Raw genomic sequence first — 57671 nt, 5'->3', positions numbered from 1 at the left:
CACGATTATGAGCCACGAGCCTGGCACAATTACGCTTGTTCCAACAGGCCCGCTTACGAATATCGCTATGGCTGTGCGTATGGAGCCGCGAATTGTGAGCCGCGTTAAGGAAGTCGTGCTTATGGGCGGCGGATACCACGTTGGAAATTGGAGCGCAGTTGCGGAGTTTAATATTAAGACGGATCCGGAAGCGGCGCACGTTGTGTTTAACGAGGCATGGCCTATTACAATGGTTGGCCTTGATTTAACGCATCAGGCTCTTTGTACGCCGGAAGCTCAAGCAAAGATTGACGCAGTTGGAACGCCTCTTGCGGCTTTTGCAAGCGGTTTGATGGACTTCTTCCGCAAGGCATACCAGAATAATCAGGACTTTATTGATCCGCCTTTGCACGATCCTTGCACGATTGCGTATTTGATTGATCACAGTGTTGTTCAAACTCGTCGCTGCCCACTTGACGTTGAAATTAAGGGTGATTTGACGCTTGGTATGACAGTTGCAGATTTGCGTGGGCCGGAGCCTTCGGCTGCGCAGTGCCATACGCAGGTTGCTACGAAGCTTGATTTTGATAAATTCTGGGATTTAATTGTCGACGCGCTTAAGCGCATTGGCTAATTGTACTAGAATTATTGCGGATATTTTTCGGATACTATTTAGAATAATTTGATACGAGGTTATTATGACTGAGGTTTCATCTCCAGCGCCTTCAATATTAGATAAAGGCGGCCGCTCAATTGTAGCGCTAATGACTGCGCTTCTTGTGGCAATTTTTGCATTCCAGCTTAACGCTTCGATGCTGTCTCCTGCATTGGCAACGATGACGAAAGAGCTTCACACAACTGATACGCAAATCGGCTTAACTCAAACGGTATTCTTTACCGCAGCAGCTTTGTTCTCGCTGTTTTTGCCGCGATTGGCTGATTTAGTTGGTCGTAAAAAGGTGCTTATTGGCATTTTAATTTCTACGATTTTAGGTTGCGTTGTGTCGGCGCTCGCTCCAGACGTGAATATTTTGATGATTGGCCGTATTTTGCAGGGTGCGTCTGGTCCTGTGGTTCCAATGTGCTTGATTATGCTGCGCGTTCGCGTGACGGAAGAAAAGCGTTACGCAAAATTGATGGCAATTTTAACTTCCGTAAACGGCGGTATTGCAGGCGTTGATGCCCTTCTTGGCGGATGGCTTGCTGGCAATTATGGATTCCGTTCCGTCTTCTGGACTATGGCCGGTATTGCTGTTGTTGCAGTTGTTATGGTTATTCTTGCTGCGGATGAATCTCACGCTGAAGAAACGCCGCGAATGGATTGGCTGGGCGTTATAACTCTTGGCATTGCGTTCTTGGCTGCTTACCTTGCAATTAATGAGATTGATAAGCTTGCTTCCGCAAACTTGACTATGATTGCAGGACTTGTGGTTGTGGCTGTTGTGTTCTTCGTCGTGTTCTGGAAGATTGAGGGCAATAGTGCAGCTCCGCTTGTTTCTACCCACTACATGAAGCAGCGTCGTACGTGGGGTCTTCTTTCTTGCACACTTTTGACTATGACTGGCGTGTTCGCTTTGATGAACGGCGTTGTGCCACAGCTTGCGCAGGATGCGAAGGCTGGTGCACATTTGGGAGCTGATGTTGTGAGCTTTGCAACGCTTACGCCTTACGCAATTATTGGATTCCTGTTCGGACCTATTGCCGGTATTTTAGCCGCAAAGTTTGGTTACCGTTTGGTGCTTCGCATTGGTATTTTGCTGAGCATGGTTGGCGTGCTTTTTGGCATTTACGTTGCTGGAGTGCCTTCTGTGTGGGCGCTTGTGGAGCTTTCGCTCGCTATGGGCGTAAGCTACGCCGGCATTGCCAACATTATGCTTAACGGACTTGGTATTGTGCTTTCTCCAAAAGATAATCCGGGTTATTTGCCAGGCATGAATGCTGGAGCGTTTAACTTGGGTGCTGGCTTGAGCTTTGCAATTCTCTACGCTGTGATGACGAATGTTGCAGGAACTAATGGTGCAACAGGCGGATACATGGCTTCGATGGTTGCGGGCATTGTGTTGCTTGCACTTGCGTTTGTTTGCTCCTTCTTGATTCCTAATCCTGAAGAAGTAAATAAGTAAGTAGGGTTGTTTTTGACTGCAAACGCCGGGGAATTTTCTCCGGCGTTTGTTGTTGGATTGGCTGGGTTATGTAACATTTGCCGTGTATTTTTCCGGCGTTTGTAGCTGGATTGGCGTTGTTTTGGAACATTTGCCGGGGGATTTTCCGGCAAATGTTTCAGTTTGAGGCTGCAGCTAAGCTGTAAGTATGCATATTATTGCCGGACGTTTCAAATCTCTGCCGCTCACTTCGGCACAATCATGTACGAGGCCGACCACGGATCGTACGAAGGAGGCAATTTTTTCGCGCCTCGATTCGTGGAATGTTATGGAAGATGCTCGCGTTCTTGATTTATTCGCCGGCACAGGTGCGTTAGGAGTTGAGGCGCTATCTCGTGGCGCGCATGAGCTTGTGTCTGTTGAAGCAAATTCGCAAGCAGCGGCTCTTATACTTCGTACGTTGAAAGTACTGCAGAGTTCAAAGTCTTGGGATAGTGCGCTTTCGATGCGTGTGGTTCGCAAGCGCGCGGAGCAGTTCGTTGCGGATTATAGTGGGGAAGCGTTTGAGTTGGTGTTTATTGATCCGCCATATGCTTACGAAACTGCGGATTGTGAAAGTTTATTGGCTTCGATGATTGCGAGCGGTGTTGCTAGCGTTGCGGCGGATACGTTGATTGTGCTTGAGCGTAGCGCGCGTAGCGTTTTGCCGGCGATTCCTGAAGGTTGGGAGCTGTTTGATACGCGCAATTACGGCGAAACTTCTGTTTTGTTTATTCAGCCTTCTCGCGACTAATCTTATTTTCCATCGTTTTTGCGTGGATGTTCACCTGAAACTTCCCATCCGAGAGCCATGAGTGTTTTTCGATCCGCTTTATCTAGTTTGTGGCAGTCAAGTTGCTTAATTAAATCCGGTCGAATCTCGCTAGTTCTAGAAAGTGCCTCATCGCGGCGGAATCTGTCTACCTTCGCATGGTTTCCGGAAGTTAGTACTTCCGGAACGCTTATACCGCGCCAAGTAGTTGGACGCGTGTATTGATGGTGTTCCAAAAGCGCGTCCGCACCAGTATATGACTCTTCAACAATCGACTCAGGATTTCCCATAAACCCTGGAATTAGGCGCGTAATCGCCTCAAGCATAACGCTTACTGCCACTTCGCCGCCGTTAAGCACGTAATCGCCAATCGAATATTCGCGCACGTCAACGCCTTGCGCGCGGTAATATTCTGGAATTCTAGCGTCGTAGCCTTCGTATCTGCCGCATCCAAATACCAAATGATTTGCGTGACTTAGTTCCGTTGCATCTTTTTGCGTAAATAGTGGGGCAGAAGGGTTTGGGAAAATAAGAATTGGTTTAATTGTGTCTATTTTATTCGGAGCGATTTGTGCCTCTTTGCCAGTATCGACAGTATCGACAGTATCGACAGTATCGCAAGTATCGCAAGTATCGCAAGTATTTTTTACTTCAGATTTTGGCAAGTTAAGTAGCTCGTCTAAGCATTCAGCCCAAACTTCAGGCTTCATAACCATACCAGCGCCGCCGCCAACAGGAGTATCGTCAACTGACTGATGTACATCGTGAGTCCACTTTCGCAAATTGTGTGCGTGAATCTTAAGCAAGCCGTTATTTTGAGCCTTGCCGAGCAAACTCAAATCGAGCATTTGAAAATACTCTGGGAATACGGAAACAATATCGATGTCCATCATAATTTACTCTACTATGAAAACTACAAAAACTAGGAGAATTATACAAACTACAAAACTACGAAAGCTACGAAAGCTACGAAAGCTACGGAAGCTACGAAACTACGAAAGTTACGAAAGTCCTGGAATTAAGCCGCCTGGAGGATCAATAGTTAAATACCCTTCATTAACATTAACCTCCGGCACAAGCGCTTCAACAAATGGCACAAGCGCAGTCTTATTATCGTCGTCAATCGGATTATTTAAGCGGATTTTTAACAGAGATTGTGCGCCGTCGAGCACATCCACAACTTTTCCAATAGTTCTAGATGGCAAACCAAGCTGATTTTCCTCGCAAAGTCGCGCTTGTAACCCAACTAAATCCTTAATATACCAAGCATTTTCGGCGGCAAGCTCTTGCGCATCTTCCGCAGGCACATACAATTCAATGCCATTAAGAGCTTCAGCGTCGTTGCGATTTTGTGATTCTTCGAATAGTAAAATCCAACGATTTTTGAACGTCCTTGCGTTCTCAATAACAAACTCGCGCGTGCCGTCGGCAGTGCATAACACGTTTCCAGGTTCGAAACGTTCGTAAGGTTCGTCGGTAAAGACTTGTACAGTCACTTCGCCTTTTAAACCTTGGGCTTTTCCGATACGACAAACCCTCAGCAGGTCATTACGACTTTGCTGAGGGTTGTCAAAAGATTGTTGGTCTAAGGCCACGTTCATCTCACTTACGTACGTCCATAATGTCTACGCGCACATTGTGATTGCTTAAGGCTTGCACAACAATGCGAATAGCATTAGCAGTACGACCGTTTCGGCCGATTACACGGCCAATGTCTTCAGGATTCACGCGTACGCGCAGCAGTTCGCCGCGAGCGTTTTCGTGAGAACGCACCGACACATCATCTGGAAAATCCACGATGTTTTTAATGAGATGTTCCACAGCTTGAGCCAGCATGATTACTCAGCCTTTTCCTCGGCTTCGGCAGCTTCAGCGGCCTCTGCTGGTGCTTCAGCTGGAGCTTCTTCAGCTTCGTTTGCAGCAGCTTCTGCTGCAGCCTGAGCCTTAGCAGCGGCTTCAGACTTAGCAGCCTTCAACTTCTGAGCTTCAGCTTCAACAGCCTCAACGCGAGCCTGTGCATCTGGGCCAGCTTCGGAAGTCTTCAAAGTACCTTCAGCACCGTCAAGACCCTTGAACTTCTGCCAGTCGCCGGTAATCTTCAAAAGCTTCAACACTGGTTCGGTTGGCTGTGCGCCAACGCCAAGCCAGTACTGTGCGCGCTCAGAATCAATCTGAATCATAGATGGCTGCTTGTTCGGATCGTAAACGCCGATCTCTTCAATGGACTTGCCGTTGCGCTTGTTGCGCGAATCAGAAATGACTACGCGGTAGAAGGCATAGAACTTCTTGCCGAGTCGCTTAAGACGAATCTTGGTTGCCAAAATGGCTCTCCTTATAACTAGAGTCGTGGAATTTCGTTCGGGTGTGGGGCACTCCTTGCGAGCTTCCACATGTTCCTCACGTGGTCGGGAAGAGGGCGCCGATTCACGCGAATAACTTATCCATTATGCCTGCGCGCTTGGACGTTTTTATTCCAGCGTATATAGGGCGATTGATGCGATGTATGCAAGGTGATCAGTGCCGTCTATTACGGCGTTTTTTTGCTGCACAGCTTTGGCGCGTAAGTTTTTTGAGCAAAATAGAACGTGATCAAGAGTAAGATTCGGCCATTTAAGCCAGGTTGGCCAGGTTCTAAGTCGTTTCCCAAGCGAAATTGCAGAATCTGAGAATCCAGCTTTTATAAGCGTTCTAAAGCTAGGATGGTCAATTGCGGAGTTCAAATCTCCTGTAAGAATTGTAAGAGTCGATAAATCGCAAGTCTCTGTAGTACTTGTAGTTTTTACAGATGTGTAAGTTTCTGCAATATTTGTACTTTTTGTACTTTTTGTACTTTCCGTACTTTTTGAAATTTTCACAAGATTTGCCAGCGCGCGGATTCCCTCGCTCCAAGCTTTGCACCCGCGCATAGGCGACTTTGGGTGTGCGGAAGCAAAGTTTACGAAAACGTTTGTAGACGCAGAAAAATCTAATCGAGTAGTAATGCTCGGCACGCTTGCTGCCTCAATTTTGACAGCATTATTGCAAGTGGAAATTGCGGAATATTGTGTAAAAATCGCGTTGAATCCGCCGTTATTGTGCTCGCTTTGAGCACCTACGCAAGAAGTCGGAAAAATTTTGTAAATACCGAGTTTTTCAAGATTTTTTACTAAGGATTCGCTTAATTCTTGTAAAAGTAACGTATTTACGTTGTATTTTTTCGCAGTTTCGATTATTTGAGCAGCATTCGCTTTTCCGTATCTGCAATTTAGCGTCATTACGCGGATTTCTTTGTAATTTTCCGGCTTTTGTTTTCGCTCTTTTCGCAACCTTCCAAACCAGTACGGCGTATATGACTTAAGTGAAATCAAAAATAGTACAGCGTACGCAATGCATAAATATGCGTAAGATTGAGCGAAATTATACGATTGTGTTACTTTTGACGCATAAAAATAATTCCACAAACTCGCGCCTAAGCTAACAAAAAACAGCGCTCCAACAACATAAGTTGCAATCGGCAGAAGCGCAATAATATACGGAAGTGGGTTATATTTATCCGCGCCAGCAGGCAGCCATCGAAGTAGCTGCCACAAAAGAAGCGCCGAAAATATAACCCACAGAACCGCTAATACGAAACTCATTTTCCGAATAAGCCTGCTAACCCGCCGCCAAAGTTAGGTGGAAGTTGATTATCTTGATTTGAATTTTCAGAATTCATAAGCTCTTGTAAGCCTTCAGGAAGATTCTGCAGATTTGGCTGCTGTGGTTTTGCAAAAGCGGAGCCAGCAACGTCGTTACTTTCGCTTCCGGAAGATTCTCCAGAAAGTCGCTCACGTAGCGCGCGCTCCTCGGCTTCGCGGCGCATTGGATTTCCAGACTTTCCGCCCTTCTTCTTCGACTTTTTATCCTTGCGCTTCGACTTTCCGCCAGGTCCGCCAAATCCAGGAATGCCGCCCATTCCAGGCATTCCAGCGCCGCCACTCATACGCTTCATCATCTTGGCGGCCTGTTCAAAGCGTTGCAAAAGCGCGTTAACCTTAGAAACACTCACGCCTGCACCGGCAGCAATACGTGCGCGGCGAGATCCGTCAATAATCTTCGTGTCCCTTCGCTCAGCCGGAGTCATAGAGCGAATAATTGCCTCAGTGCGGTCGATTTCTTTATCGTCAAACTGCTCAAGCTCATGGCGGTGAGCGGCCATTCCTGGCATCATTCCCAAAAGCTTCTTCATTGAACCAAGCTTACGAACCTGCTGAAGCTGCTCCAAAAAGTCGTCTAAACCAAAGCTTCCTTCAGCAATCTTTTCGGCAGCCTTGCGCGATTCTTCCTCGTCGAACTGCTTCTGAGCATGCTCAATAAGCGTTAAAATATCGCCCATATCTAGGATTCTGGAAGCCATTCGGTCCGGATGGAAAATCTCAAAATCCTTCAAACCTTCGCCTGTAGAAGCGAACAAAATTGGTTTTCCAGTAACGCTTGCTACTGAAAGTGCAGCACCGCCTCGAGCATCGCCGTCGAGCTTAGAAAGCACAACGCCAGTAAAGTTAACGCCGTCGTTAAAAGCCTGAGCTGTGCGAACAGCGTCCTGACCAATCATCGCGTCAATAACAAACAGAACTTCCTGAGGATTTACAGCATCGCGAATATTGCGCGCCTGCTTCATAAGTTCTTCGTCAACACCCAAACGACCTGCAGTATCAATAATCACAGTGTCGTACATTTTTTCGCGCGCATAATCAATAGAATCGCGAGCAACTTTAACAGGATCGCCTTTAGTAAACCATGGCAAAGAAATTGCATTTCCGCCATTTTGTACGCCCTTTTCAGGCGCAAAAACAGGAACTCCCGCGCGTTCGCCAACAACCTGCAGCTGCGTAACAGCGTTAGGACGTTGCAAATCCGCAGCCACAAGCAAAGGAGTGTGGCCGGAATCTTTAAGCCAGTAGCCAAGTTTTCCGGCAAGAGTAGTCTTACCAGCGCCTTGCAAACCTGCAAGCATAATCACAGTAGGCGGGTATTTCGCAAAATTAAGTGGCCTATCAACTCCAGAGCCAAGCACTTTAGTCAACTCGTCGTTAACAATTTTCACAACTTGCTGAGCAGGGTTAAGCGCTTTAGACACTTCTTCGCCAAGAGCGCGCTCGCGAATCTGCGCTGTAAAGGAGCGTACAACTTCGAGAGCAACGTCGGCGTCAAGAAGCGCACGGCGAATCTCGCGGATTGTGCCGTCAATATCCGATTCTGAAAGCTTGCCTTTACTGCGCAAATGCTTGAAAGCACTAGAAAGGCGGTCTGTTAACGAACTAAATGCTGCCATAATTTTCCTATTCTACCCGCTGTTACTAACGTTGTGTAGCTGTGTGGTCGTGTAGCTGTGTATTTGTATATCTGTGTAGTTTCGTGGTTGTTTGGTTGCTGTTTTACTGCAAATGCCACGAAGATCCTTTAGCGCCGTCTTCAATTACGATTCCGGCATTATTTAGCGCATCTCTAATTGCGTCTGCTGTAGAAAAATCTTTTGCCTTTCTAGCATCTGCTCTAGCCTGAAGCTGCAAAGCGATTAAAGCGTCCAAAGCTGCGCATTCCTTACTGCTTTCTCCGTTTGCTCCGGTTGCAGAAGATTTATTTGCGTTAGAAGCCCAAGGGTCTGCATAAGGATCCAATCCAAGCGCGTCTAGCATAGCGCGCACTTGTAAAACGGCTGTATATAGCAATTTTTGTGTGCTACTGTTTTGTGCTTGTGCACAGTCGTCAAGAATTGCATTACCCTGACGGATTGCTGTAAATATTGCTGCGTTTGCGCCAGAGACGTTAATGTCGTCGTTCATTGCGCGCGTAAAATCTTCCGGAAGTGAGTCTGCATCTACAGATTGCACTTCTTCTCGCGTTGGAGTTGTTTCAAGCAATCTGCCGGCTCGCTCAAGGAAGTTTGTAATGCGATCGTAAGCAGATTTTGCTTCTACCAAAGCCTGGTCAGACCATTCCAACATTGCGCGGTATTGCACGGCTCCAAGTGCGTAACGCACAACCCAAGCTGAATTATTCGCCAAAACAACTGGTACGGAGAGGCCATTTCCTAAAGATTTAGACATTTTTTCACCTTTGGCTGTAACCCACGCGGAATGCATCCACACATTCGCGCTTTTCCAGCCTGCGGCAGTTGTTTGTGCCATCTCGTTTTCGTGATGAGGGAATCGCAAATCCAATCCGCCGCCGTGAATATCAAAATCGTCACCAAGATAGCGGTGGCTCATAGCCGAGCATTCAATATGCCAACCTGGGCGTCCTTCGCCAAAAGGTGTTTTCCAGCGCGCATCCGGCTGGTCGAAATCGCAAGGAGCTTTCCAAAGTGCAAAATCCCTAGGGTCGTGCTTGTCTGGAGAAGCATCTGCGGGGTCTGTTGGATTGTAAATATCGTTTCCTGTTGAGTCAACACTTGGGCCTTTTTTGTCTGCTATTACGGCAGCTTCATCACCATCGATTTCATTGTGATTTTGATTTTGGTGCGTAAGCTCGCCGTAATGCTCCCAGCTTGGCACGTCAAAATAAACATTGCCGGTAGGATTTCCCGAATCGTCTTTAATAACGTAAGCGTGACCGCGTTCAATTAAGCGCTCAATCAGCTCAACCATATCCGTAATATGGCCGGTAGCGCGCGGCTCAACTGTTGGTGGCAAAACTCCTAAAGTGTTATACGATTCAGTAAATTCGCGCTCGTAAATGTATGCGCGCTCCCACCAAGTTTGTCCGGCTTCGCTGGCTTTTTTCATGATTTTATCGTCAATATCTGTGACGTTTCTAACAAACGTAACTTTGTATCCTAAGCGCAACATCCATCGTCGGACTATGTCAAAAGCGATTGCCGCGCGAATGTGACCAATATGCGGCGAGCTTTGCACTGTAGCGCCGCAAACATACATGCCAACTTGCCCAGGTTTTACAGGATTAAACACGCTTGTTTTGTGTGAAGCAGTGTTGTATAAGCGCAAGTTTTTAGCGGCTTTACTAAGTTTTGTAGTCTCTTCATTCAAAGTCTTATTAAGCATAATTGATATTATAAATGCTTCTTTATACTCATGTTGACTTTTAGAAGTTGCATTTCGTGCCCCGGCTCTTTAGTTAGCGATACAATTATTGCGATTTGGTTTTAGATTTAGCTTTATTGAACCAATCTATTACCTAGCTGTTTTTATTTTGTTCGTTACTGAAAGGAATATCATGGCTGAGATTTCATCTGCTCTTATGACGGACATGTATGAATACACTATGCTTGACGCTGCTCTTAAGGACGGCACTGCAAATCGTAAGTGCGTTTTTGAAATTTTTACTCGCCATTTGCCTCAGGGTCGTCGCTATGGCGTTGTTGCCGGAACGGGTCGCATTTTGGAAGAGCTGCAAAAATTCCATCTTTCGGAAGATGATTTGCGTTTCTTAAGTGATCGTAAAATTGTTAGCGCCGAAACTATTAAATGGCTGGAAAATTTCCGGTTTAGCGGTAAAATTTCCGGTTATCGTGAGGGGGAGATGTTCTTCCCGAATTCGCCAATTTTGCAGGTAGAAGGCACTTTTGGTGAGTGTACTTTGCTTGAAACTTTGCTGCTTTCCGTTCTTAATTACGATTGCGCGGTTGCGTCTGCCGCAGCTCGCATGGTTTCTGCTTCCGCAGGACGTCCTTGCATGGATATGGGCGGCCGTCGTACGAACGAATATTCTGCAGTTGCTGCGTCTCGCGCCGCGGTAATTGGCGGTTTTAAGGGAACTGCAAACCTGCTTGCGGCAAAACTTTACGGATTGAAGGCAATTGGTACCGCGGCTCACTGCTTCACTCTTGTTCATGACACTGAGCGTGACGCTTTTACTTCTCAAATTGCAGCTCTTGGCAAGGGCACTACGCTTCTTGTTGACACCTACAATATTGAGGAAGCTGTAAAAACAGCCGTGGAAGTTGCGGGACCCGAACTCGGTGGAATTCGTATTGATTCTGGAGATTTGTGCGCTTTGGCTCGTCGCGTTAGAAATCAGCTTGACGAGTTGGGTGCGAAGAACACAAAGATTACAGTGACGAATGATTTGGACGAGTATGCTTTGGCTTCCTTACAAACCGCTCCTGTGGATTCTTACGGAATTGGCACAATGCTTGTAACCGGCTCTGGCGCTCCTACTTGCGCAATGGTTTATAAGCTTACTGAGCGCGAAGGAGCGGACGGTGTAATGCAGCCTGTTGCTAAGAGGTCTAAGAATAAAGCGACTGTGCCTGGACGTAAGTTGGCGTATCGTTCATACGATTACAGCAGTGATTCTTGCGGCGTGGCAGATTGCGAACGCGTGATTTCCGGTTCGGAAGTTGCACTCGCTCAGTTTAAGCCTGAGGATTCGTGGGAGAATCTACTGGTTGATTACATGGTTGATGGTGAAGCTGACGAACAGTTTATGGGTCACGATGCGATTATGCGTGCCCAGGATTATTGTGCTTCTGCTTTGAGCCGATTGCCGTTGGCTGCGCAAAGTTTGATGCGTGGAGATCCTGCAATACCTACTGAAGTACGCGTTTTATAAATTGCGCATTTGCGAAAAGCAGCTTAGCAGCAGAGTTTGCTAGTAGTTTGCTAGTAGCGTTTACTAGTAGCGCTGATTGCTAGAAGTTGAGCCTGCCCATTTCGTCATAAATGCGCTTGCACTCAGGGCATACCGGATAGTCGTTTGCTTCGTGGCGAGGAATCCACACTTTTCCGCATAACGCAACTACCGGTCGCCCTGTTAAGCGCGACTCTTCAACGCGATCTTTAGAAACGTAGTGTGCAAATCGGTCTGCATTTCCGCCGTCGTCTAAACGAGCATCTTCATCTACTTCCGGACGCTCAAGTACGGAAGTAGATGTACCTGAACCGGAATCTGGATTAGAGGACTGCGAATCGGCTTCCATAATTGCATTAAGTGTGTTATCTGCTAATAACGTTGAAAGCATTGCGCATCCCTTTCTATAATCATGTCTGACTAAATCTAATAAAATCAAACCTAATCAAACTAAATTCAATCAGACTCAATCAAACGTCAGTATTAACTAGCATAAAGCATTATTGCAACAAACGCACGAAAACTTCCGCACTGTATTGTTGTATGCGTTTCACTATGAGCTATGTGGGTGATAATCTAAAAGCATGACTATAGCTGTGTGCCCCGGCTCGTATGATCCAGTCACTGCCGGCCATTTAGACGTAATACAACGCTGTACGCATCTATTTGATGAAGTACACGTGCTTGTTGCGGTGAACGCCGCAAAAACACCGTTGTTTTCAGAGTCTGAGCGTGTGCAGATTATTCGCGAAGCTGTGAAAAATTTGCGTAATACGCATAGTAATTGCGCTGATACTAGCGCTGATACTTGTTCCTGCAATAACGCAGGAAAAATAGTTGTTTCCTCAACAACAGGCTTAATCACCGACTATTGCAAAAAAGTAGGTGCAACGGCAATCGTCAAAGGCTTGCGTCAAAACGGCGACTATGAAGCTGAACTTGGAATGGCTTTAGTGAATCGCAAATTAGCTGGAATTGAAACGCTTTTCTTGCCGGCAGATCCAATACTTGAGCATGTTTCAAGCTCCGTAGTTAAAGACGTTGCGCGTCACGGAGGAAATGTTACTGGCATGGTTCCAGATAACGTAATACCCTTATTACAAAAGCTTTTTGCTGAACAATCGTCAGATCAAAGCAATAATTCAGTCACGCTGAACAATTGAGACAGGAGAGTAGAAATGACAAATAAAGATGAACTTAACACTGAAACCTCTGGATTATCCAGCATTGTGAGCGAGCAAGCAGAGGAAAATCGCGCTGAAGATAACGCAAAACTGCCGCTTCATCCTATTCTTGCCGACGAAGAAGATGCACAAGATGAGGTTATAAATACAACAGCTGCTGAAGAGCAGAATCTTCCTAAAGGTGATTTACTGGTTGATTTAGATGCTGATAACACAGAAACTTCATCTGTTGCAGCAGTTGGAAATGTTTCTGATGCGAATGATGTTCGTGACGTTGCAGCAGATAAGGCAAGTGAAGATAAAAGTGACAAAAAAGCTTCTGCAGCATCGGCATTTTCTGCTTTTCCTCTACCGGATTTGCGAGAGCGTGAAGACGGTGGTGCAATAGATTTTGAAGAAGATGAAGCTCCTTTAGTTACGCAAACAACTAAAGTAAGTGACGAAGTACGTTCAAAGAGTCGTGCAGAATTTACTACTGTTTACGACATTATTGACTCCATGGAAACAACTCTTTCGGAAGCAAAAAATGTGTTATTTGCTGCTGGAATGGTAAAAATTGATCGCGACGAATTTGTTGATCAGTTAGCTCGTTTGAAAGATATGCTTCCAGTTCAGTTGGAACGCGCGTCTGCATTAATGCGTGAAGCGGAACGACGCTTGCGCACGGCTCAAGCTCAAGCAAATTCCATTGTTTCTTCTGCTCAGTCGCAGTCTGCAGAAATTATTGAAGAAGCTCAGGAGCGTGCGCAATTCTTGGCAGGTCAAGAAAACGTTACAGCTTTGGCAAAGCAGAAAGCTCGCGATATTCTCGATACTGCTCAAGCTAAGTCAGACAAGCTTACCCAGGGAGCAGATCAGTATTGCGCGAATGTTATGGAAGGCTTAAAGACGCAGCTCGATAAGTTGGAACAAGACGTGCAAGCTGGCCGCAGAGTGTTAGAAGAGCGACGCAGGTCTGCAAAGCGAGCACAAGACGAGATTAAAGAATCTTTATACGATAATAACGACGAAGACGAAAGGAATGATTAAATGACTTCGCATCCTTCCCAATCACCATGGGCTATTCCAGTAGCGCAAATGGCTGCGCGCGCTGGTAGCAGCATGGCGTTACACCGCGTATTTCCAGCTCCGGAAGGCATTGGAGATTACGTTATTGGTGTAAAGCCAGGCAGCGATGTGCATGTTGATGGTGACTTTGATGCTGTTGTTGACGGCCTAATGTTCCAGGGAAGTATTACAGCTCCAGTGCACGCAGAGTGTACGCGCTGCTTGATGCCGCTTCGTCGTGATTGGAAAGTAGATGTGTGCGTTTTCTTCCCTTATGTAGATGAGCGCTCGCAACATGCGGATAATCGCAAGAACCGCAAAGATGTTGACGAAGACGAATCTCAAATTTGGGAAGATAATGACGAGTCGGGAAACGTGTATCCGCTGGTTGGCGGCGGCGATTTTGCTGATATTGAGGCGCTTATTCGCGACACTATGGTAAGCGAGCTTCCTTTGCAGCCGTTGTGCGAGCCAGATTGCCGCGGACTTTGCCCGCAGTGTGGCGAAAATCTTAACGAGCATCCGGAGCATCACCACGATGTTACGGATATTCGATTCGCAGCTTTGGAAGGATTAAAAGCGCAACTTGAGAATGCTGAAAAACGGCATTAATTTTACTCGCGTGAGCAGTTTATGTCGCGCTAGATTGTGAGCAAATTACGCAATTGTACGGTGCGTGCTGTAATATACAGAACGCTTAAGCTCAATCGTTTGAACGAAATAGAGGAAAAACTATGGCACTGCCTAAATACAAGACCTCGCGTGCTAATACGCATTCGCGTCGCGCTAATTGGAAGGCGTCTGCCGTGCAGACTGTGACTTGCCCGAACTGCGGTTCTGAGGCATTCCCACACATGGCTTGCCCATCCTGCGGAACCTTCCGCGGTCGTGTGTACCGCGAAGCTATTCGCTCGGCGCACAACAACTAGGTTGTATTGAAAAAACCCTGCCATCGACGGGTGGCAGGGTTTTCTTTTTTCTTTCGTATTGTTTTAGTTTATATGGCTGTGAGGTTGGGTGTTGCTTGTCTCGCAGCGCTACGCTCTTATACCTTATTTGGACTTAGCGGTTGCATAGTTAAGTTTAGTTTTTTAGTTACTTTCTTTCAAAAATAGTTATTTATCAAAAAGATATTGCTATCGCTCCGCTTTTGTATTGCTCGACCAAGCAACACCCAACCTCACTACTCAGAAAATGATTAGTGTTTTTTTGTTGTGTGGTAGTCATTTCGGTGTAGCGATAGCAAAGCAATAATGCTAGTGTTCTTTGATTGATAGTCGCTTATCGTATTCGAAGTATCGATGACAAAGTTCGCAGATCAGGTAAAGTTCGTAGTTACTTACGCGCGTCGAGCGCGTGCCAAGCGACTTCTGCAGCCGCAAGTTGCGCTTTACGTTTGCTAGATCCGCTTCCAACGCCAAGAACTTCGTCGCCGTCCTTGTGTGCAAGAACTGCTCGCGCCTCAAAAACTGGAGCATATTCAGGTCCAGAAACAGCCATACGATACTCCGGATCTTCCAATCCCATATCGTGCGCCTTAACCGTAAGTGAAGTCTTCCAATCAAGTGCTGGACCTTCGGTCAAAACTTCCGCCAAAGTGTCATCAATCAAACGATGTACCACAGCGCGCGCCTCATCAATACCGTGCTCAACAAAAGTTGCGCCAATAAGCGCCTCAACAATATCGCAAAGAATCGAATCTTTATTATTTCCGCCCTGCTCCATTTCGCCGCGGCCGAGCAGAATATATGGTCCAACATGCAGCTTTTCGCGCGCAACAGCAGAAAGCGCCCATTCAGACACAGCTTTCGCTCGCATCTTCGCAAGTTGACCTTCAGTCATGTCTGGATGCGCAGAAAATAGCGTTTCTGTAGATACGAGCTCTAAAACAGCATCTCCCAAAAACTCAAGTCGCTCATAATTTCGCGTACCTGGATGCTCGTGCGAAAACGAGCGATGCGTAAGCGCTTCTACCAAAAGATCCGGCGAAATAGTTGTGCCTAAAGCGTCTAAAAGCTCCTGAGTTGGATCCCCAGCGCGGGCCTCGCCGTCGTCTAATCTTAAAACTCCACTTGCTTTATGCGCACTCTTCGTATCGTGCTGATTTTCTTGATTATTTTGAGTCTTCATAACAGCACTATTATAGTCCACATTGCCAACACGCACGCTTTTAGATTAAGTTAGATTAAATCTGTTCGTAGAAGTCTGCAGCTATATTTGTGCATTATGCCTACGTATGATTTGGGATTAGAACGAGTTTCGCTAGAGTTTGCTACAAAAACGATTTTTACAGACGTAACTCAAGGCGTTTTTGAAGGCGACAGAATCGGTATTGTTGGTCGAAATGGCGACGGAAAGTCAACGCTGCTTCGCATGCTTGCCGGCAAAATGCAGCCTGATTCCGGGCGCGTAACTAAGCGCGGAGGGCTTACTTTTGGCATGCTCGACCAGCGCGATCCTTTAGATGACAACGCAACTGTGCGTAAGGCTGCTTTGGAAAATCGCGAAGATTACGAGTGGGCTGCAGACCCGCGCTCGCGCGAAATCGTAGAAGCTCTTCTTGGCGGAATCAATTTGGAAGCAAAAGTTGGTACGCTTTCTGGCGGTCAGCGCAGGCGAGCTGATTTGGCAAGATTGCTTCTTCATGACTGGGATATTTTGGCTTTAGATGAGCCTACGAACCATTTGGATGTTGTGACAATTCACTGGCTTGCTGAGCACCTGCTCCACCGTTGGCAAGACGGCCAGGGTGCGCTTTTGATTGTGACTCACGATCGCTGGTTCTTAGATGAGGTTTGCACTTCGATGTGGGAAGTTCACGACGGCGTAATAGATCCGTTTGAAGGCGGCTACAGCGCGTACATGCTTCAGCGAGTTGAAAGGGAGCGTCAGGCTGATGTGCGCGAGGAGCGTCGCAGAAATTTGGCCAGAAAAGAGTTGGCATGGCTTTCACGCGGTGCTCGTGCGCGTTCTACTAAGCAGAAGTTCCACGTAAAGCAGGCTCGCGAGCTTATTGCAGACGTGCCTCCAATGCGAGATACTTTGGAATTGAAGAAAATGGCAACTTCGCGTCTTGGCAAGCAAGTTGTTGATTTGATTGATGTTACGCAAATTTTTGACGATGCTAATCAGCTAAAAAATATTGATCCAGATATTGCAGAAAGTGCTGCTACTTCAGAAAAATCAAATAAAGTTGACATTGTAGAATCTGCTTTTGCGCAACCAACTCACGTAGGAAGCGTTACGATTGCAGTCGACGAAAATCAAGAAAATCTTTCTGAAGAAAATCCGGAAACTGCTGCAGCAGAACGAAAAACTATTACCGGCCGCATGATTCTCGACGATGCAACATGGCTAATCGGCCCTGGAGATCGTTTTGGAATTGTTGGCGCAAACGGTGCCGGAAAATCAACGCTATTAAGCATTATTGACGGCTCGCTAAAACCTACTATGGGGCGCGTAAACATTGGCAAAACTGTAAAATTTGCTGTGCTTTCGCAGCGCCTTGAAGAGCTTGAAAAGCTTGGAAAATATAAGGTTAAGGAAGTTTTAAGCCGCTATAAACCAAGCTACATTATTGACGGGAAAGAAGTTACTCCCGGTCAGCTTATGGAGCGTCTTGGTTTTAAGCCTGAGCAGCTTATGACTCCGATTGCGGATCTTTCGGGCGGTCAAAAAAGGCGTATGCAGCTACTGCTGATTTTGCTAGATGAGCCAAATGTGCTGATTATGGACGAGCCTGGTAATGATTTAGATACCGACATGCTGGCTGTTATGGAAGATTTGCTTGATACTTGGCCTGGCACGCTTATTGTTGTTTCGCACGATCGCTACTTGCTTGAGCGCGTAACTGATCAGCAGTTTGCGCTGATTGATGGCAAAATTCGTCATCTTCCGGGTGGCGTAGATGAGTATTTGCAAATTGTAGAAAAATTGCAACGCGATCACGAAAATAGTAGTGGTACTACTGGTACTGTTGGCGCTTCAAGTACTGCGAATGCTTCGAGTGCTGCAAATTCTACAACTAAAGAAAGTTCAGAAAGTACAGTAATTGAGCCCAAACTTACCGGCAAAGCCTATCACGATGCCACAAGACGCGTGGCAGCAATTGAGCGAAAACTTGCAAAACTTGAAGATCAAAAATCAAATATTGAGTCTCAAATGGCTTCTCACGATCCGAGTGACTTCGTAGGTCTTCAAGCTCTTAACGAAGAATTGCAGCAGAATGCGCAAGAAACTAGTGATCTTGAAGAAGAGTGGATGGAACTTTCTGAGCAGCTGCAGTGATTAGAAGATAACAGCCACGTGCTAAATTTGTGAGTTATGGCTCAAATCAAGGATATGCTGGAATCTGTAAAACCAATTCGCGTAGACGGTCGTGACGTTGACGAGCTTCGCCCTGTGCGAATTACACGTAAATTTACTGACGTTCCTGAAGGCTCTGTGCTTATTGAGTGCGGGAATACGCGCGTTATGTGCACTGCAACTTTTACTGTTGGTGTTCCTCGTTGGCGCAGAGATTCCGGATTAGGGTGGGTAACTGCCGAATATTCTATGCTTCCTCGAGCTACTGCTGAGCGTACCGATCGAGAATCTGTGCGCGGAAAAATTGGCGGTCGCACGCATGAAATCAGCCGTCTTATTGGTCGCTGCTTGCGTGGAGTTGTCGATATGAAAGCCATGGGTGAGTGCCAGATTCAAATCGATTGCGATGTTTTGCAGGCAGATGGTGGAACTCGCACGGCTTCCGTAACTGGAGCTTATGTAGCATTGGTAGATGCTCTTAATTGGGCGGAAAAGAATGGTCATATTCGTTCCGCTGCAAGCGTTCTTAAAGATGCTGTTTCGGCGGTTTCCGTAGGCGTTATTAACGGAACTCCTATGCTTGATTTGCCTTATGTTGAAGACAGTCAGGCTATGACAGATATGAACGTTGCTATGACTGGTTCCGGCACGTTTATTGAAATTCAGGGAACTGCTGAGCATCGTCCGTTTAATCGCGACGAATTAAATACTTTACTTGATTTAGCAACAAAAGGTAATCGTGAGCTGCAGAAAGCGCAAAAAGCTGCTTTAGCAAAATAGTAAACAGATTGAAGGAGAGCGGGCGTGAAACTTGTTGTGGCAACACATAATGAGGGAAAACTCGTTGAAATTAAGCGTATTTTAGCTGAACAGTTAAATCAGTTAGCAGACAGGTTTGAACTTATTACTGCGGGTTCTCTTGGTTTGCCAGATCCTGTGGAAACCGGAGTTACTTTTGAGCAGAACGCGTTGCTTAAGGCTCGCGATGTTGCTTCAAGAACTGGTTACCCTGCTATTGCGGACGATTCAGGCATTATTGTCGATATTTTGGGTGCCGCTCCTGGAATTTTATCTGCTCGTTGGAGCGGAGTTCATGGTGACGATAAAGCGAATAATGCTCTTCTTCTTCAGCAACTTTCGGATATTCCGGATCGGTTCTTAACAGCGCGTTTTCGTTGTGCGGCTGCTCTTGCTATTCCAGATGATTGTAGTGAAGTTCCTGAAGGCAGTGTTATGCTGCACACTCACGGTTTTGAAACGGTTAGAATGGGGGAGATGATTGGTCATCTTCTTCGAGAAGAGCGCGGAACTAACGGTTTTGGCTACGATCCGCTTTTTGTTCCAGACGAGCAGCCTATTCGTAACGGCGTTCAAATGGAAGGTTTAACTAGCGCTGAGCTTACTCAGGAAGAGAAGAATAGTATTTCTCACCGCGGCCACGCTTTGCGTGCTTTGTTGCCTGAATTGCAAGCTTTGTTTATTACAGAATAAATAGCTTTGCATAAATTCCTCTGTGTGCAGCGTGCCTTGACACAGGTTTAATCGTTATTTATAATTGGCACGGCATTAAGGAGGTGATTTGCCGTGAAACATGACAGTAACAGTCATAATTCTAGTACTCGCACTACGAGTGAGGGTTCTGACACTATTGGCAGTAGTAGTTCAGATGTTCCTCCTGAATATATGAAGCCGGCAATCACCGCATTTAGGTTGCAAAGATTGCAAAAATAAAACTTACGAAATCTGCAAAACTTAACTTTAGACTTGCGAAAATAAAAAGTAAGCTGCAATTCTTGAGCCTAAAAAGCAATCAATGGTGATACGGCTACATAAATCAATCTAAAAATAAATCTGAAAAAGATTCAATAAAATATAAGTAAAGGCAAATAAACCTTTAGTTCCTATTAGAGGACTTTGTTATGACCGTATTCACAACTTCGCGCAAGGAAGGCGCAGGCGCACAGGTTGACGAGAACACTCGCTTCTGGTCCGATATTATTGTGTGCGTAGGTATTATTGCTGTTTTTGGCGTAACCGCTTTCCTTATTCAGCGCATAAATCAGCCGATTGGTCCAAGCGGTATTCCTTCTAAAGTGTCTACCGACTTAATTAATCTTCCGTACTACACTTTGCGCTCAGTATTTCGTATGCTTCTTGCGCTAGTGGCATCGCTTATTTTTACTATTGTTTATGGCTCTCTTGCAGCTCGAAGTCGAAGGCTTGGCAAGGTGCTTATTCCGCTTTTGGATATTTTGCAGTCCGTGCCAATTTTGGGCTTCCTTTCGGCGACGGTTACAATTTGGTTGGTGATTTTCCCTGGATCGATGCTCGGTGTTGAGGCGGCTTCGATTTTCGCTATTTTTACAAGCCAAGCGTGGAATATGACTTTTTCCTTCCACCGTTCGCTTCTTAGCGAGCCTAAGGAGTTGGATGAGGCGGTTCGTAGCCTTAAACTTACGCATTGGCAGCGCTTCTGGGTTTTAGATATGCCAAACGCAATGATTCCACTGCTTTGGAACTGCATGATGTCTGTTGGTGGCGGATGGTTCTTCCTTACCGCTTCGGAAATGATTTCCGTAAATAATCACACTTATGCTCTTCCTGGCATCGGTAGCTTTGTTGCACAATCTGCTGCAGATAATAAGCTCGGGAATATTTGGTGGGCAATTGCTTCTATGGTTGTGGTTGTTTTGGCGCTTGACTTCTTCTTGTGGAAGCCACTTACTGCATGGGCTGAGCGTTTCCGTATTACGCAGAGCGCTTCGGACAATGAGCGTCGCAGCGCTATTTTGACGCTTATTCGTCATTCTCATGCGGATGAGGTTATTAGCAAACTTTTCTTGCCAATTAGAGAGTGGTTAGAAAAGATTACTCGTCCGCTTGGTTGCACAGGAGCTAAGTGGCCTCATAAAGCTTCGCAGCGCAAGTTTGGCGACTGGGCGTTTAACGTTTTAATGTTCTTTATTGTTGCAGCAGGTGTGGCGCATATGCTTTACTTTGTGCATACAACTGCAGGGTTGCAAGAGTTTATTACAGCAGGCATGCTTGGTGGAATTACTTTTGTGCGAGTTGCAGTTTTGATTTTTGTTAGCTCGCTTATTTGGGTTCCAGTTGGTGTTTTAATTGGCATGAATCCAAAGATTTCTAGAATTATGCAGCCTATTGTGCAGATTCTTGCCAGCTTCCCAGCAAACTTTATATTCCCATTTGCTATGGCCTTGTTTATGGCTTGGAACATTGACTTGGGTTGGGGAAGTATTATTTTGATGGCTCTTGGCACGCAATGGTACATTCTTTTCAATGTTATTGCTGGTGCTAGCGCTATTCCAGATGATTTGCGTGAAATGACACGCAGCTTTAGGCTGGCTCGAGTTTTACGTTGGAAGACGCTTATTTTGCCGTCTATTTTCGGTTCTTGGTGCACTGGCGGTATTACAGCTGCAGGCGGCGCTTGGAACGCTTCGATTGTGTCGGAAATCGTTGAATATGGTAAGCATCGCATGTCTACTGCAGGTTTGGGTGCTTATATTACTAACGCAACTACTATGGGAGATACCGCTCGCACTCTGGTTGGCGTAACTGTTATGAGCTTAATTGTTGTTTTAAGTAATCGACTATTCTGGTCGCCTCTACAACGTATTTCCGAAAAACGCTACGTGTTGAACTAGCTGAATTAAAGCAACTAATTAAATCATCTAATTAAATCAGCTAAAATAACAAATTTTATAAAACAGATTGGCAAAATTATGAATACTTTGAAAAGCAACGCAAAAGCAGCGCAATCCTCAATTACAAGCGATATTATTGACGCAAGGCACATAAGTCAAAGCTTCACTTCCGACAGCGGCACAACCCAGCATGTTTTGCACGATATTTCTTTCACTCTTCGCGAAGGTGAAATCGTAGCAATTTTGGGACGTTCTGGTGCTGGAAAATCAACCTTCCTTCGCACAATGGCAGGCCTTGTGCAGCCAACAGAAGGTACAGTAACGTATCGTGGTCGCGAGCTTACAGGCCCAAACCCGGGGGTTGCAATCGTATTTCAAACCTTTGCTCTTATGCCGTGGCTTACCGTGCAAGACAATGTGGAGCTTGGTTTGCGCGCTAGAGGTGTTAGCAAAGAAAAGCGCACTGAACTTGCGCTCGCTGCAATTGACGCAATCGGTTTGGATGGCTTTGAAACAGCTTACCCAAAGGAGCTTTCCGGCGGTATGCGTCAGCGCGTAGGTATTGCGCGTGCGTTGGTATTACGACCGGATGCGCTTTTTATGGATGAGCCGTTCTCCGCACTCGATGTTCTTACTGCAGAAAACTTGCGTCAGGAAGTGCTTAAGCTTTGGTCTAGTGAGGAACGAGATATTAAGTCTGTGCTTATTGTTACGCACAATATTGAAGAAGCTGTTCAAATGGCTGACCGTGTGGTTGTTTTAGGATCGCATCCAGGTCATTTAATTGCAGACGTTCAGGTTGATTTGCCTCGCCCTCGAGATAAGCACAGTGCTGAATTTGAGGCGATGGTTGATAATCTATACGCTATTTTGACCGGTTCTGCTCCGGAAAGTGCTTCTGAGCAGGAGAGTTCACAGTCCGATGATTTGCAGAATCAAGCTCAAGCTGCAGATACTGAGGATGCTGAAGATAACGAAGCTGCAGCAATTGCAGATATGCTTATTCAGCGTCATCATGACGATGAGGATGAAGATAAGCAAAACGAAGATGAAGCTGAATCTGGAGAGGCGAAGGCAGAGCCTGTGTCGGTTCGTTTGCTTCCAAACGCAACCCCAGGAGGTATGGCAGGTTTGCTTGACGTTATTTCAGAAAATCCAGACGGAATTGATTTGGCTGATTTGGCAGCAGACTTGTCGTTTGAAATCGACGATTTGTTCCCGCTTGTTGATGCTGGAACAATGCTTAATCTTCTTACCGCAGAAAATGGCCATATTACTATTACTTCTGCTGGTGAAGAATGGCATAACGCCGACATTTTGCACAGTAAGCAAGTTTTTGCAAGACTGGCTATTGAGCATGCGCCTCTTGTTCACGCAATTGATCAGGCTTTGAGTCGTAACCGCAACGGTAAGCTTCGCGGCGAGTTGATTTTGGATTTGTTGCGCAGTAAGCATACGGATGCTCTTGCTCGTCAACAGTTTGATATTGCGATTAGCTGGGGTCGTTATGGTGAGTTGTTTGATTACGATGCTGACGATGACGAGTTGACTCGTACTGTTGAAACTGCTCCTTTGGACGGTGTTGCACGCTGAAATAGCTCGAAATAGCTTGAAATAGTGTGCAATACTGCGCATTAATAATGTCCATTATTGTGCATAAATTTGATACTTGTATGCTTTCAATAAAAGGATGCCGCATAGTTCTTTTATTTTTAGGTCTAGTCGCTTCTTATTTAAGATTGCGCGGATCGAAAGCCCCCTAAAAAGCGAACTTTTTGGGGAAAATTGCGTAGCGCATTTGCTGCTAACGCTTACTATGCGTCGGTATGCGGCGGCGATGGAGGAATATTATGGTAAATGCTGTAGAAGCATTTGATGCTAAGCATCTTAAGGCAGCTGAGGAAATCCCAGCTTTCCGTCCTGGCGACACTGTTGACGTTAACGTTAAGATTCAGGAAGGTAACAACACTCGTATTCAGACCTTCACCGGCGTGGTGATTGCTCGTAAGGGTGCTGGCGTGCGTGAAACTTTCGTTGTGCGTAAGGTGAGCTTCGGCACTGGTGTTGAGCGTCGTTTCCCACTTCATTCCCCAGCTATCGATTCGATTAAGCTGGTTCGTAGCGGTCGCGTTCGTCGCGCTAAGCTTTACTACTTGCGCGCTTTGCGTGGCAAGGCTGCTCGTATTGCCGAGCGTCGTGACAACAGCGCTGCTAAGTAAATCAACCTTAAAGTGAAGGATTAAATTATGTCTGATGGCACGCAAATTAGCGATACTCATATCGTTGCTGTAGCGGGTCATGGCGTAGATCCTTCACCGGTTCCACCTGAGCCGGAAGGTTATGAGCCTTCCGGTTTTGGTGGTTTTTGGAAAAATAGAAAAAACAAAAAAAATAGTAAAGAGAGCCGAAATATCAAGCGTTTTGCTCATGCTCGCAATCAAAAAAACGGCGACCATTTTTCTCTTAAAGACGCTTTAGTTTGGTTTGGTATTCCAGTTTTTGTAGTGTTAATTATTCGCCTGTTTTTGCTCGGCGCGTACACTATTCCTTCCGGCTCTATGCTTGACACTATTCACATTGGTGATTACGTTGTTACGTCAAAGCTAACTCCTAGCGTATTTCCTTTGCATCGCGGAGATATTGTAGTTTTTGAAGATCCTGCTCATTGGTTAAGTGGAGAGTCTTCTAACGGTTTAGTTGGCAAGGATTTAATTAAGCGTCTTATTGGTTTGCCTGGAGATACTGTGGAATGTAAGGGAGCGGGGGAGCCTGTTACTGTTAACGGTGTTCCTGTTCACGAATCTGCTTACATTCGTCCTGGTGTTGACCCAAGTGCTTTTCCTTTTAAGGTAAAGGTTAAAGCTGGGCATGTTTTTGTTCTTGGAGATAATCGCGCTAATTCTGCAGATTCTCGCTACCATCGTAACGATGGGGACGATGGTTTGGTGCCGATTTCTAAAATCGAGGGCGTTGCAGTGTTCCGTACGTGGCCTTTGGATCGAATTGGTTTTTTGGACGAGCATCATGATGCTTTTGACGATGTTCCAAGCAAATCTGCGAATTAAACTGCAATTAAACTGAAATTAAAGCGCGAATTAAAGTTTGAATTAAAGTTTGAATTAAATCGCGAATTAAACTTGTAAATTAAACTTATGCAAGTAAAGTCTTAATTATGCCGAAAGAATCTTCTAAAATACCTCTTACGCCATCTCTCGATAATGAAAAAAGCTTGCTTTGCGAAGGATATGATTGGATTATTGGACTAGATGAAGTTGGCCGCGGATCTCTTGCAGGTCCGGTAATGGTTGGAGCTGCCGCTATTTGTAAAAATCAAATCGAAGAGCAAACAATTCCTGAAGGTTTAGCTGATTCTAAACTACTTACTGAGCGTCGTCGAGAAGACTTATTTAATCCTCTTCAAAAATGGTGTACTTCTTGGGCTGTTGGATCTTGTACTAATAAAGAAATAGATGAGTGGGGTATTAGTTACGCGCTTGGAGTTGCGGCTTTGAAAGCAATTGCAACAGTCGAGGAAGATATGCAAATGAGTAAAAAAGAAAACCCTCGTATTGCAGCAATATTGGATGGTCCATGCGACTACATTGATAAAGTTGCCAACACTTTTGACGCACCATTTGTGCCGATTCCTGTAAAAGTGCATACTCTTGTGAAGGCGGATCGTCAATGTGCAAGTGTTGCGGCTGCTGCAGTTTTGGCAAAAGTTACAAGAGATAATCTTATGGTGATGTTATCTAAAAAACCGCAATATGAATCCTACGATTGGGCGCATAATAAAGGCTATGGTTCGTTAGCTCATCGAAACGCAATTAAAGAAGTAGGACCTAGCGATTTGCACAGACTGTCTTGGAATTTATAAACAAGTTTTAATAAGTGTAGATTGTTCTTGTCAAATCTGCGCAAATGTTAAATTGCCTTCTTTTTGGCGGATGTTTCAAAGCTTCAGAACGGCTTAAAATCAGCATAATTTGGCGGTAGCCGGCGTGTTGATGGTGTGTGTGAAGCGTAATCTTAAAAGCGGTGGGGGAACTTATTTTTGGAAAAATTTGCAATGAGTATTCGTAATGAAGAAAAGGATCAGGAGATGATAAATCGCTGTTTTGCGTTCGTTCCAGGAATTAAGCATTTAGTTGCTTTAAGGTCGGCGTGCCTAGCGATTTCTTATCTTATGAATATTGCATTTGCTTATGTTTGTGTTGGAATGCTCTCCCCAGTTCTTCGCCCAGTTCGTTCAGTTGGAACTTCTTTAATGAGTTCTGTTGAATTGACTTCGTATATTATTGCTTTAGTTGCTATTATTCTTATAAAATACGCGGCTTTTCACTGGTCTTCTACTATGCAAACAGATATTGAGTCGCGTGTTGCAATGCGTTTGCGTCCAAAAATGCTTCATGCAATGCTATCTTTAAGATCTGCCAATATTGAAGGAACTGGAGATTTTGTAAATTTTTCAGTAAATGACGATATTTCTGCAATCCAGCGTTTTATTGCCGTTCTTGTGCCTCAAATCGTTGCGGCTATTCCTATTCCAGTAGTTATTTCTGCTGTGCTATGCACGGTAAATCCTGCTATTGCTGGCATTTGCGCTATATCTGCAATGTTTAATATTGCGTCTCTTGTGCTAGTTTTGCTTATGCGTTATGCATTTTGGCGTTGCGTTAGTGCGTTGTGCTCTTATGTTATTGCTTCAATAGCGATTGTTGCTACAGTTTGGTTATCTAGCGTAAAAGGCGTTGGTCTTGCTGCAGCGTTGCTAACAATGCCTTTGCTAATGCTTAGTGTCCAGCCGTTTAGAGCTGTTAGCAAGTATATGCATGTTATTCGTGATGCTGTGCTTGGAATGGAGCACGTTGAGTCTTTATTGCGTACTGTAACAGATTCTAACGCTCCAATATCTTTTAGTGATGACGGTTCAACATTATCTTTGCCAGATGGTTCTGCGAATATTGCTTTGCGCATGCGCTGCGATATTAAACGCAATGGTAGTAATAATAATGAATTTGAGCGTATATCTATAGTTGCGCGCTCTGGTGAGCTTCAAGTAGTTCCAAGCAAATATCAGTCTGCTATGCACTCGTACATACTTTCTGGAACTGGGTTTAACAAAAATGCCGACGTATTGCTGTCTTATAGCGATCGTTACGAAGTTCAGGAAGATGATGATTCTCCATTTGTTTCGCTTGATACTTTTGGGGAAGGTGGAAATTCTTCGTATCTTTCTCTAAATGATGCTACTTATGGCGCTCTTGCAGATATTGTTACTGTTGTTAGCGAAAAAAGTCATCTGTTTTCTATGACTTTGCGCGAAAACTTACTTCTTGCTGCTCCAAATGCAACAACTACTGCTATGTGGGATGCTTTGCGAGCTGCTAGAGTAGATGGCGTTGTTTATGCAGATTATGACGGATTAGATATTCCTATTGATCGTTTGCTAAATAATCCTGATTCAGCATACAATCCGGAAGATATTATTCGTCGAATTATTCTTGCTCGCGCTTTACTTCGTCACACTCCTGTTTATATTTTCGACTATTGTGCGCAAGATATTAGTGAATCAGAAGCCGAAAAGATTATTAAGATTTTGCGTAGAGTTGCGCGCTCTGCAACTGTAATAGTTTTAATGCCTAACGATGCTGGTTGCACTTCTGCGGATGCTAAAGTTACTGTGGAATCTTATAGGCATATTTTGGATAGTAAGTCGGGCGAAATTCAAAAATCGCAAGCAAGTGTGCGAATAAAAAATATCGCCCCTATTTCTGCTGTTATTTCCGAATCTAGCAAGCGTAACATTTCCAAGTTTAAGCGCGCTATTTTTGCTATTCTTTCTACGTTTATTACAGCACTTAATTTTGCGGCAACAGTGTGTATTCCTGTAACTATTGTTTCTGCAATGTTTGCTGTTGCTGGTAGACCAATCTTTGGTTTTGTAATGCAACAATGCGTTATGGTTGCTGTTTTATGTATGGCTATTAGAGCTTTTACTCTTGTGGTTTCTTTTGCAGGTTTAGACATGCATAACGAGCGTTGGCATAAGGCTCATATAAGTATGAATGTTGGAATGGTTTGCGCTGTTATTCCGCTAATTGTTGTGCTTTACTATTTCAACAAAAACTTATCTTATATTGCGATTGCAGCATGCGTGATTATTGTTTTTGTGCTGCCTCGATATTTGCTTATTCGCTCAAAACATGTTGTAAATAAGCTTCGTTATGAAAAGAATGATGTTGAGTGCGAAGTGAACGATATTGAGCTTGGTATTGATGAGATTCTTGCTTTCCGTCAAGGTGAGCATTGTGTAAATAGAATGATTGCTTCAATGAAAAAAGTTTCGCAACAAGACATGCGTTTAGCACGTAAAATAGCCGGCATCTCCTCGTTTATACTAGCTTTGGCGTTGGCAAGTATTGCTGCTGCGGCGCTGGTTGTGGCAAATACTATTCATCCTGTTCCAACGAATCTTCCAGCATGGAGCACAGTATATGCTGTTATGGCAATGGTGTTGCTTGTGATTATGATTCAGCAAGTTATTGACGTTGTTTTGCAGCGTATACCTTCGATGGTAAGAACGAGTGGTAAAGCTGGTCAAGCTGGTAAAGCGGCTGGTGGGGCAGCTGCAGCAGCTGGAGCATCTGGTAAATAGTATGTATAGGCACAATCGGCGTAAATTTTCAAAAAGACAGTTAGCTGCAATTTTTTGGATGATTATACTTGCTGTACTAATTGGCGTTGCTGTTGGCTTGCTCTTGCCAAAGATTAGTAACAATGTAGGCAAGATTACTGGTGAGTATGAGGCGAGTGGAGATGCAGCTAAAGCGCTTAAAAAGCTTCGTGTAGCGAAACCGTATCACAAAGGCTACGAGCGTCAAGTATTTGGGTATCGCACTACGGATGAAGATGGCAACGGTTGTGATGTTAGAGAAGATGTTTTAGCTCGCGATTTGCGAAACGTGAAATACAAGTACGTTGGCTCGTGCAAAGTGCGCTCGGGGCTTCTTCATGATCCGTATACTGGGTTGGATATTAATTTCGTACGTGGCCGTAAAACCAGCGCCTTGGTGCAAATAGATCACGTTGTTGCTTTGCAAAACGCTTGGGAATCTGGTGCTTGGAATTGGAATGCTTCAAAAAGGTTGAAATTTGGCAACGATATGCTTAATTTACTTGCTGTGCAAGGCGCGGCAAATCAAGAAAAAGGATCTGCTTCTGCAGCGTACTGGCTTCCTTCTAACAAATCATTTAGATGCGAATATGTGGCTCGTCAAATTGCGGTCAAATATAAGTATGGGCTTACTGTAACGCGTGACGAGAAGCAGAACATGCTGGCTGTATTGCACAATTGCGGGGCGCAAGATCTGCCAAGGTGATTTCAACCAAAACAACCCAGCCGCGAATAGTTTATGTCGCTTTAGTACTTGCGAATACAAAAAACGCCACTGTTTGAGCAGTGGCGTTTTTGCGTTTGTGGAGTCGCGGGGAATTGAACCCCGGTCCGGTGACCGTACCCTCGGTCTTCTACGTGCGTAGTCTGCTGGCCGTGCGGCAGTTTTTCTGCCCCCATGTTATCGCAGACAATTCATGGCGAGCATATCTACAGTAAAAGTCCCTGAATCACCCTGCAGCTCGGCAACTCAAGCAAGTCTTCTAATGACGTTCAGCACCACTCCGAAGACGTGGGTGGGTGAACGGAGCAGCTGCTCACTGGTTAATCCTGGCGCGAAGCTCAGGCAGCGAGAGCGAACTCAGTGCGATTAGATTTAGCACTTATTCTTTTGCGAAAGGACGTTTACGAGTGGACTTTCGCATTCTCGGCACGCTTCCCCGCGGCGAACAGATCGCCGTCGAAACCGATCGACCCCTTTTGAATTTTCAAATATTCGCTGCGTTAAAGCAGACTTTACTATAGTACAACATATTCTGCGCGGTTGCCATGTGCAAGTTGCCATGTGCAAGTTGCTATGCGTGAGTTGCTATGCGTTAGTTTCTATTTACGGGTTGTATGTGTACGTGCCATGTGTAAGTTGCTATATATAAATTATTCGAATTGCATAAACGGATAATTAAAATGTTTGATGGGGGGGGGGTATAATGCTATGGCATGTAGTTATGATATGACATTTGGAAGATTTAAGGAATTGGGTAGATTTGCTTATTTATTACTTTTAAGCATACTAAACAATTGTTTATTTCGTGAATGCATACTCTACAGGTGTATTGTGTATAAGTTATAATTTATATGAGATTTGTGCGTAATATTTTACAAATTTGTATTTGTTGGATTAAGGAGAAGTAATGGCTGTTAGCAAGGATTTGCGTGGTGGATCAGTTAAAAGAGCGCTTCACAAAGCTGAAAAGGCTAATAAAAATCCTAATGCTAAAAAAGTTGTGAACTCCAAAAAGACTGCGTCGCTAAAGGCTACGGCAGTAAAGCCTGCTCGTTTCAATCGTGGCGTTGCTGGAGTTGCTGTTGCTTCGACTTTGGCCATGATGCTTCCGTACGCGTCCGCTTCTGCATTGCAAATCAACCAGCAAAATATTGTTGATAATGCAAATGTTGTTAGTAAAGCTGGCAAAGGTAATTCGCGATCGCAAGAGCTTAACATGCTTCGTTGGGGTGTGGGATCTAGAAGAGAAAGCAGGCAGACTAAAGCTTTTGTGGAAATTGCGCGGCGTGAGATTGAAGCTCAAAAGCAGCGTGAAAATGTTGAGAACGTTCAGAATGTGCAGCCTGCAATTTCTTCTGAGGATTTTAATGGCGATAAGTCTGTCACGCCTACAAAGACTTCTGAAATTAAAAATACAACTTCAGGCTCAAAGGCAAATGTTGCTTCTTCAGGAAATACAGCAAGTGCGCCTGTGCCAGTGCATCAAGCGCAGCCAGCAGTAAAGTCAGAATCGAAGCCAGCTGATACGAAGCCGACTGTTACGAATACAGAAGTTGCAAAGCCTGCAGACGTAAGGTCAGCTGCGAAGCCGGAAGTTGCAAAGCCATCAGACGTAAAGCCGACAGAGGTAAAGCCGGCTGCGAAGTCGGAGCCGGCGGCAAAAACAGAGCCAGCAAATCCTCATCCATCTCAGCAGTCGCAGTCGTCTCAGTCTGCGAAACCAGCAGAAACAAACCAACCGGAAGCAAATCAACCGGAAGCAAATGCTAGTGAAGTTAAGCCAGATGAAAATAAGCAGCCTTCAAGCGAAGAGCCAACTGCTGCGAATGCAGCTCCTGCAAATAATACGCCTGCGCCAGCTACTCCTGTAACTCCTGCAAATTCGCCTAAACCAGATACTCCTGTAACTTCTGCAAATGCAGGATCTAAAGCTGACGCTGGAACTGCAGCGAACGCAGGTGCAGAAAATACAACTGCGCAGGGCAATACGCAAGGCAATACACAAGGGCAGGGTGCAGAAGGCTCTGCACAAGGTTCGCAAAGCAATAAACAAAGTTCGCAAGGCACTGCACAAGGTACTACACAGGGCACACAAGGTGCTGCACAAGCTACAAATGCAAGTGGCTCAGGCGAAGATAAAAGCGGTACGCCTTCAGCTACTGCAGCAACTGATTCAAACAGCCAGGTAATTAAGCCGAATACGGATAATCCAACGGCTGCTGACCAAAACACTGCCAACGAGCAGGTACAAACCGACAAAAAGCCAAAAGCTACGTATAATTTGCAAATTTGCTATACGATTGGCGGCGCTGCAAATAAGCAGCTTGTGCAGCCTTACGAGCTTACGATTGATAGAGAAGACTTCGATAAGCTCGGCAAAGATGACAAGTACGAGTACATTGAGCTTCCAAAGTCCGCTGGATACCGTCCATCCGTATACCATTCCGGGGATTACCAGTACTACATTAAAAACAGCGACGGCAAGTATGTTATTGACAATGGTACGGATGCGGATGCTACTCGCTACTTACGTTTAAGCAAGAAGCTTATTACTGATTACGCTGTAAAGCAAAGGCAGGTTGTTGGAGGAGGTAACGGCGCTCAAGCTCCGCAAACCTCATCATCTCAAACAACTACAAATCCGCAATCTTCATCGTCTACGCCGCAACAACCAGAAGACGGCATTCAGTACTACGGCGAGCTGAACATAAACTACGCTCCTAAAACAGCTAAGTACTATGTGCGTCATTTGGTGCAGGATCTCAAGGACAAGGATAAGTTTAGCGATGCTCCAAATCTTGGCGTTGGCAAGACTATTGAAGTAACTTACAAAAATGGCACAAAAGAACGTATTCACGTCACTGAAGTTACTGGTACTGTTGGTTCAGATGTGAGCGCTGTAGCAACGTACATTCCAGGCTACGAACCGGAGCATAATCTTATTAGCTCGCCGCTTTCGGATTCTGAAGACGAAAAAGACAAGCTAGTTTTGAACCTTCGCTACTACCGTAAGGCGTATGAAGTTACTTACGATTCTGCTGGCGGCACGGATGTTACTGCTCAGAAAGTGTATTATGACCAGAAAGTGCCAGGTGTCGCAGAGCCAACTAGGCGAGGTTACACTTTTAAAGGATGGTCTTTAGTAGATCCTAATACAGTAAATGATCCAAGTTCTGGGTTATATAGTGATCCTACTGTTATATCTGACAAAGATTTTAAGATGCCGGATCACAATGTGCAATTCCGCGCAGTTTGGGATGAGAATAAAACCACCAGCTACCGCGTGAACGTGTGGGTGCAAAAAGCTGATTTAGTTGATAAAGAGCATCCGGATTCGCTTGCAAACTACGACTTTGTTGGTCTTGTTGAGCGCAAGAATGTGCAAACTGATAGCGACGTTGCGCTTGATAAGATGAATGATGCCGGCGTTGTTACTGACGCTAATGTGCTTAATGGCACAAGCGGAGAAGATTTTGTAAAGAACCCAGAGCTTGGCTTAACGGAAGAAGAGCTGCAGGGAAAAGATCCTGAACATAAGACTGGCTTAATTGCAAAGTTCAACTGGATGAACGATACGCATGTAACAAACTTAGACGGGTACAATACTGAGAATCCTGATGATCCGAACAATTATACTGTAAATGCTAAGGGCGAAAGAGTTTATAAAGATAAATTCACGCGCTACTTCCATGTGAATAAGGAGCTTACTAAAAAGCTTAACACTGAGCAACATGATTTTGTGCCAGGTCGCCCAGATTTAGGCAAACGTATTAAATCGAAGCTTTGCGCGGACGACTTAAACAACACTCTTAACTTAGTTTACGACCGCAAAGAGTACGAGCTTATTTTTGCTGCTCCTAAGAACAGTAATAATGGTATGCGCGGCAATAATGCTGTTATACATAAAAAGAACAGCAAAGGTGAGACGATTAGCTACTGCTACGCTGGCGGCGGTGATTGCTCAGATGAATTAGACAATAAGTCTACTTACACGTATGGTAATAGTTTTAATAAAGTAACTAGCAAAGTTGATCATGATGGTTACCGTGTAAAGGTTCGTTACGGGCAGAGTCTTACTGATGTTTGGCCTAATTCAGATGAAGTAGACTTTATGGATAATGGTAACACTTCTTCATTAGGTTTTTTGATTGGTGGAAATGTTAATGGAGATACTTATGGTACATATCGTGATACTCCTCCATTTCGTTTAACGAAAGAAGAATTTGTTGATCCAAAATTCCATTGGATGTATAAAGATGGCAAGGCTCCGCAGATTAGTGACAAACCTTCAGATGCTAGTGCGCAAAAGTATACTGTAAAAGATAATCAGCGCCTACTTATTCTTGATTCCTATGATAAAAGTGATGTTGGTGTTGTACAGGTAATCGTCAAAAAACAGAGTATTGCATCTAAAAAAAATGGCGATACTGGCAAAAATATTAAGTATGAGCTTTCTACTGACTCCTATAGTAAGGATGACACGCTTAGTAGTGATTATACCTTTACTCCGCCTTCTATTGCAGGATTTGAGTCAAAAATAACTAATATTACAAGTAAAAACATTAGTCGTAAAGATGGTGTTAAGGCTGATGAAGATCTCGATTTTGATGGCTTCTATGACAAAGTACATGAGCTTTATGAAGAAGTAACAGGTGAAGACGCTCCATACGATGCTCCAGAAGAAGGAAATGATGATGATTGCAAACTTCCTGATTATCATGAAGGCGAAGATGACGAAGATGGAGGAGTTGCTCTTAAAAAGTTAAATGCGAAGATTGCTGAAAAACTTAAAACTGATCCAGCATATAAGAAATATTACGAGTTTAAAAAGAAGTATCATCTTGAGTTCCGTAAATACGTTGCTGGCTTTGAAAAAAAGCTTAATTTTGGTAATGAGAGTGGTTATAGAGAATTTGGTTCTGATAAAATAGCAACTCTCGAGTACAAGCGCCAGTCGTACGCCGTGCAGTTTTATAATGCGGACGGCAATGCTATAAAGGACGACAGTGGCGCTGCTACAGAAAAACTGCCGTTTGAGTATAGTTTGACCAAGCGCGGCAACGCTAAATTGACCGGCGACGACGCAGCCTTGTACTACAACGATGGCGCCGTTAAGTCTTACGATGCTTCTGTAACTAAAGACGATGCCGATAACAAGTCTAAGCAATTCGACGGCAAGTACACATTCAAGCTTAACGGCAAAACTTACTCCATCGTTCGCCCTGATAATTTGCCAAAAGACTACGTGTTTAAAGGCTGGGCTGTTGATCAGGCTGGCACTCGGTTTATAAATGGCGAAGACAAAGATATTACAATGCCAGTCAACGGCATTAAGCTTTACGCTGCGTGGGGTAAGCCAGAAGGTATTAAGCACACTGTAACGCTTAACTACAATATGCCTGAAACCGACGAAAACGGCAAAGAGAAATCTGGAACAAACGTAGTTACGAAAAAGCAGTTCGATCACTACTATGTTATTAAGGAAAATAAAGATATAAAGGTTCCAACTCGCAAAGGCTACGACTTCTACGGCTGGGAAATTACTAAGAACGGCACGACTTTGCCGTACGCTTTCGGCAACAAAGTAGTAGAAGATATAACGCTTGATGCAGTGTGGGTTAAGGATACTCGCTACAACGGCACTTTTAAGCACATATTCTTAAAGCCGGGGTACACGTTTGCTGACTATAAGAATGCTGATGAATCAGCCAAAGCCGCGATGGTGGACCACGTTTCTACTCAAACGGTTTCCGGCTTGCGCGATCATTTGCGCTACAATGCGGAAGCAGTCTACAGTGACGAAACGCACTTCCCAGATAAGCATTTCACAAGCTTTGAAGCCTCGAGTAACGAGAGCCAGAATACTGGCGAGTTTGTTTATCAAACGTACAATACTCGCAAGTACACAATTAAGTATGTAGATCAAAATGGCAAAACGTTACTTCCAGATAAAACAGTAAGTTCTGTAAACCAAAAGCACGACGTGGCGTTCTACACGCCAATTCCTGGCTTTATGCCAAAAAATACGCAGCAGAATATTACTTATACTACTGATAGCGACGGCAAGCAGACTTATGGTATCCCTGAAATCATCTTCAAATACGATGACGTTCGTGTGCTTAAGCGCAAGGACGATACTCAAGTTCGTCCAACCAACTACACGCGCTACGTGTTCAAGGTTGCCGACGGCGAACAGAATATGGGTAGCATTGTTGGATATGATGGTATTACTGCTGGAAAAGGCGGTTTAGTCTACGACGTTATTGGAGGCACGAAGGCTTACCAAATGCCGCTGCCTCAAGACCCAATAGCTAAGAAGGGCTACGAGTTTGCTGGCTGGACTTCTAAGATTTATATAGATAATGGAAGTGGTTCGCAAACGGAAAGCGATGGCTTTGACCGTCTGCCAATTCTTTCTGAATCTCAATCTAATCCAAAGGTTGTTTACATTGCTAAATTCAAGCTTAAGGCTCCTGTTGCTGCAGCTCCGCAAGTGCTTAAGCCAACTGAGAAGATTAGTACTACAAGTAGTGATGACGCTAAGAAGCTTATAACGAATGCTGGTGATTATCCAACTGGTGCCACGTTCAGCTTTGTTGGTGACGAAACATTCGACAACACTCCAGGCTTGCACAAGATTAAAGTGCAAGTGAAGCTTGATGGGCACACTGCTCAAACTGAAGTGTTGTACCGTGTGCTGCCGGATTTGGTGTACGCAAGCGATTGGGAGAAGTTTAAGGCTACTGACTACGGCACAGCGCATGAAAAAGAGTACGCTCCGATTACCTTTACCGGCAAGAATGATGAAGGCACTATTGTTGGTCACGATACGACTGGCAATACTCCTGCTGCTGGCGGAACAACTACTCTTACTGCTTACGTTTATAAGGGTAAGAAAGTTAGAATCCGCGTGCCGCAAGCATTCGGCCAGGATCATAGCGACCAGCATTATCACTACGTGTTTAAGGGTTGGGCAACTGAGGTTGTAAAGCCAACTCATGAGAATCCAAATCCAGAGCAAAAGTTTGATATCGATTCCGAAAGCCGTTATAAAGATATTACGGTGGAAGTTGGCAAAGACGGCGCAACTTATAATGCTATTTACAAGCGAATCGACTACTTCTCCAGCTCTTCCGACAGTGGTGAAGTTCCTAAGGATGCTGTAGTTGCAATATTCAAGCCTGCTCCAGGACGAAAGTGGAAGGACGGCACAGACGGCCCTAAGGTGTTCTACGTAAAGAAGGGTACTGATCTTTCGCAAATTCCTTACAGTGCTGATGACCAGACTAGTGCGTTGAATAGACTTAAGGAAAACCTAACTAACGCTACCGGCAGCTGGTCTCGAAGCAGCATGATTAATGGCAAAGAAGAAGTAACGCATATAGAGAATGTTTCGGATTGGAAAGTCAACGAACCATTCCAAGAGTTCGTGGCAGAGCAAGATCCTTTAGCTACTCCAGAAGTTACACCTAATACTTTGCGTGCAATTTGTAAAGATGAAGGTACTCTTCCAAAGCCAGAAGATTACATTGCTAATTATGCTGATTTGATTGATAAAACTAAGAATCCAAATGTAGAGAGTGTAGCAGTTGAGTATGCATCTACTAAGCCAACTGTTGATAAAGCTGGCGTTTACACTGTTCCGTTAACAGTTACTGTGAAGTACAAAGACGTGGAAAAGTCTGTTTCCTATAAGACTGTTGGCAAGCTTAAAGTAATGTATGACTTGATTTACGGTGAAAATGTAAAAGCTCTTGGCACTAATCCATCTCAAGATGAGATAGATGAACATAATGAAATAGTTAGAAATTATAAGAAGGTTAACTTCATTACGGATGAACGTTATGGAAGTATGGCTAGCGGTTCTCGCACTTTGTTCTATGTGCATACGAATAAGGCTTCTGGCGTAAAAGCTCCGCAGGTTATTGGCAGGGATTATGACGCTGATGGATACCATTACGTGTTCAAAGGCTGGAGAAAGGTTGAGACAGTTGTTGCTCCTGCTGAGAATAGCACTGGGCATACGCGTACAAGGCGTAGCTTGAATGATTATTCAGCAATTCCTGTCACTACTTTGATGGTAAATGGACCAGAATCTGTGACTAGCGTTGATGTGCCAGATACAAAGAAGGATCTTCTAACGGACGAGCAGATTCGTAATAAAATACATGATGCGGATACAACGTATGAGGCAGAGTACGATCAAATACAGAACGTAATCGACGCTTCTAAACAAGACGATATTCCAGACGGTTATGTTGCAACCATATTCCTTCCAGGATTTGGTAGAACGTGGGCTGACGGTTCGTATAAGCCAAAACTCCTGTATATTCGTCACGGAAAAGATAAAGAAGATAATATTAAGTTTGCTAAGAAGGTTGCAAACGACATTGCTGCAACGCTTTCCGGTTTTACAACTTGGCAAATGTATGACGCAAAAGGCGTTAAGTCGAGCGTACTCTTACACGATAATTGGGATATCAGTAGACCGCGCATCTTCGTTGCTGAGCAAAATGGCGTTGACGATGTGAAGATTCCGGAAACAGTTATTGGCGTTGGAGATGCGATTCCAGACGTTAATAAGCTCGTACATAACACTGACCCTAACGTGAGTGTATCTGTAGATAAAAGTACTAAGGTTGATGTTTCAAAGCCTGGAATTTCAACAATTGTTGTGAATGTCACTAAGCCTACTGATGAAACTGATGAGAAGACAGGAAAGCAAAAAACTGTTACAACTAAGTTGCCTGTGCGCGTCTACGTTTTGCCTAGCGTGATTGCAGATAACGATTTGCCTGCTAAAGGCACTGCTGCGGCTAAGTTTGTAGAAAAGAACTACACGAAGGTAACGTATGTAGCTGGTAGTGGCGGAGAAATGAAGTCTCCTGTGTTCACATACTGGGTTCGTAAGAGCGCTAAAAACGTGCAAATGCCAGTTCCAGACGTGCTTGCAGATAAGGGTTACGTGTTTAAAGATTGGACTTCTAATACAACTGAAACTCTGGAAGCTCCAGCAGCTCCAGAGAATCAGCGTAAAGCTACAGAAGAAGAACGTGAAGCTTTGGCGCGAATGGCGATTATGAATGGTATGCCATATATAGCAAATCTGATTCGTAACTCGCGTAACTCGCATAACTCTACGCTTGCTTCATTGCAACATCTGTTGAACGAAGTGCAAAATCAACGCGCTGTGAATGTCTACAATGCTAAGCGTGAAGAATTAGCTAAGATTGCAGAAAGTAAAGGTAAGACTGTTCTAGCTGAAGAAATCCGCAAGTCTAATGATTCATTACAAAGTATTAAGGATAAGCTTGCCAAAAATGGTATTGCCGTTGACAAAATGATTGAGCAAGCTCGTGAAAAGGCTTTGCTTGTAAAACTTGCTAAAAAAGCTGGAAAACTATGGATTGCTGATCAAATTTTAAAGTCTAAGAGTTATTCAATAGAAGCGCTGAAGGATTTGATGCGAAAAGCTGGAATAGACTTGACATTCGCTAATCTTGAGAACGCAATTGGTAGTGATGTTCTTGACGAACAGCGAGAATTGCTAGCTGAACTTGCTGATGAAGCAGGTAAACCATTTGTTGCGAACAAAATTCGCAGCGACAAGAAGTCTAGTTTGGAAGATTTGAAGAAGCTTTTGCGCGATGCTGGCGTAAATCCAGAGATTTCAATGCCGAAGCCGCAGCCAACGTATGAAACTACGATTACTGCAAACTTCGAGAAGATGAAGCCTGTGAATTTGACATTTACAAGTTCTGCGGCTTCGGGTGTTCCTGCAACATTTACTTTGCTGAATTTAACTGAGAATTCGAGTGGCAAGACGAATGTTAAGGTAGATGGCACTGATTTTGTTATTAACAAACTTAATCATGTTACAGGCGGTTCTAACGGCCTTATTCCTTCTTGCAATGGAAATACTTGTACTATTTCCGGCACGCCTAAGATTGTTGATGGAAAGCCGAAAGTAGAAGTAAGGTTTACTACTATTGATCAATACGGTCAAAAAGTTAATGTTACTGTGTATATTGACGTGGTGGATTCGCCAAAGCCAACTCCGTCGCCTGTGCCGCAGCCTAAGCCTGTGCCACAAGCACCTGAGACACCATTTGTGCCAGATACTGCGCCTTCTGTGATTCCTGAAGCTCAAGTTATAGAGCCTGAGGTTGAGTGCCCTCCGCAGTCAGAGGCTCCAGAAGCAAAGCTGGAATTGGCTAAAACTGGTAGTAGTGTTGCGCAATCTGCAATGCTAGCCAGCTTGTTAGCGTCTGTTGGTTTTGCTGGGGTAGCTGCTAAGCATCGTCGTAAGCGCGAAGATGGTAAGAATAACTGAGCGCGTCGAGGGTGGTGACTAGAATTACGAAGGTTCCGGTTCACGCTTAGCTATTGGGGCTTTGCGACCCGGGTCGCCCGAATTCTATAGGAGACATTATGAAGCAGGGTATTCATCCCGATTATCACGCAGTGCAGGTTACCTGCTCTTGCGGCAGCACTTTCGTAACTCGTTCCACCGCTGATGGCGATCACATGACGGTTGACGTGTGCTCAAAGTGCCACCCGTTCTATACCGGCAAGCAGAAGATTCTTGACACCGGCGGCCGCGTGGCTCGCTTCGAGAAGCGCTACGGTAAGAAGACTAAGTAGCTTTTGTGACGCCAGCCCTGCTTTCGTGTAATCAGCGAAATCGGGGCTGGCGTTTTATGTGCTAAATTAAATATTTTTAACTTAAGGAATATGATGGCTGAGTCAGTAGAGGAACAATTTCCGGCAGCAGTTACCGCGTTAGAAGAGTATCGCGATATTGAAAGTCGTATGGGTAGTCCGGAAGTTGCGTCAAATCCGGACGCTATTCGAAAACTCGGCCGCAGGCACGCAGAACTCGGCTCAATCGTAAACGCTTACCTAAATTACAAGCAGCTTTGCGATGACTTTGAAGCCGCAAACGAAATGGCAAGCGACGATCCAGATTTTGCAGAAGAAGCTAAGCGTTTAGAGGCGCAACTTCCAGCAGCAAAAGAAAAGCTTCGCACAGCGCTAATTCCTAGGGATCCGGATGATGCGCGCGATATGATTATGGAAATTAAAGCTGGCACTGGCGGCGAAGAAGCTGCACTATTTGCTGGCGATTTATTGCGCATGTACATGCGTTACGCAGAAAAGCGCGGCTGGACTACCGTAATCCAAAGCGAAAATTCAACGGAACTTGGCGGCGTAAAAGACGTTCAGCTTGCGATTCGCGCAAAAGGTACGCCTGCTCCAGAAGACGGCGTGTGGGCAAGCATGAAGTATGAGGGTGGCGTGCACCGCGTGCAGCGAATCCCAGTTACAGAATCGCAGGGGCGTATTCAAACTTCTGCAGCCGGCGTAATCGTGTTCCCAGAAGCAGACGAAGATGACGACGAAATTGAAATCGATCCAAAAGACCTTAAAATCGACATTTTCATGAGCTCTGGTCCTGGCGGACAGTCCGTGAACACTACTTATTCCGCTGTTCGTATGACGCATATTCCAACCGGCATTGTGGTGAGCATGCAGGATGAAAAGTCGCAGATTCAAAACCGTGCGGCAGCACTTCGCGTGTTAAAGTCACGTTTGCTCGCTATGAAGCACGAGCAGGAGGCGGCTGAGGCTGCAGATATGCGTCATTCGCAGGTGCGTTCGTTGGACCGCTCTGAGCGAATTCGCACGTACAATTTCCCAGAAAATCGTATTGTGGATCATCGCACAAACTACAAGGCGTACAATCTTGACCAGGTTCTTGACGGCGACTTGCAGCCTGTTATTGACAGTGATATTCAGGCGGATGAAGCTGACCGTTTAGCGCAAGCTAAGTAAGTAAGCTGAGTAACTTAAGTAAGCTAAGTAAGTTAAGTAAATAACTAAGTTAAGTAAAATTTCCAAACGGTTCTTAAAATGCGCGAACTTTTGCAAAATGCTATTGCGCGTCTTCACAAAGCAGGCGTGGAGTCTGCTGAATACGACGCGCGTTTGCTGCTGTCTAAAGCTTGCGGCGTAAGCTTAGCTGAGCTAAACAAGGCTCTAATACTCGGCGATTTAACCGATTTTTCGCCAGATTATGCTAGTAAATATAGCGGTTTTATATCTAGGCGTGCCTCTCACGAGCCGTTGCAGCATATTGTTGGCCGCGCGCCTTTCCGCTACTTGGATTTGCAAGTTGGCAAAGGCGTTTTTGTGCCGCGGCCCGAAACAGAAGTTGTGGTTCAAGAAGGAATAGATTGGATTCGCGCAAATAATCTAAAAAATCCTATTGTTTTAGACTTGTGTGCAGGTTCGGGAGCAATCGGATTGTCTGCTGTGACGGAAGTTGCAGACGCGCAAGTATGGGCTGTAGAAAAATCTCCTGAAGCTTTCCAATATTTGCGAAAAAATTTTGAAGAAACTGCAAAAATTTATGAAAATCTGCAGATTTCCAGTCGCTATCATGCTGTTCTTGCAGACGCAACCAAAGCGCATATTTCGAATTTAACGCCGGAACTTGCACAAATTTGCGGCAAAGTAGATTTAGTAATCACAAATCCGCCCTATGTGCCGGAAAATCAAGTGCCGAAGCAGGTTGAAGTGCGCGAGTATGATCCGCCGCTTGCGCTATATGGCGGTTCTGCAGACGGCTTAGCTATTCCGGAACAGATTATGCGCGCGGCTTTTGAGCTACTTCGCTTCGGGGGAGTGATGGTGATGGAGCACGATATTTCGCAAGGTGAGGCGCTTGCAGATTATGCAAAAAACATAGGATTTGGCAGCACAGAAGTCAAAAACGATTTAACGAACAGAGCAAGATTTGTTGTATGCAAAAAAGAGGCTAAAAATGAGTAAAATTTGCAATATAAGCGAAGAATCACTGCAAATGGCAGCGCAAATCATTAACGAAGGCGGCGTAATCGTAGTGCCAACGGATACCGTGTATGGAGTTGCTTGCGATCCGTTCAATGAAGCCGCGGTTGCAAAAATTTATGAGCTTAAGCGCAGGCCGCGCACGAAGGCACTGCAAATTTTAATGAGCGGAGTGGAAGATTTAGAAAAACTTGGGCTTTATTTGCCGTCACCGCTGGATATTTTAGGTAAAAAGTTCCTTCCAGGCGGATATTCTCCGATTGCGCGCGCAAAGAAAGGCTCGGTTGCTTCAAATCTTGCAACGCTGTGCAAAACTAATGAAACTGATGCGCAAAACAATGCACAAAACGATGCGCAAAATGATGCGCAAACTCAAGCAACTCAAGCAACTCAAGCAACTCAAGCAACTCAAGGCGTGCGCGTGCCGGATTGCCCGGAATTAATGCAAATTTTGCGAGTTACAGGTCCTTTGGCCGCTTCTAGCGCGAATCGCAGTGGTAACGAAAGTGCAGACAGCGTGGAAGAAGCGTTTGCGGCTTTCGGTAACGAAATTCCGCTGTATTTGAACGCAGGTCCGACTCGCTCGCACGTAGCAAGCACAGTAGTTGGTGCGGATTCAAAAGACGAAGACGGCATTGTGATTTTGCGCGAAGGCGTGATTTCGGAGCGCGAAATTCGCGAGGCTTTGCGAAAGTAGCGAAGTAGCGAAGTAGCGAAAGTATTTACTAATTTTGCGGTACCATCAAATCGATACAATCAAATAAGAAAGCGCGAAAGCATGCGCGAAAAAGATGCGCGCGAATATCAAAATAGCAGAAAGACATAGCCGATGAGGGTATACCTATTTATTGCAGCAATTGCAGGTGGAGCAACGTGGCTGATTACGCCGCTTGTGCGACATCTTGCGATTCAAGTGGGAGCCGTCGGCAAAGTTCGCGCGCGCGACGTTCACACTATTCCGACTCCTCGAATGGGCGGGGTGGGTATGCTTTTTGGATTCGCAGTCGCCATGGCTTTCGCAAGCTCAATGCCGTTTATTTCCGGTCTTTTTGCTGGCACGCATCAGCCGTGGGTGGTGCTCGCCGGCGCTGTTATGATATGCCTGCTTGGGGTATGCGACGACATTTGGGATTTAGACTGGATGCTAAAGCTCGCCGGCCAGCTGCTTATAGCCGTGTTCGTTGCGTGGGGAGGGTTGCAAATCGTAACTTTGCCGCTCGGCTCTCTCGTAACAGCATCGCCAAGCGTATCAATCGCAATAACTGCCATACTTATCGTAGCCTCAATTAACGCAGTAAATTTCGTAGACGGACTAGACGGCTTGGCTTCCGGAATCGTCGCAATCGGCGGAATCGCCTTCGCAACCTACTCTTACATGCTTGCGCGCACGTCGCCATCCTACGCATCAATGGCAACTCTTATTGACGTTGCAATGGTGGGAATGTGTGTCGGCTTCATTTTGCACAACTGGCATCCTGCGAAACTTTTTATGGGTGACTCGGGCTCTATGCTAATCGGCTACTTAATTACGTGCGCGTCAATTATTATGACCGGCCATTTGGATCCTTCCGCCGTGCACACGAGTATTTATTTGCCTGTATTTATGCCGATTTTGCTGCCGATTCTTGTGCTGTTCATGCCGGTTCTAGACATGTGCCTTGCAATTACTCGGCGTGTTGCTAAAGGCCAGTCGCCAATGCATCCGGATCGCATGCACTTGCATCACCGCATGTTGCGCATTGGACATTCTGTGCAGGGTGCTGTGCTGATTTTGTGGGGATGGGCGGCGCTGATTGCGTTCGGCTCTATTATGATTCTGTTCTTTAAAGCTGTGTACGTTTTGATTGGCATGATTATTGCTGCTGCGCTGCTTTCGTTGCTAACAATGCTTCCGTACTTGCGTCGTCGCCTGCCTGAACTTCGCAATTCGTAGAGTTTTGTGCGGAGTTTCGCAAACGTCATAGCAAAAACGTATAGTAACTCTATGGCTACAACTGATATTAACGCGGAATCCGTGTATGCCCCTGTTCCTCCAGTTTTTGCGAAGCTTGGTCTCGCTTATGACGATGTCCTTTTGCTTCCAAACGAAACTGATGTTATTCCGTCCGAAGTGGACACTTCCACTCATCTGACTCGCGAAATTACCATGAAAGTACCGACTATTTCGGCAGCTATGGATACTGTTACCGAGTCCGATATGGCTATTGCTATGGCGCGTAATGGTGGCATTGGCGTACTTCACCGCAATCTTTCTATTGATGATCAGGCTGCGCAAGTTGATATTGTTAAGCGCAGCGAGTCGGGTATGATTACCGACCCTCTTACAGTTCACCCAGATGCAACGCTCGCAGATTTAGATAAATTGTGCGGGCGTTTCCATATTTCGGGCTTGCCGGTAGTAGATAGCGAAAATCATTTAGTTGGTATTATTACCAACCGCGATATGCGCTTCATTGCTTCCGAAGACTACGATCGCTTGAAAGTTAAGGACGTGATGACGCGTGAAAATCTCGTCACTGGTCCTTCTGATATTTCTAAGGATGATGCTCACTGCTTGCTTGCGGAAAACAAAGTTGAAAAGCTGCCTTTGGTTGATGCCGAAGGTAAGCTTACAGGCTTGATTACTGTTAAGGACTTTGTGAAGACTGAGCAGTATCCGGATGCTACTAAGGATGACCAGGGTCGCTTGCGCGTGGCTGCTGGAATTGGCTTCCTTGGGGATGCTTGGCAGCGTGCGTGCGCTCTTATGGAAGCTGGAGTTGACGTGCTTGTGGTTGATACCGCAAACGGCGAGGCTCGCTTGGCTCTCGACATGATTCGCAGAATTAAGGCAGATAAAGCTTTCGACGGCGTGCAGATTATTGGCGGAAATATTGCAACTCGCCAGGGTGCGCAAGCTATGATTGATGCCGGCGTTGACGCTGTAAAGGTTGGCGTTGGTCCAGGCTCTATTTGCACTACACGCGTTGTTGCAGGCGTTGGAGTGCCTCAGCTTACCGCAGTTTACGACGCGGCTCAGGCTTGCAAGGCTGCTGGCGTTCCATGCATTGCAGATGGTGGTATTCACTATTCTGGCGATATTGCTAAGGCTTTGGTTGCTGGCGCTGACACTGTTATGCTCGGTGGCACTTTGGCTGGTTGCGAGGAAGCTCCTGGTGAAAAGGTTCTTCTTCACGGCAAGCAGTACAAGCTTTATCGCGGCATGGGCTCGCTTGGTGCAATGGCTCCTCGTGGTAAGAAGTCTTATTCGAAGGATCGTTACTTCCAGGCAGACGTTACAAGCTCCGACAAGGTGGTTCCAGAAGGCGTTGAGGGCGAAGTTCCATATCGCGGTCCGCTCAACGCTGTGCTTTACCAGTTGCTTGGTGGCTTGCACCAGTCCATGTTCTACGTTGGTGCGCACAATATTAAGGAAATGCAAGAACGCGGCCGCTTTATTCGCATTACGGATGCAGGTCTTCGCGAATCGCATCCTCACGATATTGTGATGACTGCAGAAGCTCCAAACTACAGCGGTTTCCACAACTAAATCGCAAGTTGTGCGAGTTGCGCGCTATGTATGCGACTAAGTCGCGTATAAATCGTGTATAAGTCGTGTATAAGTCGCATATAATTTTGCATTAAACGGCGAAAAGTTAGCTAAGTCTTATTTGCTACTTTCTAACTTTTCGTCGTTTTTGTTTTGACAAGACGGATAAAATTATTATATAGTTAGTGGGATATCCCACCAAAAATGAGGTGATTTTGTGGAAGTAGTGAAAGATTATGACGTGCGTCTTGATAGTAAAAAGCGTGTAACTTTGCGTGGTGCTAAATACCCTTATTACAATGTTAAAGAATGCGATAATGGTTGTATTTTATTAGAGCCTCGCGAGCTTACTATTCCAAAGAGTATATCTTCTAGAACTCTTAAAAGTATGGATGAAGCAATTCGCAATTTTAATATTGGCAAAGTTTCTGAACCAGTTGATCTTTCTGACTTCTAGGAGTAAGTAAATGAACTTCAATATTAGAATGGGTATTCCAGAGATGTCTAATATGTGGGAGAGATTGCGGAAAGAGTTTCTAGAAGGCAGTATAAGTAAAAAAGATCTTTCTCTTTATAAGAAATGGGGAAAATCTATGAAACTCTTATCTGAAAATCCAAGGCATCCAGGATTGCATACTCATGATATTGAAGAATTGACAAATAGATATGGCGTTAGAGTCTGGCAATCATACTTGGAGAATAAAACAAGTAGTGCAATGCGAATGTATTGGGTTTATGGTCCAGATCATATGTCAATAACTATTATCGGTTTGGAACCTCACCCTGAAGATAAGAAAAATGGGGCATATTCTAGAATTTCGCTTTCTGATATGCCAGAGATGTGATTTTAGCGGTTAATAGTCGGTGGGAAGATGTAGGCTGATGAGTTCTAAAAAATATTAGGAAAGGAACGAAAATGGCTGAAGCTAAGGAAGATCTTACGTTTACGCCGGAAGAATCGCGTTTAATTTGGATTGATTGCGAGATGACGGGTCTTGATATTTTCCACGACGAATTATGCGAAGTATCTGTAGTTCCAACTGATTTTAATTTGAAAGTTTTAGACGACGGAATTGATTTAGTGATTAAGCCGAGCGATGCTGCTGTGGCTCATATGAACGATTTCGTGCGCAATATGCACACTTCTTCTGGACTTGTTGACGAGTGGAATAAGAACGGTTTGCCTTTGGAAGAAGCGCAAAAGCAGGTAGTTGAGTACGTAAAGCGCTTCCTGCCGGCTCGCGGAAAAGCTCATCTTGCTGGAAACTCAGTTGGTTCTGACAAAAAGTTCCTCGACCGTTACATGCCAGATTTAATGGCAAATTTGCATTACCGCGTAATAGATGTAAGCACGTTGAAGGAAATTTCGCGCAGACTTTATCCGGACGTTTACCGCAATAAGCCGGCAAAACATGGCGGTCACCGTGCGCTCGCGGATATTATTGAGTCGATTGATGAGCTTCGTTACTACCGTGACATGATGTTTGTGCCAGCTCCAGGCCCAAGTGAGTCTCAAGCAAAAGCTGGCGCGCAGCATATTGAAAGCACGAGCTTGCTTCGTGACTACGAGCGTCGCGGAGAAGCATTAGAAGACGTAAATTCTGCAGAAAAGCGCGACTACTAAATACAACGCTACTATTAAATAAAGCGCGACTACTAAACGCAATAAAAGGTACTGCCAATGAAGCAATCCGAAGCTCTAACCATAATCAACGCTGGTGCAAGCGCGTTCATTACCGGCGCTCCGGGTGCAGGTAAAACCTACGTATTAAACGAAGCTATTCGCGAAATGCGAAAGAACGGTTTAAGCGTGGCTGTAACGGCTTCTACCGGAATCGCAGCAACTCATTTAAACGGTCAAACCATTCACTCTTGGAGTGGAGTTGGAGTTGCAAACGCACTTACGGATACGCTTCTTAAAACCATTAGAGCTAGGCGAGGAAAGCGCATAAAAGCCACGGATGTGCTCGTGCTGGACGAAGTTTCAATGATACACGCGTGGCTTTTCGATATGGTTGACGAAGTATGCCGTAAAGTGCGCAAAAATCCCGCTCCTTTCGGCGGGCTTCAAGTAGTTATTTCGGGCGACTTCTTCCAGCTGCCTCCTGTTAGCACTTCTATGCGAAATCGTGACGTGTTCGAGCCGAGCCCGGAGTTTATTTCGTCGCGCGAAAAGTATGCTGCAGCTGGAAAAAATCCGGAAGGCTATATTACGGAATCTTTCGCCTGGGATGCTTTGAAACCTGTTGTGTGCTATTTAACTGAGCAACATCGTCAAGACGACGGTAAGTTACTTGATGTTTTAACAGATATTCGTAGCGGTCTAGTAAGTGACGACGATAAGCAAGTGTTGGCCAGCCGTCTTGGCGAATATCCTCAAGATGACGAAGTTGCAGTACATCTTTTCCCAACGAACGCGCAAGCAGATGGTTTAAATAATATGCAGCTTGCGGAAATTAATGCTGAGCCTCACGAATTCGTAGCAACGCAAGCTGGACCTAAAAATCTTGTAGAGCGCTTAAAGAAGAACATGCTTGCTCCGGAGCGTTTAGTTTTGAAGGCTGGAGCTGCTGTGATGGCGTTGCGTAACGACCAAGATAAGCAGTACGTAAACGGCTCGGTTGGGCGCGTGTTGCGTTTTGCGCCTGAATCTAAGGGTGGATGGCCGATTGTTGAGTTTGAAAACGGCAATATTGTAACTCTTAAGCCTGCTGCGTGGGAGATGACGGACGGCGAAACTGTACTTGCTAGCGTAAATCAAGTGCCTCTTCGTTGCGCGTGGGGAATTACGATTCATAAGTCGCAAGGTATGACGCTTGATAGTGCCGTTATGGATTTGCGTAGAACTTTCGCTCCCGGAATGGGTTATGTTGCGCTTTCTCGCGTGGAAAATCTGCAAGGTCTTTACTTAGAGGGCATTAATGATCGCGCGTTTAGTGTTTCGTCGGATGCTGTGCTGTTGGACGGATCTTTGCGCGATGCTTCAAAGCGTGCGAGTGAGCTGCTTGCTAGCGATGGTGCTTCTGTGTTTGTTGCTAAAAACGCATACGGTGATTTCGCGGATCAGCAGGAGTTTAGTCTTTTTGAAAATTCCGGCAATGATGTTACGGACGAGTTTTCTTTCGGCGACGAGTTTTAGTGCGATTTTTTGTGGAACATTTGCCGGGGAATTCTCCGGCGTTTGTTGCTGCAGTGGCTGTTTTTTGGAACATTTGCCGGAAATTTACCTGGCTTTTGTAGCTGAATTTGCGTATTTGGGAAACATTTGCCGGAGTTTTAACTGGGTTTTTGTCGCTGCTTTGGCTTGTTTGTTGATGCATGTAAACAAGTGTTTATGTCCTCATGCGCAAATAGATTGGAACGCATGAATTCCAATGTACTTCGTATGTCTCAGCTGTTCCTTCGTACGCTGCGCGAGGATCCTGCAGACGCGGACGTGACTTCCGCAAAACTTATGCAGCGCGCAGGCTATATTCGTAAATCCGCTCCAGGCGTGTGGACTTGGCTGCCGCTCGGGCTTAAGGTTTTGAACAAAGTTCAGGCAATTATTCGCGACGAAATCAACGGTATTGGTGCGCAGGAAGTTCATTTCCCAGCGCTTCTTCCACGTGAGCCTTACGAGGCTACAAACCGTTGGGAAGAGTACGGCGACAACATCTTCCGCCTTAAGGATCGCCATGAGGCTGACTATCTTCTTGCTCCAACGCACGAAGAAGTCTTTACGCTTCTTGTTAAGGATATGTATTCTTCTTACAAGGATTTGCCTGTTACTTTGTATCAGATTCAAACTAAGTATCGTGACGAGTTCCGTCCGCGCGCTGGCCTTATTCGCGGCCGCGAGTTTATTATGCAAGACGCTTACTCGTTCTCGATTGACGAAGATGGTTTGAAGTCTGCTTACGTTGAAGAGCGCGCTGCTTACGCTCGCATTTTCGACCGTTTGGGCATTAAATATGTGATTGTTCACGCTGTTTCCGGTCCAATGGGTGGTTCTGATTCCGAAGAATTCTTGGCTCCAATGCCAATTGGCGAAGATACTTTTGCGCTCGCGCCTTCCGGAAAAGCTTGGAATGTTGAGGCTCTTACCACTCCAGAAATGCCAGATGTTGACTACTCTGCAACTCCTGCTATGGAGACTCTTGATACTCCAGATGCTAAGACGATTGAAGCTTTGGTTAAAGTTTCTAACGATTTGCATCCGCGTAAAGACGGCCGCGAATGGCAGGCAAGTGACACTTTGAAGAACTTGATTATTGCCGTTAAGCATCCGGCTGATGCTGAGGGTGGCGAGCATGATGAGCCATGGCGTGAAATCGTGGCTATTGGTATTCCAGGGGACCGCCAGGTAGATATGAAGCGTCTCGAAGCCCAGTTTGCTCCTGCAGAAATTGAAGAAGCAACCGAAGATGATTTAAAGTCTCATCCTGAGTTTGTTAAGGGCTACATTGGCTTTAGCGTATTAGGTCCTCAAGCTCTAAAAGAGGGTAGTGGAATTGCAAATCCTGTTCGCTACTTGATGGATGCTCACGTTGCAAAGGGAAGCGCTTGGATTACTGGAGCTGACGAAGAAGGAAAGCACGTTTATAACGCTGTTTACGGCCGCGATTTTGAAGCGGACGGCGTTGTTGAAGCGGCACAAGTTCGCGACGGCGATATGAGCCCAGATGGTTCCGGTCCATTGAGCTTCGAACGCGGTGTGGAAATCGGCCAGGTGTTCCAGCTTGGCTTAAAGTATTCTAAGGCTTTGGGCTTAAGCGTTCTTAACGAAAACGGTAAAGCTGTACCAGTTTGGATGGGCTGCTACGGTATTGGCGTTAGCCGCGTGATTGCATGCTTGGCAGAAACGCATCACGATGACGCTGGTTTAGCATGGCCTATGGCAATTGCTCCAGCTCAAGTTCACGTTGTTGCAACAGGCAAAGATCAGGTTGCTTTCGATGCTGCTGAGAAGGTTGTTGAAGAGCTTAGTAAGCAGGGAATTGAAGTAATCTTCGACGACCGTCCAAAGGTTTCTCCAGGCGTAAAGTTTAAGGATGCGGAGCTTGTTGGCGTACCGCTGATTGCTGTTGCCGGTCGCGATACCGTGAACAACGGCACGATTGAAATCCGCGATCGCAACGGATCGAATGTTGAAGCGGTCCCAGTTGACGAGGCTGCAAGCCGCATTGTAGAGCGCGTAAACGCTTTGCTTAAGTAACGGCCTGTTTTACAATTTGCCGCCAGGAATACTACTACTACTACTACTATTCTTGGCGGCATTATTGTTTATCGTGGTGCGCGAGGTATTATTTACTTTCTTTAGATATCAGCATCACCTCCATATTCGTCGTCCGTGCTGTCTGAGTGAGAGTCAGTACGTTCTATTTTTTCGTTTTGTGACTGATTGCTGTCTTTCGTCTGCCCATTTTTAGCAGTTTCAGCGTTTCTTTTTGTAAATTGAGTAGTTCCGCGATTCAAATCGTGCCCAATAGTAGAAGCTTCCAAAATTACGCGATTATAATCGTTTCCATCTTTCGTCCAGCTTTCTGTACTCAAGTTGCCGTATACAACGATTGCATCACCTTTATGCACGCTTTTTAGTACGTTTGAAGCCAAGGTTCTATACGCTTTCACAGTCATCCAAGTAGTTGGACGCTCATGCCATTGTTGCTCGTCGTTACGGTAATATGATTGCGTGCTCGCAATTCGTAGTGAACAAGCAGGAGAATTTTCGCTGCGCCCAAAGCTTACAGGCTCAGCTCCTACGTATCCACTAATAGTCACGGTCGACTGTTGTTGTGCCATATTTCATAGTCCTTTCACAAATTGGACTGCAGCCATTTCAGCCCCGAAATACAGAGCCATCATTGCCTCTGAGCTTCGCAGCCACGAGGAAATGCCGCAGTAATAACACTATGAACTTTGCGCAACAACTTTGCCAGCAAATTCTTCTATTGTGGTTAAAACCTAGCTTTTATCCACAATGTAATTAATCTCTTGACTGCAGCAAAATACGTAGTAAATGCTCCGCAATTATCTGCACATGCGTAATAATTCCTTATTTCAGGGTAGTATTGAGCAAACGTATTGAAAGTATTGAATGCAGTGAAGAGATATTTATGGTGGAAAGTAATCAGCAATATGCGAAGCATAAATCTAATATGCGCAGTTGGGTTAGTATCCTTGTTGTTTCGGCTGTATGCCTAACTGTGTGCGCAATATCGCAAAATTTTGCTGACTTTACTTTAGAAAATTCTAATGCGTATCATCAGGCATATCGTAACGAATATAATCACGAATATCATCACGAATATCATCAGAATCCAATAATTCAAACAACTAATTCTGCTTCTGCTGCATCTTTTATTCAGTCAAGTAATGTAGCGCATTACGTTCTTTCTTCTATTCGAAATGCAAGATCTAGGCTTTATGATGACCGAAGCACGTATTTTAATGGCGTTCCTTTGCAAGATTACGTTAGCCGTTACGGTCTTACCAAAGAAGCGTATGTTAATAATATTCAGTACGATTCTGCAAATGAAGAGGATGCGTTCCGTCGCGCGCAAGAAACTGCTCAGCATGGGCAGTTTGGCCATTTTGGCCCAGATGGTGTGAGTGAGCCTGATTACACTGGTCGAAAAGCGTGGGGTGAAAATTTAAGTTGGGGTGTGGATCTTGCTGGCTCTATGCAATTGTGGATTCAAGATGAAGAGTCGGCTTTGCGCGCAACTGGTGGAAGTTTTAACGAAGATAATGGTCATTTGTATCAGATTTTGAATCCTAGCAATATTTCTTTCGGCTACGGAGAGGCTTCGGGTGGCCCTTATGGTGTTGTTGGAGCATTGACACTGTCGGAATATAACGGTGATATTGATTATCCGGATGGTAAGATTGGTTCAGAATCTCCCGAAGAGCAAAAGAAGCGTGCTGAAGAGGAGAGAAAGAAGAAGGAAGAGCAGAAGCGTAAAGATGAGGAAGCTAAGAAGAAAAAAGCTTTAGCTAAAAAGAAGCATGTGAAGCATAAGCATCATAAAAAGTTAGCGGAAGCTATGAAGAAAAATGTTTCAACGAATAAATTTATTGTGATTATTTCTGTGATTTTAAGCGTGCTGGTTTTGTGCGCAATTGCAGTGGTGGCTTGGATTTTCTTAAAACGAAGGCTGATTTCTAAAAATAGTTTGCACGTGACGCATATTGCGCGTAGCAAAACAAGTCTACATTTAGAGCAACGCCGTTAGTTTGGCATTCTCGTGATTAAGCTCATTCTATGTTATAGATATTTATTACATGAAAATTTATAGATAGTTATTTTATTTATACAAATAATTGCTTATGATTCTGTATATGGAAGGTAATATTTCTTATGCTATCGGCATTGACGTCGGTTTAAATTCAGTAGGTCTTGCTGCGATTCGTTTGGATAATAATGGTGAACCTATAAGAATACTTAAAGCAATGAGTGTTATTCATGATGCTGGTATTGATCCAAATGGGGCAAAAGAATCTGATACGCGTAAAGCAATTTCTGGTGTCGCGCGGCGTGTGCGCAGGTTGTATCGTCAGCGCAGACGTCGTTTGCAGAAACTTGATTTTCTACTGCATTCATTGGGTTTTCCTGTTGTTGAAAACAAGGATTTAGATTTTTCTGATTCGTTTATTCCATGGATTTTTCGTGCAAAACTTGCTGATGAATATATTGCGGATGAAAAACAACGTAAACAAATGTTAAGCGTTGCAATTCGTCACATTGCTCGACATCGTGGTTGGCGCAATCCTTATCAGTCAATAAAATCAATGACGCAAGAGACTGAGTATTCTGAATTTTACAATGAGTTGTTAAAAAATATTGAAAAATTTGCGCCAGGAGTAGGTTGTGAAGGTTCTACGCCTGCGCAATTAGTGCGTGATTATCTTTTATTGCAACAAGGTAAAGCCTCGCGTCGTTTACGTATAACTACAGACGAGAAAAGGAAAAATCATCCCAACTCATTAAATCCTATTTTACCACGTAAGCTAATGCAAAGTGATAACATGCTTGAGATTCTCAATATTTTCAATGTGCAACATATTGATGACAAGTATGTTAGAGAGCAGATTATTAATGCTGTTTTTTATGCTAAATCTCCGCGTGGCTCTGCAGAAAATCGTGTTGGCAAGGATGCTATAACAGGAAAAGGTAAGCGTGCACTAAAGGCATCGTTAGCGTTTCAGAAATATCGAATCATATCTACTATTTCTAATCTTCGCATAAGAGAAAATTCAAAAGAACGTTGTTTAACAATAGAAGAAAAGCAAAGTGTTTATAAATTATTAACAACTTCGACTGATGAGTCTTCAAAAGAGAAAAGCGCTGAAGCGCCATTATATACTTGGATTGATGTAGCTGATTGCCTCGGAATTGAACGCTATAAGTTACGTGGAGTAGGATCACAAATAGGAGATGGAGAATCTGTTGGTAATCGTCCGCCAATGTTGAATAGTGAGTTAGCTATTATTTATGCAAATAATAAATCTTTAGGGAAATCGTTGCTGACTTGGTGGTTAGATGCTAATCGTACGCAAGAAGATAAAGAAGCTCTTATTGAGATATTGAGCAACACTGTAGACATAGAAGCAATTCATGATAATCCTGAATATCAAGATAAGTACGGTTCAGCAATAGCGTTTATTGATTCAATGGATGAAACAGAAATTGCGGCATTGGAAAATATTTCATTACCTGATGGTCGTGCTGCTTATAGTTTGGAAACATTAGATAAACTCAATAAACAAATGCTTGAAACTGATGATGATTTATTTGAAGCGCGTAAAAAGTTATTTAATTTACCAAATAATTGGCGTCCATCTGAAGCTCCTATTGCAGAGCCTACAGGTAATCCTTCAGTTGATCGAGTATTAAAAATTGTGCATCGATTCCTTATAAGTGCTAAAAATCGTTGGGGCAATCCTGAACGTATTAATATTGAACATGTTCGTTCTGGATTCAAATCTAAAAAAATGGCGAATTCATATAAGGAATTATTAGATAAACGAACCAAAGGTAAAGAAAATCTTAAAGCAATGATGCGAAACTCTTTGCATTTAGGCATGAGTGATTCTATTTCAGATGCAGATATACGCCGTTATGAGGCGGTTCAACGTCAGAATGGGCAATGTTTGTATTGCGGATCTGAGATTACTTATCATACTTGTGAGCTAGACCATATTGTTCCGCGTAAGGGACCAGGTTCTACGAATACTCGTGAGAATTTAGTTGCTACTTGCTCATTGTGTAACGCGCAAAAGTGTAATACTCCTTTTTCAACTTGGTGCGAGCAGTCTACATATTGCAAGAATCATGATATTAGTGTAGATTCCGCTATTAATCGGGTTCGTGCTTTTATTTTCCCTCCTAACTCATACGACAAACGCGGTGCTAACCAATTCAAAAAAGAAGTTATAGCTCGCTTGAAACAAAAGGTTGGTGATGAAGCGTTCGATAATCGTTCTATTGAATCGGTTGCATGGATGGCAAACGAATTGCATCGTAGAATTGATTGGTATTATAATTCGCAGAATTATCAAACAAACAATGGTATTTCCGATATAACTAATAAAGCTCAAACGAATGTTGGAGTTTATGCTGGATCGCTTACTGCTATAGCAAGAAGAATGTCTGGAATTGACGGAAAACTAGAGTTCTTTGATGGTAGAAGAAAAACTCGTTTTGATAGACGACATCATGCAGTTGATGCATCAGTAATTGCAATGATGACTCCAGGAATAGCTCAAATACTTGCAATTAAATGCAATCTGCGTGAAACACAGTTATTGCAAGGTAATAAAGTGGTTCCCGGTGGTATTGATTGGAAAGAATATCCAACGGCGAATGATCAAGGATATCAGCAATATGCTAATTGGTCTGTTCGTATGAATGCGTTATTGAAACTTCTTAATGAAGAAATGAGAGCTGATCGTATTGCTGTGGTTAATTCTATTCGTTTGAGATACAATAATTCTTCTGTTCACCAATATAAGGTAAATGCATTATTGAAGTTGCATGTCGGTGATGAAATCGACAGTGGAACAATCCGACGTTCTTCTACTCCTGCACTTTATTGTGCTTTGACAAGGAATCCTGATTATGATGTAAACAATGGTCTTCCTGAAAATCCAAATAGAGCTATCCTGTTGCATGATAAGAAGTTAAATGCTGATGATTCGATTACTTTTTTCAAAGCACAAGCAGTGCAGCTTTTCGTACGAGAAGGTTCTGCAGAGATTGGTAGTTCTACCCACCATCTACGTATTTATGAATACTTTAAAAAGTTGAAAAGTGGAAAAATTAAAAAATCTTATGGAATGATTCGTGTATTTCAAAATGATTTGCATAGACATATTCATGAAGATTTATTCTCGTGTGATTTGCCTGAGCAGTCTATCTCAATGAGATATGCTGATACGGAAGTCGCTCATGCTGTGCAAACAGGTAATTCTAATTATCTCGGATATCTTGTGCCTGGCGATGAGATTATCGTTGATTTTAGTCATGTTAAATTATCAGGAAATATAGGTACATTTGTAGAATTCCTAAACAAAATAGGTGCAAATTGTGCAGCATATAACCATTGGGTGGTTGTGGGTACAGACACTGAAAAAGTTCTGATACTTAAACCATCGATGATTTCTTCTGAAGGAATTGACAAGTTGTATTCGAATTGCAAGCGCAATAACTTCGATTATTCTTCTTATGAAAAATCTATTAATGAGATTCTAGTTGGTAAAGGTTGGCGTGTTTCGGTTAATGTATTGGCCAAGTATAACGCAGAAACTATTCGACGTAATGCGTTAGGTGAAGTGCGTTGGACATCGCGTTCTCATTTACCTATTTCTTGGAGTTGGAATACTGGAGAAAATAGAGAATAGAGGAATTATGCAGAACGCTTGGCGTGTGATTGATTGCACTAATTTACAAGGTGAATTACGGTATATTCGCGGTAGGATTTTAGTGTGTGATCACGCATTAGAGCAGAAAGTTGAAATTCCTCTAGCAGAAACTGCAATATTGCTTATTGGTTTGCATTGTAATTGTTCTGCAGGTCTTCTTCATCAGTGTGCTGAATATGGTACTTGTGTAATGACCTGTGATTGGCGATGCGTTCCTGTCAGTGCTATGCATTCGTGGGCCAATGTTCCTACGAGAATTACCGTCCGTCAATTGTCGCAGGCAACAATGAGTGCGCCTCGAAGAAAAGCAGCGTGGGCTCAGATTGTTCGCGCGAAAATACGTGGACAAGCGGCTTGCCTTGATTTATTAAATAAAGAGGGAGGTGGATTATTACGAGGACTATCTAATACTGTTCGTTCTGGAGATGTAACGAATAGGGAAGGCCAAGCTGCTCGTGAATATTGGAAACGTATTTTTCCTGAAGAAGAAGATTTTCATCGTAAACCTGGGTCTGGTCAAGATAGGAATGCTTTACTTGATTACGCTTATATGGTGTTACGTGGTTTTTCCATTCGTGCAGTTTTATCTGCTGGTCTTAATCCAACAATGGGCATGAATCATCATAATGGCACTAATTATTTCTGCTTAGCAGATGACATAATTGAACCATTTAGACCAGCTGTTGATTACGCTGTTTCAAAATTATCATTCTCAGATACTACGAATGATAAGGCAGTTAAGAAGTATTTGATCGACAGTGTTAATCAACAGTTTAATGGTTCTGGACATACGATTCCTAGTGCCTTATCTGATTTAGCTCAATCATATGGCATTTATGTGGAAAAAGACGTGGAAGAATTTCAAGTACCACAATTCGTAAGGAGTGGATTATGAAAGTCGATGAGGACAGTGGTGGCATGTGGTGTTTAGTAATGTTTGATTTACCAGTGAAAACAAAAGTGGAGCGTCATGCTGCAACTGTATTTCGCAATATGCTGCTTGATATGGGATATGCAATGGTGCAATTTTCTGTATATGTTCGTTATAGTCCCACTCAAACAGGAAATAGAACTTCAGTAAAAATAATTAAGGATAATCTTCCGCCGCGTGGATCTATACGCATTTTACATGTCAGTGATCATCAATGGTCATCTGCGCAACGTTATTACAATGCCAGGCAAGAAAAGAAAGAAGAAACCCCAGATGTCGCTATGCTTTTTTAATCGTAAAAAGCTTTATAATAGTTGAAATTCTACCATTCTTGACGATATACCAATTATATCAAGAATGGTAGAAGCTAATTTTCAACGCTGATACAAAGATATCAATAATCCAAAC

At 44.4% G+C, this 57671-nt stretch carries 44 protein-coding genes, 1 other RNA gene and 2 pseudogenes (1 of these 47 running past the window's edge); 36 read left to right on the top strand and 11 right to left on the bottom strand.

From position 1 onward, the window contains the following. From CGSMWGV1500E_RS03865 to rsmD, 3 genes are all read left to right on the top strand, one after another. A protein-coding gene (locus CGSMWGV1500E_RS03865; RefSeq protein WP_004127547.1) for a nucleoside hydrolase crosses the window boundary here: on the top strand, window positions 1-613 show its 3' portion. 326 nt of this gene lie to the left of the window's left edge; 613 of the gene's 939 nt are visible here — the last part of the coding sequence; its start codon lies off the left edge, out of view; it ends in the stop codon at window positions 611-613. A gap of 64 nt (window positions 614-677) precedes the next feature. Further along, window positions 678-2102, top strand: a complete 1425-nt coding sequence (locus CGSMWGV1500E_RS03870) for an MFS transporter (protein WP_004127531.1) — start codon at window positions 678-680, stop codon at window positions 2100-2102. A 187-nt stretch (window positions 2103-2289) separates the two neighbouring features. Then, window positions 2290-2874, top strand: coding sequence for a 16S rRNA (guanine(966)-N(2))-methyltransferase RsmD (gene rsmD / locus CGSMWGV1500E_RS0106045; RefSeq protein ID WP_032843445.1), 585 nt, complete (start codon window positions 2290-2292; stop codon window positions 2872-2874). A gap of 2 nt (window positions 2875-2876) precedes the next feature. On the opposite strand, the gene trmD is transcribed toward rsmD, so the two are convergent. From trmD to cysS, 7 genes are all read right to left on the bottom strand, one after another. Next, window positions 2877-3782, bottom strand: a complete 906-nt coding sequence (trmD, locus tag CGSMWGV1500E_RS03875) for a tRNA (guanosine(37)-N1)-methyltransferase TrmD (RefSeq protein WP_004127523.1) — start codon at window positions 3780-3782, stop codon at window positions 2877-2879. A 111-nt stretch (window positions 3783-3893) separates the two neighbouring features. Next, window positions 3894-4493 (bottom strand): ribosome maturation factor RimM, encoded by a 600-nt coding sequence (rimM, locus tag CGSMWGV1500E_RS03880; protein WP_032843442.1) that lies wholly within the window; start codon window positions 4491-4493, stop codon window positions 3894-3896. A 1-nt stretch (window position 4494) separates the two neighbouring features. After that, window positions 4495-4728, bottom strand: a complete 234-nt coding sequence (locus CGSMWGV1500E_RS03885; protein WP_004105376.1) for an RNA-binding protein — start codon at window positions 4726-4728, stop codon at window positions 4495-4497. 2 nt (window positions 4729-4730) lie between these two features. Beyond that, window positions 4731-5213 carry a 30S ribosomal protein S16 gene (gene rpsP / locus CGSMWGV1500E_RS03890; RefSeq protein WP_004127517.1) on the bottom strand — a complete coding sequence of 161 codons (483 nt, stop codon included), beginning with the start codon at window positions 5211-5213 and terminating at the stop codon, window positions 4731-4733. Between the two features lie 147 nt (window positions 5214-5360). Then, window positions 5361-6509 carry an endonuclease/exonuclease/phosphatase family protein gene (locus CGSMWGV1500E_RS03895; protein ID WP_004127515.1) on the bottom strand — a complete coding sequence of 383 codons (1149 nt, stop codon included), beginning with the start codon at window positions 6507-6509 and terminating at the stop codon, window positions 5361-5363. Further along, complete coding sequence (gene ffh / locus CGSMWGV1500E_RS03900; RefSeq protein WP_004127512.1) at window positions 6506-8185, bottom strand: signal recognition particle protein; 1680 nt, start codon at window positions 8183-8185, stop codon at window positions 6506-6508. The genes CGSMWGV1500E_RS03895 and ffh overlap by 4 nt, the downstream gene beginning before the upstream one ends. Before the next feature lie 103 nt (window positions 8186-8288). Beyond that, on the bottom strand, window positions 8289-9914 hold the full coding sequence (cysS, locus tag CGSMWGV1500E_RS03905) for a cysteine--tRNA ligase (RefSeq protein ID WP_004127509.1): 1626 nt from the start codon (window positions 9912-9914) through the stop codon (window positions 8289-8291). A 172-nt stretch (window positions 9915-10086) separates the two neighbouring features. Here cysS and CGSMWGV1500E_RS03910 point away from each other — a divergent pair, with 172 nt between their 5' ends. After that, entirely contained in the window at window positions 10087-11424 is a 1338-nt protein-coding gene (locus CGSMWGV1500E_RS03910; RefSeq protein WP_004127506.1) for a nicotinate phosphoribosyltransferase, read from the top strand. A gap of 79 nt (window positions 11425-11503) precedes the next feature. Here CGSMWGV1500E_RS03910 and CGSMWGV1500E_RS03915 read toward each other — a convergent pair whose 3' ends face one another. Beyond that, window positions 11504-11833 carry a DUF3039 domain-containing protein gene (locus CGSMWGV1500E_RS03915; protein ID WP_004127503.1) on the bottom strand — a complete coding sequence of 110 codons (330 nt, stop codon included), beginning with the start codon at window positions 11831-11833 and terminating at the stop codon, window positions 11504-11506. Between the two features lie 193 nt (window positions 11834-12026). Here CGSMWGV1500E_RS03915 and coaD point away from each other — a divergent pair, with 193 nt between their 5' ends. From coaD to rpmF, 4 genes are all read left to right on the top strand, one after another. Continuing rightward, window positions 12027-12605, top strand: coding sequence for a pantetheine-phosphate adenylyltransferase (gene coaD, locus CGSMWGV1500E_RS03920; protein ID WP_032843440.1), 579 nt, complete (start codon window positions 12027-12029; stop codon window positions 12603-12605). Between the two features lie 15 nt (window positions 12606-12620). Beyond that, window positions 12621-13655, top strand: coding sequence for a hypothetical protein (locus CGSMWGV1500E_RS03925; RefSeq protein ID WP_004127497.1), 1035 nt, complete (start codon window positions 12621-12623; stop codon window positions 13653-13655). After that, window positions 13656-14285 (top strand): YceD family protein, encoded by a 630-nt coding sequence (locus tag CGSMWGV1500E_RS03930; protein ID WP_004127494.1) that lies wholly within the window; start codon window positions 13656-13658, stop codon window positions 14283-14285. 122 nt (window positions 14286-14407) lie between these two features. After that, window positions 14408-14602 (top strand): 50S ribosomal protein L32, encoded by a 195-nt coding sequence (gene rpmF / locus CGSMWGV1500E_RS03935; RefSeq protein WP_004127492.1) that lies wholly within the window; start codon window positions 14408-14410, stop codon window positions 14600-14602. 406 nt (window positions 14603-15008) lie between these two features. Here rpmF and rnc read toward each other — a convergent pair whose 3' ends face one another. Then, window positions 15009-15803 carry a ribonuclease III gene (rnc, locus tag CGSMWGV1500E_RS03940; RefSeq protein WP_032841708.1) on the bottom strand — a complete coding sequence of 265 codons (795 nt, stop codon included), beginning with the start codon at window positions 15801-15803 and terminating at the stop codon, window positions 15009-15011. A 96-nt stretch (window positions 15804-15899) separates the two neighbouring features. Between rnc and CGSMWGV1500E_RS03945 the strand changes: the two genes are divergently transcribed. The 12 genes and pseudogenes from CGSMWGV1500E_RS03945 (at window position 15900) to CGSMWGV1500E_RS03990 (ending at window position 29028) form a co-directional block, all read left to right on the top strand. Further along, a complete protein-coding gene (locus tag CGSMWGV1500E_RS03945) occupies window positions 15900-17960 on the top strand; it encodes an ABC-F family ATP-binding cassette domain-containing protein (protein WP_004127486.1) in 2061 nt (686 codons plus the stop codon). A gap of 36 nt (window positions 17961-17996) precedes the next feature. Next, on the top strand, window positions 17997-18758 hold the full coding sequence (gene rph / locus CGSMWGV1500E_RS03950) for a ribonuclease PH (protein WP_004127484.1): 762 nt from the start codon (window positions 17997-17999) through the stop codon (window positions 18756-18758). Window positions 18759-18782: 24 nt separating this feature from the next. After that, the gene (locus CGSMWGV1500E_RS03955) at window positions 18783-19469 is read left to right on the top strand and encodes a non-canonical purine NTP pyrophosphatase (protein ID WP_004127482.1); all 687 of its coding nucleotides are present in this window, start codon (window positions 18783-18785) and stop codon (window positions 19467-19469) included. Between the two features lie 93 nt (window positions 19470-19562). Beyond that, window positions 19563-19709: a hypothetical protein gene (locus tag CGSMWGV1500E_RS06450; RefSeq protein ID WP_176605909.1), complete on the top strand. Its 147-nt coding sequence runs from the start codon at window positions 19563-19565 to the stop codon at window positions 19707-19709. A 188-nt stretch (window positions 19710-19897) separates the two neighbouring features. Next, window positions 19898-21646, top strand: coding sequence for an ABC transporter permease (locus tag CGSMWGV1500E_RS03960; RefSeq protein WP_004127479.1), 1749 nt, complete (start codon window positions 19898-19900; stop codon window positions 21644-21646). A gap of 78 nt (window positions 21647-21724) precedes the next feature. After that, window positions 21725-22550: pseudogene (locus CGSMWGV1500E_RS06535) on the top strand (ABC transporter ATP-binding protein); the annotation flags it as partial. A 62-nt stretch (window positions 22551-22612) separates the two neighbouring features. After that, window positions 22613-23239, top strand: a pseudogene (locus tag CGSMWGV1500E_RS06530) (AAA-associated domain-containing protein); the annotation flags it as partial. A gap of 257 nt (window positions 23240-23496) precedes the next feature. Further along, on the top strand, window positions 23497-23865 hold the full coding sequence (rplS, locus tag CGSMWGV1500E_RS03970) for a 50S ribosomal protein L19 (protein WP_004127473.1): 369 nt from the start codon (window positions 23497-23499) through the stop codon (window positions 23863-23865). Between the two features lie 27 nt (window positions 23866-23892). Further along, a complete protein-coding gene (lepB, locus tag CGSMWGV1500E_RS03975) occupies window positions 23893-24711 on the top strand; it encodes a signal peptidase I (protein ID WP_004127470.1) in 819 nt (272 codons plus the stop codon). Between the two features lie 107 nt (window positions 24712-24818). Next, the gene (locus CGSMWGV1500E_RS03980) at window positions 24819-25523 is read left to right on the top strand and encodes a ribonuclease HII (RefSeq protein WP_004127468.1); all 705 of its coding nucleotides are present in this window, start codon (window positions 24819-24821) and stop codon (window positions 25521-25523) included. A 225-nt stretch (window positions 25524-25748) separates the two neighbouring features. Continuing rightward, window positions 25749-28304, top strand: a complete 2556-nt coding sequence (locus tag CGSMWGV1500E_RS03985) for an ABC transporter (RefSeq protein WP_196218461.1) — start codon at window positions 25749-25751, stop codon at window positions 28302-28304. A gap of 1 nt (window position 28305) precedes the next feature. Further along, complete coding sequence (locus CGSMWGV1500E_RS03990) at window positions 28306-29028, top strand: HNH endonuclease family protein (protein ID WP_080572222.1); 723 nt, start codon at window positions 28306-28308, stop codon at window positions 29026-29028. A 95-nt stretch (window positions 29029-29123) separates the two neighbouring features. Here CGSMWGV1500E_RS03990 and ssrA read toward each other — a convergent pair. Further along, window positions 29124-29520: a transfer-messenger RNA gene (gene ssrA / locus CGSMWGV1500E_RS06235) on the bottom strand. Window positions 29521-29953: 433 nt separating this feature from the next. Between ssrA and CGSMWGV1500E_RS03995 the strand changes: the two genes are divergently transcribed. From CGSMWGV1500E_RS03995 to CGSMWGV1500E_RS04050, 12 genes are all read left to right on the top strand, one after another. Beyond that, window positions 29954-39379 (top strand): InlB B-repeat-containing protein, encoded by a 9426-nt coding sequence (locus CGSMWGV1500E_RS03995; RefSeq protein WP_004127459.1) that lies wholly within the window; start codon window positions 29954-29956, stop codon window positions 39377-39379. Window positions 39380-39477: 98 nt separating this feature from the next. After that, entirely contained in the window at window positions 39478-39690 is a 213-nt protein-coding gene (rpmE, locus tag CGSMWGV1500E_RS04000; protein ID WP_004118797.1) for a 50S ribosomal protein L31, read from the top strand. Between the two features lie 93 nt (window positions 39691-39783). Beyond that, window positions 39784-40881, top strand: a complete 1098-nt coding sequence (gene prfA, locus CGSMWGV1500E_RS04005; protein WP_004127456.1) for a peptide chain release factor 1 — start codon at window positions 39784-39786, stop codon at window positions 40879-40881. Window positions 40882-40959: 78 nt separating this feature from the next. Next, entirely contained in the window at window positions 40960-41880 is a 921-nt protein-coding gene (gene prmC, locus CGSMWGV1500E_RS04010) for a peptide chain release factor N(5)-glutamine methyltransferase (protein WP_004127452.1), read from the top strand. Next, window positions 41873-42595, top strand: coding sequence for an L-threonylcarbamoyladenylate synthase (locus CGSMWGV1500E_RS04015; RefSeq protein ID WP_004127449.1), 723 nt, complete (start codon window positions 41873-41875; stop codon window positions 42593-42595). Before prmC ends, CGSMWGV1500E_RS04015 begins: the two co-directional genes overlap by 8 nt. A 132-nt stretch (window positions 42596-42727) precedes the next feature. Further along, window positions 42728-43831 carry an MraY family glycosyltransferase gene (locus tag CGSMWGV1500E_RS04020; RefSeq protein ID WP_004127445.1) on the top strand — a complete coding sequence of 368 codons (1104 nt, stop codon included), beginning with the start codon at window positions 42728-42730 and terminating at the stop codon, window positions 43829-43831. Between the two features lie 51 nt (window positions 43832-43882). Then, a complete protein-coding gene (gene guaB, locus CGSMWGV1500E_RS04025) occupies window positions 43883-45427 on the top strand; it encodes an IMP dehydrogenase (protein ID WP_004127441.1) in 1545 nt (514 codons plus the stop codon). A gap of 217 nt (window positions 45428-45644) precedes the next feature. Next, window positions 45645-45884 carry a hypothetical protein gene (locus tag CGSMWGV1500E_RS04030; RefSeq protein WP_004127439.1) on the top strand — a complete coding sequence of 80 codons (240 nt, stop codon included), beginning with the start codon at window positions 45645-45647 and terminating at the stop codon, window positions 45882-45884. A 136-nt stretch (window positions 45885-46020) separates the two neighbouring features. Next, complete coding sequence (locus CGSMWGV1500E_RS04035) at window positions 46021-46272, top strand: hypothetical protein (protein ID WP_230455180.1); 252 nt, start codon at window positions 46021-46023, stop codon at window positions 46270-46272. Window positions 46273-46343: 71 nt separating this feature from the next. Then, window positions 46344-47051, top strand: coding sequence for an oligoribonuclease (gene orn, locus CGSMWGV1500E_RS04040; protein WP_004107431.1), 708 nt, complete (start codon window positions 46344-46346; stop codon window positions 47049-47051). 57 nt (window positions 47052-47108) lie between these two features. Next, window positions 47109-48566: a PIF1 family DEAD/DEAH box helicase gene (locus tag CGSMWGV1500E_RS04045; RefSeq protein ID WP_004127431.1), complete on the top strand. Its 1458-nt coding sequence runs from the start codon at window positions 47109-47111 to the stop codon at window positions 48564-48566. A gap of 225 nt (window positions 48567-48791) precedes the next feature. After that, entirely contained in the window at window positions 48792-50624 is a 1833-nt protein-coding gene (locus tag CGSMWGV1500E_RS04050; protein WP_004127428.1) for a proline--tRNA ligase, read from the top strand. 101 nt (window positions 50625-50725) lie between these two features. Here CGSMWGV1500E_RS04050 and CGSMWGV1500E_RS04055 read toward each other — a convergent pair whose 3' ends face one another. After that, window positions 50726-51211 (bottom strand): single-stranded DNA-binding protein, encoded by a 486-nt coding sequence (locus CGSMWGV1500E_RS04055; protein ID WP_004127425.1) that lies wholly within the window; start codon window positions 51209-51211, stop codon window positions 50726-50728. Between the two features lie 314 nt (window positions 51212-51525). On the opposite strand from CGSMWGV1500E_RS04055, the gene CGSMWGV1500E_RS04060 reads away from it, so the two are divergent. The 4 genes from CGSMWGV1500E_RS04060 to cas2 all read left to right on the top strand — a co-directional run bounded on the left by CGSMWGV1500E_RS04060 (window position 51526) and on the right by cas2 (window position 57556). Next, the gene (locus CGSMWGV1500E_RS04060) at window positions 51526-52644 is read left to right on the top strand and encodes a CAP domain-containing protein (RefSeq protein WP_004127422.1); all 1119 of its coding nucleotides are present in this window, start codon (window positions 51526-51528) and stop codon (window positions 52642-52644) included. A 106-nt stretch (window positions 52645-52750) separates the two neighbouring features. Next, entirely contained in the window at window positions 52751-56311 is a 3561-nt protein-coding gene (gene cas9 / locus CGSMWGV1500E_RS04065; RefSeq protein ID WP_004127419.1) for a type II CRISPR RNA-guided endonuclease Cas9, read from the top strand. A 7-nt stretch (window positions 56312-56318) separates the two neighbouring features. Continuing rightward, window positions 56319-57227, top strand: coding sequence for a type II CRISPR-associated endonuclease Cas1 (gene cas1 / locus CGSMWGV1500E_RS04070; RefSeq protein ID WP_004127416.1), 909 nt, complete (start codon window positions 56319-56321; stop codon window positions 57225-57227). Next, a complete protein-coding gene (cas2, locus tag CGSMWGV1500E_RS04075; protein ID WP_004127413.1) occupies window positions 57224-57556 on the top strand; it encodes a CRISPR-associated endonuclease Cas2 in 333 nt (110 codons plus the stop codon). Before cas1 ends, cas2 begins: the two co-directional genes overlap by 4 nt. Window positions 57557-57671 lie beyond the last annotated feature (115 nt).

This window comes from Gardnerella vaginalis 1500E (genome assembly GCF_000263595.1).
In the GTDB taxonomy this organism is placed as follows: Bacteria; Actinomycetota; Actinomycetes; order Actinomycetales; family Bifidobacteriaceae; genus Bifidobacterium; species Bifidobacterium vaginale_E.
The sequence above is the reverse complement of the archived record's forward strand: the minus strand, read 5'-3'. Positions and strand labels throughout refer to the sequence as shown.

Coding starts and splice junctions, on each gene's coding strand:
- CGSMWGV1500E_RS03870 (WP_004127531.1), top strand. CDS start 678: ATGACTGAGGTTTCATCTCCAGCGCCTTCAATATTAGATAAAGGCGGC.
- rsmD (WP_032843445.1), top strand. CDS start 2,290: ATGCATATTATTGCCGGACGTTTCAAATCTCTGCCGCTCACTTCGGCA.
- trmD (WP_004127523.1), bottom strand. CDS start 3,782: ATGGACATCGATATTGTTTCCGTATTCCCAGAGTATTTTCAAATGCTC.
- rimM (WP_032843442.1), bottom strand. CDS start 4,493: ATGAACGTGGCCTTAGACCAACAATCTTTTGACAACCCTCAGCAAAGT.
- CGSMWGV1500E_RS03885 (WP_004105376.1), bottom strand. CDS start 4,728: ATGCTGGCTCAAGCTGTGGAACATCTCATTAAAAACATCGTGGATTTT.
- CGSMWGV1500E_RS03895 (WP_004127515.1), bottom strand. CDS start 6,509: ATGAGTTTCGTATTAGCGGTTCTGTGGGTTATATTTTCGGCGCTTCTT.
- ffh (WP_004127512.1), bottom strand. CDS start 8,185: ATGGCAGCATTTAGTTCGTTAACAGACCGCCTTTCTAGTGCTTTCAAG.
- cysS (WP_004127509.1), bottom strand. CDS start 9,914: ATGCTTAATAAGACTTTGAATGAAGAGACTACAAAACTTAGTAAAGCC.
- CGSMWGV1500E_RS03910 (WP_004127506.1), top strand. CDS start 10,087: ATGGCTGAGATTTCATCTGCTCTTATGACGGACATGTATGAATACACT.
- CGSMWGV1500E_RS03915 (WP_004127503.1), bottom strand. CDS start 11,833: ATGCTTTCAACGTTATTAGCAGATAACACACTTAATGCAATTATGGAA.
- coaD (WP_032843440.1), top strand. CDS start 12,027: ATGACTATAGCTGTGTGCCCCGGCTCGTATGATCCAGTCACTGCCGGC.
- CGSMWGV1500E_RS03925 (WP_004127497.1), top strand. CDS start 12,621: ATGACAAATAAAGATGAACTTAACACTGAAACCTCTGGATTATCCAGC.
- CGSMWGV1500E_RS03930 (WP_004127494.1), top strand. CDS start 13,656: ATGACTTCGCATCCTTCCCAATCACCATGGGCTATTCCAGTAGCGCAA.
- rpmF (WP_004127492.1), top strand. CDS start 14,408: ATGGCACTGCCTAAATACAAGACCTCGCGTGCTAATACGCATTCGCGT.
- rnc (WP_032841708.1), bottom strand. CDS start 15,803: ATGAAGACTCAAAATAATCAAGAAAATCAGCACGATACGAAGAGTGCG.
- CGSMWGV1500E_RS03945 (WP_004127486.1), top strand. CDS start 15,900: ATGCCTACGTATGATTTGGGATTAGAACGAGTTTCGCTAGAGTTTGCT.
- rph (WP_004127484.1), top strand. CDS start 17,997: ATGGCTCAAATCAAGGATATGCTGGAATCTGTAAAACCAATTCGCGTA.
- CGSMWGV1500E_RS03960 (WP_004127479.1), top strand. CDS start 19,898: ATGACCGTATTCACAACTTCGCGCAAGGAAGGCGCAGGCGCACAGGTT.
- rplS (WP_004127473.1), top strand. CDS start 23,497: ATGGTAAATGCTGTAGAAGCATTTGATGCTAAGCATCTTAAGGCAGCT.
- lepB (WP_004127470.1), top strand. CDS start 23,893: ATGTCTGATGGCACGCAAATTAGCGATACTCATATCGTTGCTGTAGCG.
- CGSMWGV1500E_RS03980 (WP_004127468.1), top strand. CDS start 24,819: ATGCCGAAAGAATCTTCTAAAATACCTCTTACGCCATCTCTCGATAAT.
- CGSMWGV1500E_RS03985 (WP_196218461.1), top strand. CDS start 25,749: ATGATAAATCGCTGTTTTGCGTTCGTTCCAGGAATTAAGCATTTAGTT.
- CGSMWGV1500E_RS03990 (WP_080572222.1), top strand. CDS start 28,306: ATGTATAGGCACAATCGGCGTAAATTTTCAAAAAGACAGTTAGCTGCA.
- CGSMWGV1500E_RS03995 (WP_004127459.1), top strand. CDS start 29,954: ATGGCTGTTAGCAAGGATTTGCGTGGTGGATCAGTTAAAAGAGCGCTT.
- rpmE (WP_004118797.1), top strand. CDS start 39,478: ATGAAGCAGGGTATTCATCCCGATTATCACGCAGTGCAGGTTACCTGC.
- prfA (WP_004127456.1), top strand. CDS start 39,784: ATGGCTGAGTCAGTAGAGGAACAATTTCCGGCAGCAGTTACCGCGTTA.
- prmC (WP_004127452.1), top strand. CDS start 40,960: ATGCGCGAACTTTTGCAAAATGCTATTGCGCGTCTTCACAAAGCAGGC.
- CGSMWGV1500E_RS04015 (WP_004127449.1), top strand. CDS start 41,873: ATGAGTAAAATTTGCAATATAAGCGAAGAATCACTGCAAATGGCAGCG.
- CGSMWGV1500E_RS04020 (WP_004127445.1), top strand. CDS start 42,728: ATGAGGGTATACCTATTTATTGCAGCAATTGCAGGTGGAGCAACGTGG.
- guaB (WP_004127441.1), top strand. CDS start 43,883: ATGGCTACAACTGATATTAACGCGGAATCCGTGTATGCCCCTGTTCCT.
- CGSMWGV1500E_RS04035 (WP_230455180.1), top strand. CDS start 46,021: ATGAAACTCTTATCTGAAAATCCAAGGCATCCAGGATTGCATACTCAT.
- orn (WP_004107431.1), top strand. CDS start 46,344: ATGGCTGAAGCTAAGGAAGATCTTACGTTTACGCCGGAAGAATCGCGT.
- CGSMWGV1500E_RS04045 (WP_004127431.1), top strand. CDS start 47,109: ATGAAGCAATCCGAAGCTCTAACCATAATCAACGCTGGTGCAAGCGCG.
- CGSMWGV1500E_RS04050 (WP_004127428.1), top strand. CDS start 48,792: ATGAATTCCAATGTACTTCGTATGTCTCAGCTGTTCCTTCGTACGCTG.
- CGSMWGV1500E_RS04055 (WP_004127425.1), bottom strand. CDS start 51,211: ATGGCACAACAACAGTCGACCGTGACTATTAGTGGATACGTAGGAGCT.
- CGSMWGV1500E_RS04060 (WP_004127422.1), top strand. CDS start 51,526: ATGGTGGAAAGTAATCAGCAATATGCGAAGCATAAATCTAATATGCGC.
- cas9 (WP_004127419.1), top strand. CDS start 52,751: ATGGAAGGTAATATTTCTTATGCTATCGGCATTGACGTCGGTTTAAAT.
- cas1 (WP_004127416.1), top strand. CDS start 56,319: ATGCAGAACGCTTGGCGTGTGATTGATTGCACTAATTTACAAGGTGAA.
- cas2 (WP_004127413.1), top strand. CDS start 57,224: ATGAAAGTCGATGAGGACAGTGGTGGCATGTGGTGTTTAGTAATGTTT.